Below are 54,999 nucleotides of genomic sequence, written 5' to 3' on the forward strand. Positions count from 1 at the left end.
CTGGTCTTCTTTCGCGCGCTTTCCAGCAGCGGCTTGATGATCTCGAATTGTTCGCGACTGATGTCACTTGGATAGCTTTTTCTCACCCCCTGAGCTTCTCATACCTCAGAGACTTTGAACACGTTCTAAGGCACGGTTTTATGCCCAGGAAATATTGCGACGGTGTTTCTCCATCAGAAAGCTGGGGTTGCGCGAGATTGCAGTAGTCTCGTCGCAGCAGGATTCGGCAAGACTATTGCAACAGGAGCGTTGTGGATCTTTCAGCTCTGATGAACTGTCTTTTGACGCTTTGCGACAGGTGGGAGTGGACCCGCGTTTTTCGGTGGGCTTGTCCGAGATAAACCAAGAATGGTCCAAAGCTGGAGTCGACAAGATCAGGCAGAAGCAAGTGTTCGGGGAGGCTCTGCAAGCCAATGACGCATTGCTTTTGCAATATGTAGGTGCGGGCTTGCTGAGTCAGCATCGCGAGTCGATCAGGTTGGGAGACGTGGAATTCAACGGAGATTCGGCACTGGATACGATGCGCCTGGCCTGGATTGCCGCGGTTTGCGAAGGAACGGGTACGGATTGCGGCGCCGGTGACGCTTACGTTGTCGATGCCTGTGCAAGCCTGAATCTCTGCGAGGAATCGCGCCGTCTTGCGCTGCGTGCGCTGGTTGCCCACAAGCATGGCGAGACGCAGCAGTCCACCTTCGATACAGCGCATGCACTTTTCGTCAAAGCCATCCAGTCGCGGAATGTGTCGCTGTTTTTCCCCGAGTCGGCGCCATAGCGGTGTGCGGGCGTGTACGTGGCCTGGCGCTTAGTCGAAAAACGTGTTTGCATAGTCCCAAACATTCGTGGCTGTATCCAGGCCGAATTCCTAGACTTCATTCCAAGCAATCTTCAAGGAATGGGTCATGTCTGGATCAGCAATCATCAATCGCCGCCGTATCGTTGGCTTGTCGGCAGGCCTTGTCCTGGCAGCCACTGCCGGCATGGGCGCGGCATGGGCGGCTGAAGGCAACTGGCCGACGAAACCTATCACCCTGGTCGTTCCGTATCCGCCGGGCGGCACGAATGACAACGTGGCGCGGCTGATCGCCGAGCAGGTCTCCAGCAAGGCCGGCCAGCCGGTGATCATCGAATACAAGCCCGGCGCGGGCGGCACCATAGGCGCGCAGTTCGTGGCGCGGGCCAGGCCCGATGGCTATACGCTGCTCAATGCCTCGATCGGCAACCTCGCGATCGCGCCGCAGTTGATGCCCGTGCAGTTCGATTCGTTCAAGTCCTTCCAGTCGATTGCCTATATCGGCAGCGGCATCACGACGTTTGCGGTGCGCGCCGATTTTCCGGCGAAGAACCTGCAGGAGCTAGTGGCCCATGCGAAGAAGCACCCGATCACGCTGGGCACTTCGGGCGTGGGCACGCCGGGCCACATGGCCGGCGTCTACTTCCAGCAGATCACCGGCATCCAGATGACGCATGTGCCCTACAAGGGCAGCGCCGCGGCGATCAACGATGCGATCGGCGGCCATGTGGATCTGGTCATCGATCCCTTGAGCACGACGTTCGTGCGCGCCGAAAAGCTCAAGGCCCTGGCCTATTTCGGCACCAGGACGCCGCCCGAAGGGCTCAAGGGCGTGCAGTCGGTGAGCCAGCAGGGCTTTGCCAAGTGGGACGACGCGTTTGGCGGCTCGTTCTTCTGGACCGCGCCCGCGGGCATTCCCGACGCCGTGCAAAAGAAGCTCACGGGCTGGGTGCTCGATGCCCTGGCCACGCCCGAAGTGCGCCAGGCGCTGGTCCAGGTGCAGGTCAGTGCCGCACCCGCGGACGCCGCGGCGACGACGGCCATCGTGCACAAGATGCATGGGCTGGCCAAGGATATCTTTGTGACGCCGCAGCAGCAGCCGGTCGCACTCGCGAAATAAGCGCCGGGACCGGGCCGCGCCAGCGCGCGCCGCCCTGGTCCGCGATGGAAATCCAACAAGGTTGAAGTTCATGCATCTGGGATTGTTTTTGCTGGCCGCGGGCCACCACGCAGGCGGCTGGCGTTATCCCGGCGCGCAGTCGGGCACCGAGAACTTCGATCTGATCACCCGCATCGCCCAGGAAGCCGAAGCGGCGAAGTTCGACATGGTGTTCTTTGGCGACCGCCTGGTCACGACCAAGGACTCGCACCCGTCGATGATCACGCGCCCCGACCCGATGGTGGTGCTGGCGATGCTCGCCGTGCAGACCCGGCATATAGGCCTTGCGGCCACGGCCTCGACGACGTACAGCGACCCGTTCACGCTCGCGCGCTCGCTGGCGTCGGTGGACCTGCTGAGCCAGGGCCGCGCGGCCTGGAACATCGTCACCACGGTGCAGGACGGCTCGGGCAACTTCAGCCGTTCGCTGCACCCCGAGTCGCAGGAGCGCTATGCGATCGCCCAGGAGTTCGTGCAGGTGGTGCAGGGCCTGTGGCGCTCGTGGGAGCGCGACCCCTATGTGCGCGACAAGGAGCGCGGCATCTACATCGATACCGACAAGCTGCACGCGCTCGAGCATGTCGGCAAGTACTTCCAGGTCAAGGGGCCGCTCAATGTCACGCGCAGCCCCCAGGGCGAGCCGGTGCTGATACAGGCCGGTTCGTCGGGCGCGGGCCAGCAGCTGGGCGCGCGCTACGCCGAAGTGATTTTCACGGCCCAGCAGGACCTGCAGGCGGCCCAGGCGTTCTACCAGGCGCTCAAGCAGCAGGTGGCTGCCGCGGGGCGCGATCCGGCCAAGGTCAAGGTCATGCCGGGGCTGATGCCCATCGTCGGCGCAACCGCTGCCGAGGCGCGCGACAAGCTGGCCCAGCTGCAGGCGTTCACCGACCAGAGCAAGGCGCACTACATGCTGTCGGCGGAGCTCGATCTCGATCTCACGGGCTACGACCTCGATGCGCGCGTGCCCGACTTGCCGCAGGACGACGCGAGCTTCAGCCGGCGCAAGCTGCTGCTCAAGCTCGCACGCGAACAGCAACTGACGCTGCGCCAGCTCTACCACCACATTGCGAGCAGCCGCGGCCACCAGGTGGTCGCGGGCACGGCCCAGGAGATTGCCGAGCACATGCTGCACTGGGTCGATGCGGGCGCGGCCGATGGCTTCAACATCATGCCGGCCTACTTCCCCGGCGGCTTCGAGGAATTCACGCGCGCCGTGGTGCCGCTGCTCCAGGAGCGCGGGCGCTTTCGCCGCGAGTACAGCGGCAACACGCTGCGTGCCCATCTGGGCCTGACTGATCCCGTTTGACGTTTGAATCAAGGAACCCCATGTCCGTTTTATTGATCGCCGGCAGCCCGTCGCACACTTCCCGCTCCGCGGCCCTGCTCGAGTCCGTGGGCAAGCGGCTTGCCAAACACCAGGTCGAGGTGACGCAGCTGCAGATCCGCGACCTCGATGCCCAGGCCCTGATCCACGCCGATTTCGCCCATCCCTCGATCGTGCGCGCCGTGCAGCAGGTGGCCGACGCCAAGGTGGTCGTCATTGCCACGCCGGTCTACAAGGCGGCCTACAGCGGCGTGCTCAAGGTGTTTCTCGATCTGCTGCCGCAGACCGGGCTCAAGGGCAAGACCGTGCTGCCGCTGGCCACGGGCGGCAGCCCGCACCACATGCTGGCGCTCGACTATGCGTTGCGCCCCGTGCTGCAGGCGCTGGCCGCCAAGCAGATTCTTCCCGGCATCTATGCCACCGATGCCCAGGTGTTCGTGCTGCCCGAAGGCGCGAGCACGCTGGGCACGGAGCTCGCGGTGCGCGTCGACGAGGCCGTGCATGTGCTGGTCTCCGAAGTGCTGCGTCCCAAGCCGCATGCGGACGCATCGTTCGCGCCCGTGCACTTTTCCCAGGTGCGCTGCAGCGTCTGAGCGCCGCGCTTGCCCCTCTCTTTTCTTTCCACCGGATTTTTTCAGGAGTTTCCCATGACGATTCAAGCCATCAATGTACGCAACCAGTTCAAGGGCAAAGTGCGCGAGATCATTCGCGGTGACGTGGTCTCCGAAGTCGATGTCGAGACGCCCTGGGGTGTGGTGACGTCGGTCATCACCACGCGTTCGGTCAACGACCTGGGGCTGGAGATCGGCTCGGAAGTCGTGGCGCTGGTCAAGTCCACCGAAGTGTCCATCGCCAAGCTTTGAGGCGGGTGCGCGCCGTGTTGGGCGCGCGGGCATGGTTTGAGGGCAGGCCGTCCATCCTTCGACGCGGCCGGCCAGGCGGGCTCAGGGCGAACGGAATCGCCGGTTCGCGCCTCGCCAAGCGAGGATGCGTGGAGCAAACCGTTCTCCCTGAGTCCTGAGCCCGTCGAAGGATCGAAGGGGCAAACGCTTTCCACCATAAAAAAACGCAGTGCCCGAAAGGACACTGCGTTTTTCATTGCGCGGCAATCAGATGGTCTGGAAGCCGTGCGTGGCGTCTTTCTTGAGCTGATCGACCAGACCGAACTCCCAGTCCAGATAGGCCTGCATCGCGCTGCGCGGTGCCTGCGTGCCTTCATACGGGCGGCGATAGCGGTCGATGCGCGGGGACGCGAGCCGGGTTTCGCCGTGCTCCAGCGGCAGTCCGGCCGCGATCCAGGCCTGGGTGCCGCCGGTCAAGGCGAACACCGGCGCATCGGTGGCCTGGCTCAGCGCGTGCACCGCATAGCGTGCCAGCAGGCTGGAGCCGCAGGTCACGACATAGCGCTCGGCCTTGGGGATTGCGGCCAGGGCCTGCGTGAGCTGCGAGCGCAGTGCGAACCAGGCGCCGGGAATGTGGCGCTGCACGTAGTTGGCGCTGCTGGTGAAGTCGAGCACGGCGGTGCGCGGGCCGGCGCCGTCTTCGGCCAGCCATTGCGCCAGCGTGTGCACGGAAACGTCCTGCACCGCGCTCGCATGTGGCGGGTAGCTGGTCGCAGGCTGGCCGACTTCGTCCCAGTCGGCGCTGCCGACGCCGTCGAGCACCCAGGTTTCCCAGCCCATCTGCGCCAGCCACGAGGCGCTCATGTTGGCGCGCACGCCATCGTCGTCGACCAGCACGATGCGCGCGCCGCGCACCGGGGCCACATGGTCGGTTTCCTGCACCAGCTGGCCGCCGGGGTAGTGACGAAAGCCCTGCAGATGGCCGGCCGCGTATTCCTCGGCGCTGCGCACATCGAAGCGGTAGGTGGTGCGCGTGGCTTCGCTTGCGAACTGCGCGAGTTCGGTGCGCGTGGCGCGGCGCACGCCCGCGCGGTCGGCCACGGCGCGCGCGCGCTCGGCGGCCTGGCTGCGCTCGGCTTCCTGGACCGCGGGCGCCTGGCGGTCGGCGCCATGGTCCAGCTGCTGGCCGGCAAGCAGCCAGCCTATCGTGCCGTTGCGCAGCGCCGTGACGCGGTTGGGCAGGCCGGCGTTGATCAGCGATTGCGTGCCTATCAGGCTGCGCGTGCGGCCCGCGCAGTTGACGACGATATGCGTCGCCGCGTCGGGGGCGAGCGCCTGCGCGCGCAGCACCAGTTCGGCGCCGGGCACGCTCACGCCGCCGGGAATGCTCATCGTCTGGTATTCGTCGAAGCGGCGCGCGTCGAGCACCACGACGTCGGCCTTGCTGTCGAGCAGCGCCTTGACTTCCTCGGCAGCCAGCGAGGGCGTGTGGCGCTCGGCTTCCAGCCATTCGCCAAACGACTTGCTGGGCACGTTGACATCGATGAACAGCTCGTAGCCCGCATCCTTCCAGCCCGCGAGGCCGCCCGCGAGCAGATGCACCTGGGTATAGCCCAGCGCCTGCAGGGTGCGCGCCGCGCCTTCGGTCAGGCCTTCGCCGTTGTCGTAGACCGCGATGCGCGTGCCTGGCCGCGGCAGGCGCTGCCAGGCGTCGAGCTCGATGCGGCCTGCGGGCAGATTGGCCGCCCACAGCGGGTGGCCTTGGGCGAATGGCGCTTCCTCGCGCAGGTCGAGCAGCGCGATTTCCTCGCCGGCCAGCAAGGCCTGGCGGATGTCCTGGGGAGTCAGTTGGGGAATGGGGGGCGAGAGGCTCATGTCGGGCTTGCAGAGAGTGGGTGGGAATTCAGTGGGCAGCGTTGGCATAGCCGGAAACAAACGGCTTGACGCCGCCGTCTTCGGTGAACACATGGCGCTGGACCTTGCCGATGTCGGCGCCGTAGACGTGGATGCTGATCGAGACCTGGTCGGCCAGCAGATTGCGCACGCGGTGCACATCGCCGATAGCCGGCGACACGGCCTGCACTTCGCCGGGCAGCAGGCGCTGCGCCGGGCCGTCGGGCTGCCAGCGGCCTTGCGCGTCGCGCGCGAAATGCTGGCCTTCCTCGGCGCCGCGCAGCATGCCGATCAGTCCCCAGACCGTATGGTCATGGATGGGCGTGCCCTGGCCCGGGCCCCAGACAAAGCTGACCACGGAGAAACGGCCTTCTGGGTCGGCGTGCAGCAGAAACTGCTGGTAGTGGGCGGGATGGGGTTGGGCGAAGGCTTCGGGCAGCCAGTCGTCATGGGCGACGAGCGACTGCAGCAGCGGCGTCGCGCCGGCGAGCAAGGCCGCTTCGTCGGCACTGCGCGCAATGGTGTCCGACAGCTGCGCAACGAAGTGCTGCAGGCGCGCAGCGGGCGTGTGGGTTTCAGTAGGCATAGGTGGATTACAGCGTCAGAGCGCGTTGACGTAAAAGCTAATTTCCGCATATGGATTTCTGTTTTTGTTCGTTCCCGCGGCGCGCGCTATTGACTCCAATAGCGGCTCATCTGGTCATGAAACGGCAAGCGTGCGGACCAGCAACAGAACGCCACGAAAGGAACAACGGCATGGACAGCGTACAGAACCGGGACGGAGTGGAAAAGAGGGCGTGGTCGCGCCGTGATCTGCTGCGCGCCGCCGCAGCAGCCGGCCTGGCCGGCTCGGCGGGCATGGTCGCGCAACGCGCCACGGCTGCCGGGCCTTTGCGCCCCATCAAGCTCGCCTGGAACGCGAACGCGATCTGCCTTTCGGCCGCGCCCGTGGCCATCGAACGCGGCATCTTCGAAAAGCACGGGCTCAAGGTGGAGCTGGTCAACTTCGCGGGTGCGACCGATCAGCTGCTGGAAATCATTGCAACCTCCAAGGCCGATGCCGGTCTGGGAATGATCCACCGCTGGATCAAGCCGCTCGAATCAGGCTTCGACGTCAAGCTCGTGGGCAGCTCGCACGGCGGCTGCTCGCGCCTCGTGGGCTATGCGCCCGCGGGCGTCAAGGAACTCAAGCACCTCAAGGGCAAGACGATTGCGGTGTCCGACCTCAATTCGCCGGGCAAGAATTTCTTCTCGGTGCTGCTGACCAAGGCCGGCCTGGACCCTGAACGCGACGTGAACTGGCGCCAGTTTCCCGGCGACATGCTGGGCCTGGCCGTGGAAAAGGGCGAGGCCCATGCGATCGCCGATGGCGACCCTAACCTGCTGCTGATCCAGCGGCGCACCCAGGGCCTGGTCGATCTGGCCACCAACCTGTCGGGCGAATATGCGGCCAAGACCTGCTGCGTGCTGGGCGTCAGCGGCGCGCTGGTGCGCAATGACCGCCCGGCCGCGGCCGCGCTGACGCGCGCCATCGTCGAAGCCTCGGACTTCATCTCCGACAACCCGGCCGAGACGGCGCGCATCTTCAGCCCCTATTCCAAGGTGCCGGAGAGCGACCTGCGCGCCGTGCTGGGCACGCTCACCCACCGCAGCCACCCGGTGGGCAAGCCGCTGCGCGACGAAATCGAGTTCTACGCGCGCGACTTCAAGCTCGTGAAGGTGCTCAAGCCCAGCACCGACCCCGCGCGCTTTGCAGCCCATGTCTACGCGGACGTGCTGTCCTGAAGCCCTGGGCCGCGTCCTATCGATCCATAGAGGAATGCCATGAGTACCCTTGCCGAACATATCCTGCCTGGAAGGGAGGGCCGCCCGGGGCGGGGCCTGCCGGGAGACAGCCGTGCTGGCGCAGACCTCGCCGATGCAGCGCGCCCGGGCGCGGCGCCCGTGGCGCCCAAGGCCGTCGTTGCCAGGTCCGTCACGCCACTCTGGTGGCAAGGCGCGCTGGCGGCGCTGGCCTGGGGGCTGCTCGCGGCGCTCACGCATTTCTGGCCGAATCTGCCCGCGGGCTTTACCGAGTGGGCGTACACCACGGAGTTTGCCGTGGGGGCTGCCTTGATTTCCGGGCTGCTGCTGGCGCTGGTGCTCGCGCCCGAAAGCCTGCGGCCGCTGGCGTTGTTGCGCCACAAGCTGCGACCCGCGGGCGCCTGGCTGGTCGCGCTTTCGCTGGGTTTGATCGCCTGGGAAGTGCTCACGGCCAAGCTCGGCCGCCTGCCCACGCCATTTTTCGCGCCGCCCCAGGCGCTGGTCGAGGTCTATGTGACCGACACCGAACGCCTGGCCGAAAGCGCGCTCAACTCGCTGCGCCTGCTGGCCATAGGCATTGGCATAGGCGCGCTCGTGGGCTTCGTCACGGGCGTGCTGATCGGCTGGTCGCGTACCGCGAGCTACTGGATCCATCCGCTGCTGCGCGTGCTCGGGCCGGTGCCCACGACCGCGCTGCTGCCGGTGAGCTTCTATTTCTTTCCTTCGAGCTGGTCCACCGCGGTATTCCTGATCGCGCTGGGCATGGCCTTTCCCGTCGCCATCCTGACCTGGTCGGGCGTGGCCAGCGTGCACAAGAATTTCTATGACGTGGCGCGCACGCTGGGCGCGTCGCAGTGGTTCCTGGTGCTGCGCGTGGCAATTCCCGCGGCGCTGCCGCAGGTGTTCGTCGGCCTGTTCATGGGCCTGGGCGCGGCGTTCTCGACGCTGGTGGTCGCCGAAATGCTGGGCGTCAAATCAGGCCTGGGCTGGTATCTGACCTGGGCCCAGGGCTGGGCAGCCTACCCGAACATGTACGCCGCGCTGATCCTGATGGCCATCCTGTTTTCCGGCGTCATCACCTTGCTGTTCGCGTTCCGCGACCGCGTGCTCTCCTGGCAGAAAGGCACACTCAAATGGTAGGCACTGCCACCGCAACACGCCCGCTGCAAACGCCGGTGCACCGCTTTCCTGCCGCAGCCAATGCGGCCAGTCATTCCGGCGCCGGCGCGCGCATCGAAGTCCAGGGCGTGAGCCACTGGTTCGCACAGCGCAGCGCGAAAGCCTCGGCCGGCAAGGACAGCGCGGCGGCCAGGCTGCAGGTCATCGACGACCTCGACCTGGATATCGCGCCGGGCGAGTTCGTCGCGCTGCTGGGCCCCAGCGGCTGCGGCAAGAGCACCTTGCTGCGCCTGGTCGCCGGGCTGGAACCCGCGAGCGCGGGCCAATTGCTGCAGGACGGCGAAGCCATCACCGATCCCGATCCTTCGCGCATCGTGGTGTTCCAGGACCCTACGCTGTTTCCCTGGCGCACGGTCTGGGACAACGTCGCGCTGGGATTGCAGGCGCGCGGCCTGCTGAAGTCGCAAAGCCACCGCGTCGACGAGGCGCTGGCGCTGGTGGGGCTGGAGGCCTTTGCGCGCGCGCTGCCGCATGAACTGTCGGGCGGCATGGCGCAGCGCGTGGCGCTGGCGCGCGCGCTGGTCAACGACCCGCGCCTGCTGGTGCTCGACGAGCCGCTGGGCAAGCTCGACTCGCTGACGCGCCTTTCCATGCAGACCGAGCTGGTATCGCTGTGGCAGCGCAAGGGATTCTCGGCGCTGCTGGTGACGCACGATGTAGAGGAAGCGCTGTTCATGGCCCAGCGCGTGGTGGTGTTCTCCGAGCGGCCCGCGCGCATACGCGAAGTGCTGGTCAACGACCTGCCGTACCCGCGCCACCGCGGCGACCCGCGGCTGGTCGAACTGCGCCGCCAGGCGCTGGCGTTGCTCGGACTTGGAGACAGCTGGTAGTGCATGGTTTTGTCGACTGATTTCGTCACCGGCGTACTCGAAGCCCTGTACGCCGTGCAGCTCGCGCTGCGCGATGTGTGGCATGCGCTGGGGCTTTCCGGGGCCGTGGCAGACCAGCCCGCCTGGCCGTTCGCGCAGCGCCTGGCCGCCGAGCGGCTGCTGCTAGAGCCCGGGCATGCGCGCCGCGTGGTGATCACGCTGGCCTGCGTTGCGGTGGCCGTGGTGCTGTTGCTGTTCGCACTGGTGCTTGCCGGGCTGCGGCGTCCCCGGCAGCCTCTTCATGCGCGCCGGCGCAGGCTGTGGCGCCATGGCCTGGTGGCCGGTGCCGCGGCGCTGCTGGTCTTTGCGCCCTGGCCGAACAAGGCCTTGCTCTGGGCGCCGGCCGTGCCGACCAGCCTGCACCGTGCGCCCCAGGCCTTCTCCACGCAGAGCATTGCCCAGGGCCAGGCGGTGTTCACCCAGCATTGTGCGCAATGCCATGGCGCGGATGCGCGTGGCGAAGGCCCGCTGGCCAGCCAGCTCGCCCAGTGGCCGCCGAATCTTGCGGGCGGCCTGCTGTGGAAGCGCCTCGAAGGCGAGCTGTTCTGGCGCGTGCGCCACGGCATGCGCGATGCACGTTCGGGCGCGCAGACCATGCCTGGCGCGCCCGCGCTGTCGGACCAGGAAATCTGGTCGGCACTCGACTACCTGCAGGCCCGGGCTTCAGGCCAGATGCTGCGCGACATGGGCGCCTGGGAGCGACCGGTGCGCCTGCCCGCGAGCCGCCTGAACTGTCGTTATGGCGGCCTGCGCAGCAGCGACAGCCTGCGCGGCCAGCGCCTGCAACTGGTGCTGCCATCCGCGGGCGAGCAGGCCTTGCCGAAGGAAGACCCGCGCTGGGTCACGGTGGTGCTTGGCACGCCGCCCATGGGCGCCGCGCACGCAGCGCCCGAATGCCTGGCCGAGGACCGCGCGCTGCTGCCCGCGCTGGCGTTGCTGCTGGGCGTGGCGCCGCAGGAAGTGCCAGGCCACAGGCTGTTTGTCGATCGCGACGGCTGGCTGCGCGCGCGCTCGGTGCCGGGCCAGGCCGCCTGGTCGGAAGATGATCTGATCTGCCGCAGCGAGTCGGCGCCAGCGCCCCCCGCTGCCGTTGCGGCAGCGGCCGATGCGCCGCCGGCGCAGGGCGTCGATGGCCTGTTGCGCCGCATGGACGCGGACAGGATGCGCCTGGTGCGCGCGGGCTACCCCCACTGAAGCGGCAGCCGCCACTTCACAAAAATCGCACAAGCAAACGCGTTTTTCTTCGTTGGCGTGCGTGCACGGGTCGCCCGATCATGGCGTTTTGCAGCCATTCAAGGAGAAGAGCGATGCCCGTACAGATCATTGGCCTGATTGCACCTCAGGAAGCTTCCGAGACCATTGCGCGCAAGGGGCCGGCGGTCGATACCGACTATGTGCGCACGCTGGCCCAGGCCCATGAGCATGCGGGCTTCGACCGTATCCTGGTGCCCGCGAGCGCGACCAGCCCCGACCCCCTGCTCACGGTGGCGTACGCCGCGGCGCATACGCAGCGCATCAAGTTCCTGCTGGCCCACCGCCCGGGCTTTGTCTCGCCCACGCTCGCGGCGCGCCAGTTCGCGACGCTGGACCACTACACGGGCGGGCGCGTCGCGCTGCATTACATCAGCGGCGGCTCCGACGTCGACCAGCAGCGCGACGGCGACTTCCTGGGCCATGACGAGCGTTACGCGCGCACCGACGAGTACCTCACGGTGCTGCGCCGCGTCTGGACCGAGACCCAGCCTTTCGACCACGAAGGCACCTACTACAAGGCCAAGGGCGCGTTCTCCGAAGTCAAGCCGTTGCAGCAACCCTATGTGCCCATCTTCTTTGGCGGCGCGTCGGAGCCGGCGCTGAAAGTAGCGGGCAAGCATGCCGATGTCTATGCGCTGTGGGGCGAGTCGCTGGCGCAATCGGCGGACCTGGTGCGCCGCGTGCGCGCCGAAGCCGCGGCCCATGGCCGCGAAGTCGAATTCAGCATTTCCTTTCGCCCCATCATCGCCGCGACCGAGCAGCAGGCCTGGGACAAGGCCGAGGAAATTCTTGCCGCCACGCGCAGCAAGCAGGTGCCGATCGCGCATGCGCGCGGCGCCGGCCCGCAGCAAAGCGAAGGCGCGCGCCGCCTGCTCGCCGATGCCGCCAAGGGCGACCGCGTGGACGAACGCCTGTGGACCGCGGTGGCGCGCGAAACCGGCGGCCGCAGCAACTCGACGTCGCTGGTCGGCACGCCCGAGCAGGTGGCCGAAGCGCTGCTCAAGTACTACGACCTGGGCATCACCACGCTGCTGCTGCGGGGCTTCGACCCGCTGCTCGACGCCATCGACTACGGGCGCGAGCTGATTCCGCTGATCCGCGAGAAGGTCGCGCAGCGCGAGGCCCGGCGCACGCTCGAACGCAAGGCGGCCTGAACATGAAACTGGAGATGACCTGGGGGGATACGGCGCGTACATTGGCCGCGGATTTCGGCCAGCGCGCGGCCCTGCATGACCGCGATGGCAGCTTTCCCCATGCCAATTTCGCCGACCTGCAGCAGGCCGGTTTCCTGGCGCTGGCCGCGCCCCGGGCCTTGGGCGGCCAGCAGGCATCGGTGGCCGAACTCGGTGAAGTCATAGGCGCGATAGGCTATGGCTGCCCCGCGACGGCGCTGGTGCTGAGCATGCAATACCTGCAGCAGCGCCACATGGCGCGGCCCGGCTCGGCCTGGCCCGAGCCGCTCGCGCGGCAGCTGGTGCGCGAAGCCACGCAAGGCGTGTCGCTGGCCAACTCCCTGCGCGTGGAGCCCGAACTGGGCACGCCCGCGCGTGGCGGTCTGCCCGCCACGGTGGCCAGGCGCACGCCCGAAGGCTGGCGCCTGAGTGGCCGCAAGATCTACTCGACGGGCGCGCCCATCCTGCGCTGGTACGCGGTCTGGGCGCGCACGGACGACGCCGAGCCGCAGGTCGGTACCTTTCTTGTTCGCGCGGGCAGCCAGGGCGTGCGCATCGAGGAGACCTGGGACCATCTGGGCCTGCGCGCCAGCGGCAGCCATGACGTGATCTTCGACGACGTTTTCACGCCGCTCGACCATGCGATCGGCGTCGCGCCCGTGGGCGCGCAGTCCAGGGACACCAACATGCAGGCCGAGATGACCGTGCTGCTGGGCGCGCTCTACACCGGCGTGGCCCTGGCCGCGCGCGACTGGCTGCTGACCTTTCTGCGCGAGCGCACGCCCGCGAGCCTGGGCGCGCCGCTGGCCACGCTGGCGCGCGTGCAGGAGGCCGTGGGCCGTATCGAAGCCTTGCTGCTGGCCAACCAGCGCCTGATTTCATCCCTGGCGCGCGAGCTGGACCAGGGCGTGCAGGTGCCGCTGGCCGACAGCGGCCTGATCAAGACCCTGGTGATGCGCCAGGCCGTGGAGCTGGTGCAGGAGGCCCTGGCCCTGACCAGCAACCACGGCCTGTCGCGCCGCAACCCGCTCGAGCGCCATCTGCGCGATGTGCTGTGCGGGCGCATCCATACGCCGCAGGAAGACAGTGCGCTGGTGCTGGCCGGGCGGGCGGCGCTGGAGCAGGGGCAGCGGTGAAGCGCAGAGCATGCCCTTCGGTTGAGGGCAGGCCGTTCATGGTTCGACAGGCTCACCACGAACGGAAATGCCACACATACTCTTTGGGCGGGTTTTCACTCCGTTCGCCCTGAGCCTCGCTGCGCGGGCCGGTCGAAGGGCATTTCAGGGCGTGATCGGCATGCTCACTGGTTCCTCCCCACCCATCTCCCCGTCACCGCCCTTGCCGCGACATCCAGCATGAAGCCCAGGCAACCGACCACGACGATGCCCGCCATCAGTTCGTCATAGGCCAAGCGGTCGCGCGTATCGAGAATGAAATAGCCCATGCCCGCGGACACGCCCAGCATTTCGGCCGGCACCAGCACGATCCAGGCGATGCCCAGCGCGAGCCGGAAACCGGTGAGCACATGGGTGAGGATTCCGGGCACAACGATGTGCAGCACGACTTCGGCGCGCGTCGCCGACAGGCTGTGCGCGAGCTGCAGCCAGCTCTTGTCGAGCGCCGCGACGCCGGCCGCGGTATTGAGCATGATGGGCCAGACGGCGGCAAACGTCAGCAGGAACACCACCGGCGCTTCGCCCACGCCCAGCGCCATCACCGCCAGCGGCATCCACGACAGCGGCGAGACCATGCGCAGGAACTGGAACAGCGTTCCCGTGAGCTTGGCGAACAGCGGCGACAGACCCACCCAGATGCCCAGCGGCACGGCGATCAGCAGCGCCAGCAGCAGCGACAGGCCGATGCGCTGCAGGCTCAGCAGGATGTGTTCCCACAGATCGCCCGCGGCCAGCAGCCGGCCCAGCGCCGCGAAGCCGGCCGTGGGCGCGAACGCGTTGCGTATCGCGTCTACATCCGACAGCTGGCGCGCGCCCAGCGACCACAATCCCACGGCCAGCAGCAGGCCGACGATGGGCCAGACCAGACGGTCCGCGGCCCGCTTGATGCCTTTGCTCATGCCGCGATGATTTCCTTGCGCGTGAAGCTTTCGGCATGGCCAAAGGCCTTGAGGCCGCCGACCTGCTTGAGCGCGTTCTTCACGAAGCGGTCATCGACCAGATCCCTGGCGACGAACTTCGGATCGAGCTTTTCAAGAAAGGCCGCATTGCCTTCGACATGCGTGACCTGCAGCGCCTTGACGAGCTCCTCTGTGTACGACGCATAGGGGTAGGGCTGGAAGTCGATGCGCCGCTGGTTCCACTGCGGGTGCTTGATCACGCCATCGCGCGTGTACTGCGCCATCTCGGTCGCGGCCAGCACCTTGGTCAGCACCGGCAGGCCGTGCGGCGTGTACTTGCCTTCGCCGCTGCTCGCCAGCAGCTTGGCGGTATCGAGCTGGTTGTCGCGCGTCCAGAGCTGGGCCTTGACGATGGCGGTGGTGACTTTCTGCGCCCATTCGGGGCGTTCGTTGATGTCGCGCTCGGCCAGCGTCAGCAGGCAGCAGGCGTGGTTCTGCCAGACATCGCCGACGAAGCGCAGCACCTTGCCCACGCCCGAAATCTCGGCCGCGGCGACGAACGGCTCGGCGACGATATAACCCGAGACGGCCTTGGCGGCCAGCGCCGAGACCATTTCCGCGGGCGGCATCACGACCAGATTGACTTCGTCGGCGGCCAGGCTGCCGCTGCGCGCGCGGCTCACGGCCTTGAGGCCGTTGGCGCGCAGCAACTGCTGCAGCACCACGTTGTGGATCGAGTACCAGAACGGAATCGCGACCTGGGTGCCGCCCAGGTCCTTGACCGAGTCGATGTGGCGCGCGACGGCCAGCGCCGAGCCGTTCATGTGGTTCCAGGCCACGACCTTGGCCGCGAACTGCGAGCCGTAGCGCACGAACATGGTCGTAGGCGACAGCAGGTGGACGACGTTGACCTGGCCGGCGACAAAGGCTTCGATGATCTGTGCCCAGGTGCGAAACAGCCGCGGCTTTTCGGTGCGCAGGCCTTCGGCCTCGAACAGCTTGCGGCTGTGGGCGACGAGCAGGGGCGTGGCATCGGTGATCGGCAGGTAGCCTATGCGCACCGGCACATCGTCGCCCTTGTTGGCCTGGGCCATGGCGTCGCCGGCGCGCAGGAAAGGCGTTGCCGCGGCGCTGCTGAGCGCCGCCACCCGCAGCCAGTCGCGGCGGCTGATGCCGCAGTCGCAGGTCGAGGAGGCGCAGATGTGCTGGTAGTTGGGCGCTTGATTTTGCTGGTCCATGGGGCTTGCCTGGCTGAAGGTGGGTGGAAGAAGAGGGCGGGTTTCAGGCCGATACCGCGCCATGTCGGCGCGCATGCAGCTCGGCGAGGATCTCGAGCCGCAGCGCGGTGATCTCCGCGGGGTGTTCGTGGCGTGGGTGCGGCACATCGACGCGCCATTCGCGCACGATGCAGCCCCCCTGGTCATTGGGCAGGCGGCCCATCAGCAGGATGCGGTCGGCGACCAGGATCGCTTCGTCGATGTCGTGCGTGACGACCAGCGCGGCCGTGTGCCACTGGTGCACCAGGTCGACGAGCAACTCCTGCATTTCGGTGCGCGTGATCGCATCGAGCGCCGAGAACGGCTCGTCGGCGAGCAGCAGCTTGGGCTCGCGAGCCAGCGCGCGCGCCAGGGCCACGCGCTGCGCCATGCCGCCCGACAGCTGCGCGGGGTGCAGCTCCTCCTTGCCGGCCAGGCCCACGGCGGCGATCGCCTGGGCGACGCGCGCGTTCAGCCGTTCGGCTTCGATGCTGGGCTGGTGCTTGAAGTCCAGGCCGAAGGCCACGTTCTTCGCCACCGTGAGCCAGGGCAGCAGGCTGGCCTGCTGGAACACGACGGCGGCGCGCGGGTGCGGCTGGGTCAGGGGCGCGCCGAGAAAGCGCACGCTGCCGGCTGTGGGCGGCTGCAGGCCCGCGAGCGCGCGCAGCAGCGTCGACTTGCCGCAGCCGCTGCCGCCGAGCAGGCAGACGATTTCCTGCGGGCGGATGGCGATGTCGATGCCGCTGAAGATGCGCGGACCCTGGCCATAGGCGCAGGCCAGGCCCTGGCCCTGCAGCGCGAAATCCGCCTCGGCGGGCGCGGCTACGCTGTTCATGGCACGGCGCGCTCGGGTGCAGGTGCGGCGGGTGGCGTTGCCGCCGCCGCGCTGGACGCGAGCTTGCTGAGTTCGCCCTGCAATTGCGTGAGGCTGGGCGTGACCACGGGAATGAACGCACTTTCCTGCAGGCGCCGGCCGAAGTCGGGCAGGTGGTTGCGCAGATAGGCGCGCCCGCCCGAGCCCTGCAGTTCGAGCTGCACGCTTTCCTGCACCACGGCCGCGAGTTGCAGCCGCACGCGAAACAGCGCCGGCGCATCGGTGACGAAACGGCCCGAGACCAGGCCTTCGCGAATGGTTTCCCGCAGGCTGGCAAGCTCGGCGCGCGCCTGATCGATGCGCGGGTGCAGTACATCGCGCGCGGCGCCGACCTGCTCGGCGGCCTGCAGGCTGGCGCGCGCCAGGCCCAGCGACATGCCGCATTGCAGGCTCAGGAACATCGGCCGCGCGCGCTTGAGGAACGACAGGCCGTCGCGCGCGAGCACGGCTTCCTGGCCGACGCGCACATCGTCGAGCTCGATGGCTGCGGTATTGCTCGCGCGCAGCGCCAGCAGGTCGAGATCGGCACTGCGCTCCACCCCCGCGAGACGGCTGTCGATGGCCAGCACCATGGGCGCGGGCTGCAGCGGCGTCTGCACCGCTGCGGCGACGACGAACGGCGCGCGCAGATTGGTGACCCAGGGCAGCTTGCCCGCAACGCGCAGGCCATCGTCGCCGTCGGGCCGGGCCTGCACTTGCAAGGGCTCGAGCTGGGACAGGAACTTCATCGCGTTCGACAGCCCCGTGGCGCCCGCGAGCCGGCCCTGGAGCAGGTCGGGCAGCCACAGTTCGCGCGCTGCGGTATTGTCCGTGAGGCACAGGTAATCGATGAACGCGCGGTGGCTCCACAGCACGAAGGCCGCGGTCACCGAACGCTCTGCGACCTGGGCGATCGCATCGACGGCGTCAATCGCTTCGCCGCCATCGCCGCCGAAAGCCTGCGGCACGGCGATGCGGTGCATGCCGGCCTGGACAAGCTGCGCCAGCACCTGCTGCGCGGCGTCGGCGTCTGCATTGAGGCTTTGCGCGTGGGTCTGCAGCCAGCTTTGCAGACCGGGCGTGAGCAGGCTGCGGCTCATGCCTGGAACACGCCTGGCGAGAACGGCAGGAGTTCGGGGTTGATCTCGGGCCTGGCCAGGTTGTTGGCGAAGTTGCACAGCGTGGCCAGGCTCACGCCCAGCACCACTTCGAGGGCCTGCTGGTCGTTGTAGCCCGCGGCGCGGAACGCGGCCAGCGCGGCGTCCGACGTCGCGCCGCGCGTGGCAATCACTTCCTTGGTGAAAGCCTGCACGGCGTCGAGCCTGGCATCGCCCGTGGGCTGGCCGGTTTGCAGATTCAGCGCCGTGAGCGCGTCGAGCTGGGCTTTCTTGGTCACAATCGCCGTATGGCCCGAAAGGCAGAAATCGCAGCCATGCACCGCCGCCGCCGTGAGCTGCACCACTTCACGTTCGACCAGCGTCAGCGACGCGCGCGCATTGATGCCCGATACCGTGAGGTAGGTCTCCAGGGCCACGGGCGCATTGGCCAGCACGCCGATCAGGTTGGGCAGGAAGCCGTTGTTGGCCAGCGCTTTTTCGGCAAAAGCCTTGCTGTCCTGGGGAGCGGATTCGACGGTCTGCAGGGGAAGACGGGGCATTTCAGGGCCTTTCTGGGCAAAGCCGCAAGATTGTGCGCGGTATTTTTCACGGGAATGAAAATGGCATCCGAAGATGCCAATGGTTCCATTTTTTCACTAGTATCCCTGTAGTTGCCAGGGTTTCGAAACAATTATTCGTAATGAGCAAATCCATTGGTCGGGATTTCCGGCGCACGCCGTCCCGTCAGAGCCTGCGGGCCGTGCCATGAGCGTGCCTTTTTCCGGACGGGATCTGTTCGCGGCGCTGTCGGTGGTGGTGATCTGGGGGCTGAACTTTGTCGCGATGAAATGGGCGCTCGCCGATTTCACGCCGTTCCAGCTCGGCGTCTGGCGCTATGTGTTTGCCGCGCTGCCGCTGGTGCTGATCGTGCGCCGGCCCGATGTGCCCTGGCGCTGGATCGTCGCCTATGGCCTGTGCCAGGGCGTGGGGCAGTTCGGCGTGCTGTTCATCGCGCTGCAGGTCGGCATGACGGCCGCGCTGGCGTCGGTGCTGATGCAGACCCAGGTCTTCTTCACGGCCTTGCTTGGCGTTGTGCTGCTCGGCGAGCAGTTGTCGCGCCCGCTCAAATGGGGGCTGGTCTGGGCGGCGATCGGCCTGGGCTGCTTTGCGATGAACTACCTGGGCGGTGCGGCGGCCGCGGGCACGACCTTGCTGGGCTTTGTGCTGAACCTGGTGTCGGCCGCGATGTGGGCGAGCTCGAACATCGTCGCCCGGCGCACGCAGCAGGTGGCCGGCAGCTACGACGCGCTGGGCTTCGTGGTCTGGAGCGCCGTGGTGCCCATCGTGCCGTTCGTGCTGCTGAGCCTGGCGTTCGACGCGCCGGCGCTGCGCTGGCAGTGGATCGATGCGCCGCTGTCGAGCTGGCTGGCCGTCGCCTACCTGGGCTGGTGCGCGACCATCATGGCCTATGCGCTGTGGACCGGGCTGCTCAAGCGCCACCCCGCAAGCCGTGTCGCGCCGTTCAGCCTGGGCGTGCCGGTGATCGGTCTGGCGGCCGGAATGGGCCTGCTCGGCGAGCAGGTCTCGCCCTGGCAGTGGGCCGGCGGCGCATGCATCGTGATGGCGCTGCTGGTGGTGCTTGTCAGCGCCCGCTGGCAGGCAAGGCGCTGACTTCGCCCCGGCTGCCACATTTTTAGGCAGGGCCCGCAAAGCCAGCGCTGGCGCCATTTCCGGCAGTTGTTCTCGCAGTTATGCACAAGCTTGAGCACGGTCTCAAGGGATAACCCGGAACCGGGAGGGCGGTCAGTGCGGCCTGGGCACAATGCGGTAGGCGCAGCGCGTGGCGCCCGACAGCAGATGCTGCTCGCGCGTGACCCGGCCTTCGGGGCCGACGATGTCCTGGAACAGCTGCAGCTCGGAGCGGCAAAAGCCCTGGCAGGTGCGCGCCGCCACGCAGATCGGGCAATGGTCCTCGATCAGCAGCCAGTCCTTGCCGTCGGACTCGACGCGCGCCATATAGCCTTCGGCGCTGCGGATCGCCGCGAGCTGCTCGAGGCGCTGGGGCACGGTCTTGCCGGTGCAGGTCTGCTGATAGACCACGCGCGTTTCGGCTTCGCGCTGGCTGATCAGGCGCTCCAGCCCTTCGGCGCCAAAGAGCTGCCGCACCGATCCGAGCAACTGGGCCGTGAGCTGCGCATGCGCATCGGGAAAGCGGCGGTTGCCGGCGTCGGTCAGCACCCAGTTCTGGCGCGGCCTGCCCACGCCGGACGCGGCTTCCTGCCGGCCTTCGATCCAGCCTGCCGCGACGAGCTTTTGCACCTGCTGGCGCGCGGCTTCGGCGCTGGTTTCCAGCAGCTGCGCGAGCCGCGCGGTCGATGCCGAACCCTGGGACTTGAGAAAGAACAGGATGCGGTCGGCCGTGGACGCATGGGTGGAATTTTCCAAGTTATGTCTTGTGTTATTCATGGCACGACCTTAATATCCAAATAGTTGCTTGGATATTAATCCAGGCCGGATTCCCTGTCGAGAGTGACCCATGTCTGAACCATCTTCCACGCCAGCGGCTACCGCCTCCTGGGCCCATCTTTTCCAGGGCCGCAACGGCCTGCTGGCGCTTGCGCTGACCGGCGGTGTCGCGCTGCACGCGATCAATGTGCACATCGTCACGACGGTGCTGCCGTCGGTGGTGCAGGACATCGGCGGCCTCGACTGGTATGCGTGGAACACCACCTTGTTCGTGGTCGCTTCCATCGTCGGCGCGGCGCTGTCGGTGCGGCTGCTGGCCCGGCTCGGGCCGCGCGGCGCCTGCATCGCGGCGCTGGCGGTGTTCGCGCTGGGCTCGGCGGCCTGTGCGTCGGCGGTCTCCATGCCCTGGATGCTGGCCGGGCGCAGCGTGCAAGGCCTGGGCGGCGGCGTGCTCGCCGCGCTCAGTTACGCGCTGATCCAGGTGGTGTTCGCGCCCGCGCTGTGGCCGCGCGCGGTCGCGCTGGTGTCGGGCATGTGGGGCGTTGCGACGCTGTGCGGGCCGGCCGTGGGCGGCCTGTTCGCGCAGGCCGGGCATTGGCGCTGGGCGTTCTGGATGCTGCTGCCGGTGGCGCTGGCGCAGGCCTTGCTGGTCGCGGTGCAATTGCGCCCGGCGCCGGATGCGAAGCCGGCCCGCGGCGTGCAGCCGGGGATTGCCGCGCTGCAGATCGTGCTGCTCGCGACCTCGGTGCTAGCGGTCGCGGCCGGCAGCCTGTCGGCGCAACTCGGCTGGCAAGGCGTGGGCGTGGCCTGCGGCCTGCTGCTGGGCGTGGCCGCCGTGGCGGCGGACCGCCGGGCCGCGGTGCGCCTGCTGCCCCGGGGCGCAACCGCCTGGGGCTCGGCGCTGGGCGCGGTCTATGCGAGCGTGGCACTGCTGCTCGTGGGCACGACCACCGAAATCTACATTCCCTATTTCCTGCAGACCCTGCATGGCTACACGCCGCTGGCCGCGGGTTACCTGACGGCGGCAATGGCTGCGGGCTGGAGCGGCGGCGCGCTGCTGTCCTCGGGCCGCGAAGGCGAGAGCGCCGCGCGCCTGCTGCGCGCCGGGCCGGTGCTGGGCACGGTCAGCCTGCTGGCGCTGGCCGTGCTCCTGCCTTCGGCGCTGGGGCTTGCGCCCGGCGTGCACATGCTGCTGTGCGGCCTGGCGCTCGCGGGCGCCGGGGCCGGTGTGGGCATTGGCTGGCCGCATCTGCTGGTGCGCGTGCTGACGCTCGCGCCCGCGGGCGAAGGCGGCATGGCGTCGGCGGCGATCACCACGGTGCAGCTGTACGGCATGGCGATCGGCGCGGCGATCGCCGGGCTGGTGGCCAATGCCGCGGGATTGATTGCGCCCGGCGGCGTCGCCGGCGCGCAGTCGGCCGCGGTCTGGCTGTTCGCGGGCTTCGCCATTGCGCCATTGCTGGCGGCGCTGCTGGTGCGCAGCATAGCCCGGCGCCAGCCACAGGGGATGGCAAGCCATGCGTGAACGCCTCGAGCAACTGCTGGCCACGGGCCGCGACAGCGCCTTGCTGCGCTTTGGCCTGGGCAACGCCTGCCTCAAGGAGGGCGATGCCCAGACCGCCGTGCTGCATCTGGCGCAGGCGACGCAGCAGCAGCCCACCTATTCGGCCGCGTGGAAACTGCTGGGTGTGGCGCTGAACAAGCTCGCGCGCACCGAGCAAGCGCATGCGGCCTGGACCCGTGGCCTGGAAGTCGCGCAGCAGCAGGGCGATGCGCAGTCGGCCAAGGAAATGGCGGTGTTTCTGCGCCGCCTGCAGCGTCAGCAGGCGCAGTGAGCACTTGCGCCGCACTGCCGCTTATTTGGGCATGCGCCGCAAAGCCAGCACTGGCGCGGCTTGCGCGAGTTGTTCCGGCAGTTATGCACAAGCTTGGGCACGGTCTGCTGGCATAACTCCGGGCTGTTTATGGCTTGACTGCCCGCCCGGGGCAGCTCACCACGAACGGGTAAAAATCCGTGCGCCCTGAGCCCTGAGTCTGTCGAAGAACCGAAGAACCGAAGAACCGAAGGACCGTGAACGCGCCAGCGCCTAACCGCCGAAATCCTGCGTCGCCATCTCCTGGCCGTCTTCAAACATCAGCGTGCGTTCGGGCCAGCGCAGCGCTGCGAGGTTGAAGCGCTCGTCGCGCGCCTCGCCGGCGCGCCGCGCGACCCAGCGCCCGCCCACCGAATAGTCGACGCAAAAGACATTGCCGCGCGGCCCATGCCAGGCCAGCGGTGCGGTCTGGCCGAACAGGTTTTCCTCCTGCTTGCCATGCACGGGCACGCGCGGCGGATGCAGGCGGCGCCAGTAATGCCCGATCACCACGGCAGCATCGTCGGTGTACTCGTTCCACCAGGCCATGCGCTCGACGAAGCGCCATTTGCCGCCCGCGAAGAACGGTTCGGTGCAGCGCCGCTCCAGGCCTGTCGTCAGCACCTTGAGCGGGTTGAAGACCGCCTTGTTGAGTTCGCTTTCCGAATGCGCGGGCAGGAACGGCGGGCGATAGCGCGCATCTTCGAGGCTGTGCGGCCAGGCGCGGTTCTCGGCTTTGCGGCGCGCATGCAGGTCGCTGGCCTGGGCCTGGGTTTCGGCCACGGCCTCCCAGTGGTCGTACTGCGTGCGCAGGCTGCCCAGCGGCATCGCGCGCGCGGCGCTGATCTGTGGCTCGACCCAGGCCGCATGCACGATGCGCAGGTCGGCGCGCTCCAGCGCCACGGGCAGGCCGGCCGTGAAGGCGGCGATCGCGCGGCGCTCGGCGCTGTTCTCGGGCTGGGCAAACGGCGCGTACTTGACGCTGTCGGACTCGGTGCGGCTGTCGAAGAACCAGCCCGAGCCGTCCTTGGCGTCTTCGCGCAGCAGGTTGATTTCGTGGTTGCCGGCCACGGCCAGCGCGTGGCCGCTGGCGACCAACTGGCGGGCCAGCGCGAGCACGGCCGGGCTGTCGGGCCCGCGGTCGCAGAAGTCACCGACGAACACCAGCGTGCGCTGGCGCGGGTGCTTGCCCTCGGCGTCGTAGCCCAGATGCGCGAGCAAGGCCTGCAGCGCATGGTATTCGCCATGGATGTCGCCAACGATGTCCAGTGGCCCTGGCGGCAGTGCTTGGATGAGGCTCATGCGGTGCGCCGCCTGGTTCAGCGCGTGGCCGCGGCGCGCACATAGCGCACGAACGCATAGGGCAGGCCGGTGCGGCTCACGGCTGCGCTGCGCGACGCCTCTACCCATTCGCTGCCCAGCGTGGGGGCGTAGGCGTCGCCTTCGAAGTCCTGGGCGATTTCGGTGACTTCGACGGCATCGGCCAGCGGCAGCGCCTGGGCGTAGATCTGCGCGCCGCCCATGATCCAGACGTCGGCGCTCAGCGGCGCGGCCTGGGTCAGCGCGTCTTCGAGGCTGCCCGCGCGCAGCGCGCCCGGCGCCTGCCAGTCGGCCTGGCGCGTGACGACGATATTGCTGCGCCCGGGCAGGGGGCGAAAGCGCTCGGGCAGCGAGTCCCAGGTCTTGCGGCCCATGACGACGGCACTGCCGCCCGTGAGCTGCTTGAAATGGGCCAGGTCTTCGGGCAGGTGCCAGGGCATGGCATTGTGGTGGCCGATGACGCCGTTGGCGGCGCGCGCGTAGATCAGTTGGACGGACATGTGCAAGGTCGCAGGCAGAAACAACCGTCCATTGTCGGGCAAAGCGGCGATTCCTTCTGTCGGTAGGGCGACCCCGGCAGGGTCGCATGACTCAGCGCTGCAGCAGCTTGAGCGCCGCGGCCACCACCTTGTCGGCGCCAATGCGCGACACGTTCTCCAGCGACTGCGCATAGCCCACGGGAATGCGCGGCGCGCCCAGCCGGGCCACGCGCGCCGACGTGTGCTCGGCCACGGTCGCGGCAATCTCGCCGCCGAAGCCCGCGGCCTGAATGGACTCGTGCACCACCAGCAGGCGGCCGGTGCGCCCGGCCGAAGCGAGCACGGCCTGCTGGTCCCAGGGCCAGATGGTGCGCAGGTCTATGACTTCGGCGCTCACCCCCTGCGCTGCAAGCGCCTGCGCAGCCTCGGTCACCGCATGCACCTGCCTGGACCACGAGACCAGCGTGATGTCGCTGCCCGCGCGCACGCAACGCGCCTTGCCCAGCGGCACATGCTGCGCCAGCCCGGGCGTGACCGCGCCTTGCAGCGACCACAGTTCCTTGTGCTCCATGAAGACCACCGGGTCGCCCGAGGCCAGCGCCGAGTGCAGCAGGCCGTAGTTGTCGGCCGGTGTCGCCGGCGCGACCACGACCAGGCCTGGCACATGCGCGAACCAGGCCTCGAACGACTGCGAATGCTGGGCCGCCGAGGCTGTCCAGATGCCGATAGGCAGGCGCGCGACCAGCGGCACGCGGCCCTGGCCGCCGAACATGAAGCGGTTCTTCGCGGCCTGGTTGACGAGTTCATCGATGGCGCAGAGCGCGAAGTCGGCGACGCGCAGTTCCACCACCGGACGCAGGCCCGCGAGCGCCATGCCCACGCCCGCGCCCATGATGGTCGACTCGGAAATCGGCGTGTCGATGATGCGCTGCGGCCCGAAACGCTCTGCCAATGGCTTGCCGTCGGCACTGCGGTATTGGCCGAACACGCCGCCGCGCCCCAGGTCTTCGCCGAGCGCGACGACATTGCGGTCGGCGTCCATGGCTTCGGACAGGGCCAGCGCCGCGGCCTGGGCATAGCTCAGCGTCAGCGTGCCGGCTTCGGGCGCATGCACGGCGGTGGCTTGTGCGGGTGTCGATGCAACAGCGCTGCTCATGCCCAGACTCCTTGGCCGGTGGTGGCAATGTCTTCATAGGCCTCTTCGGCCGCGGGAACAGGGGCGGCCTTGGCCGCGGCGACCGCAGCCACGATCTCGGCCCGGGCCCGGGCAAGCACTTGCGCCGCGGCGTCGGCCTGGCCGCGCGCCGCAAGCAGTTCGCGCGCCCTTGTGATCGGGTCGCTCAGCAGCGCGGCCGCGACTTCGGCCGGATCGCGGTAATGCGCCGGGTCGACCGAGACATGGCCCTTGTGGCGGTAGGTCAGCGCGTGCAGCAGGCGCGGGCCGCTGCCCGCGCGTATGCCTTCGATCAATGCCGCCGCGGCTTCGCTCACGGCCAGCACATCGTTGCCGTCGACCTGGGTTGCGGCAATGCCCATGGATTCAGCGCGCGCGCTCGCGGCGCGCGTTCCCGCGGTCATGGGCGCCGAGCGCGTGGTCGCGGAAATCTGGTTGTCCTCGCAGACGAACAGCACCGGCAACTGGTAGATCTGTGCCCAGTTCAGCGCCTCGAGGAACGGCCCGCGGTTGATCGCGCCATCCCCGAAAAAGCACACCACAATCGCCGCCTCGCCGCGCAGCTTGAGCGCGTGCGCGGCGCCCACGGCGATCGGCAGGCCGGCCGTCACCACGCCATTGGCGCCGAGCATGCCGACCGAGAAATCGGCGATGTGCATGGAGCCGCCCTTGCCCTTGTTGTAGCCCGTGGCGCGGCCGAACAGCTCGCACATCATGCGCGTGCTGTCGGCGCCCTTGGCCAGCGTATGGCCGTGGCCGCGGTGGGTCGAGGTCAGCAGGTCGCTTGTCTGCAGATGCGCGCAGACGCCCGCGGCCACGGCTTCCTGGCCCGTGGACAGGTGCAGCGGCCCCTTGACCAGCGCCGGCTCGGCGTCGGGTGCGGCGCTCTGGCCCCAGATTTGCACGCCGCCTTGGCTGGCGCGTTCAGCCGCGTCCTCGAAGGCGCGGATCCGGACCATGGTCCGGTACAGGGAAAGCAGGTCGGTCATGGTTCGATGGCACCGCCGTGATCGCAGGCGGCCTCAGGCAAGGGAGCGCATGAAGAAGTACCGCCAGCCGCCGTTGCGGGCGGCCGCCGCGCGAAGCGCGAAGAAGCAGGGACTGCCCGCGGGCGTGGTCTGCGGCCGGACCATTGTGCGTACAGCTTGCGCTTTTGCGTCCTGGGGGTGTCACCTATGGAGCCGCTGCACAAACCCCTGCGGCCGCAGGCGATGCGCGCTGCGCATCGGCGTTCCATGGACGTTGCACGAAATTACGGCAAGTATCTATTGTCGCTCGATGTCTTGTTTTTTATCGAAATAAACCCTGAATCGTACCAGAAACTGTTGGGTTTTTGCTTTCAATTAAAATTGAAAATTGAGTGTTGACGATTGATTGAATGACGGAAATATTAAGCACATTGGTTGCAGCTACAACAGTATTGGTAATTGGCGCGACAGCAGCACATGCTCAGGATGGAAGTGTTGAGCTTGATTCAAATGATAATGCGATTTCACAGCATGATCAGAAAATAAAGCCACCAGGAAACAAGGTTGTCCGATACTCGGCAGGTGATTCCATACTTCTGGAATATCCGCAAAAAATTCAGGAAAGCAAGCCCGTAGAGAGCGCGCAAGCGAAAGCATCTCATCCACAAACCGGGACTATCAGGTACTCGGCCGGCGATTCCATACCGCTGGGATATCCGCAAGGCATCCCGGGAAACCAGCGCATGGAACCCCCGCAAGCAAAGGAATCTCATCCGAAAACCAAGACCATCAGGTACTCGGCAGGTGATTCCATACCGCTGGAGTATCCGCAGGGAAATCAAGTAAAAATCCCTGTCAAACCAGAATCGCCTGCGCAGAAAAAGCCTGTTATATATTCGGCGGCATCTTCCATTCCGCTGGCGGGAGCTATAGGAGATAGCGCAACAACACATATTGGACTCAGTCAGCCAGGTCTTGCCGAGAAAAACAGCCTCATCAACACTTCGCCAGCAGGATTGGTAGGGTTGTTGGTGGTCAAGGCCGGTATTGTCTATTATTTCGATAATCAATCGCCGGCAATACGCAAGTCCGGGCTGAAGACCACGGCAGGAGTATGGAGTGGTATCACCATGAACAATCTGCTTCTCATCGCCGGATCTTCCAACCCCGTCAGTCTCGTAGGTGGGGGCTTGTTTGGTGCCTATATGTACCATCGAGAGGGAATGGTCCTGGAGAAAGAAGAAGCCACCAAAACTGCACAAATATTCAATGTGCAGGCCAAATAAAAAAAGCACCTGATGGTGCTTTTTTTATTTGCATTTGAAAAAAATATCCCCGGCCATGCCGGCGTACGGCGTGGCGCTGCGAGCGCGGATCAGACCGCCATAGGCGCCGTGATATGCGCGTGGTGCTGGTAGCCTTCGAGCGAAAAATCCGAAGGCTCGACTTTTTCCAGCCATTCGGGCTCGTACTTGCCCGTCACTGCGTAGTCGGGAATGCGGTCGGAAAGCACCAGCTTGGGCGCTTCGAACGGCGCGCGCTGGAGCTGCTCCTGCAGCATGTCCACATGGTTTTCGTAGATGTGGGCATCGCCGATGAAGTAGGTGAACCAGCGCGGCGTGTAGCCCGTGAGGCGCCCGACCAGGTGCAGCAGTGCCGCGCCCTCGGTCAGGTTGAACGGCGTGCCCAGGCCCACGTCATTGCTGCGGATGTAGAGGCACAGCGAAATCTCGCCCTTGCTCTTGTCGACCAGGAACTGGTAGAGCAGATGGCAGGGGGGCAGGGCCATTTCCTCGAGCTGGGCCCAGTTCCAGCCGTGGAACAGGATGCGGCGGTTGCCCGGGTCCTTGACAATGGTGTCCAGGCACTGGCGCAGCTGGTCTATGGCCTTGTACATCAGCACGCCCGACTGCTGGCCGGAGGCCGCTTCGAGCATGCCGATCTGCTGATAGCCCTTGGCCAGCGCATCGGCGACCTGGGCCTGGCCCTGGGGCTGGCCGGGGTCGATGAGCTTGTAGGCGGGCCACTGGCGCCACTGCACGCCATAGACCGAACCGAGGTCGTCTTCCTGCAGGCGATAGGGATTGGCCAGCCACTGCGCGTTTTCGTTGGCGTTCTGGTCCCAGACCTTGCAGCCCAGCGCGCGGAAATCGGCGGCGCTGCGGTAGGCGCGCATGAAACCCACGAGCTCGCCCACGGCCGACTTGAACGCCAGCTTCTTGGTCGTGATCGCGGGGAAGCCCTGCTGCAGGTCGAAGCGGAGCATCGCGCCCGGCAGGCTGAGGGTGCGAACGCCCGTGCGGTTGTCTTGCCAACTGCCGTTGTCAAAGATGTTCTGGACGAGGTCGAGGTATTGTTTCATGGCTAATCGCGCGAATCTAGGGCGGAATCGTAGCGCAAGCGACGCCGCAGCGACGGCCGGCGCTGCAAGGCCCTAACCTGTTGCCTGGCACGCATGGGGCTTGCAGTCGTGCGTATCACGGGCCCGGGTAGACGAATTCCTGCTAAGCATATGACTTTAAATGAGAAGTTCAGGCAGCGCAGATCCTGCGGGTGGGTCCTAGAATTTCAGCGATAGCAACGCGTTCCGCTCTGAACCTTTCAAGGAGACAAATACATGCGCATTGAAACCCTGGCCGTCCATGCTGGTTACAGCCCGGACCCCACCACCAAGGCCGTGGCCGTTCCCATCTACCAGACCGTGGCCTACGCTTTCGACAGCGCCCAGCACGGCGCTGACCTGTTCGACCTGAAGGTGCCGGGCAACATCTACACCCGCATCATGAATCCGACCACCGACGTGCTTGAAAAGCGTGTGGCGGCCCTGGAAGGCGGCATTGCGGCGCTGGCCCTGGCTTCGGGCATGGCGGCCATCACGGCCGCGATCCAGACCATTGCCGAGGCCGGCGACAACATCATCTCGGCGGCTACGCTCTACGGCGGCACCTACAACCTGTTTGCGCACACTTTTCCCCAGCAGGGCATCGAAGTGCGCTTTGCCGACGCGCGTGACCCCGAAAGCTTCGGCAAGCTGATCGACGCCAGGACCAAGGCGATCTTCATCGAGTCGATCGGCAACCCGCTGGGCAACGTGACCGACATCCGCGCGCTGGCCGATGTCGCCCATGCCCACGGCGTGCCGCTGATCGTCGACAACACGGTGCCCTCGCCCTACCTGCTGCGCCCCATCGAGTTCGGCGCCGACATCGTCGTGCATTCGCTGACCAAGTACCTGGGCGGCCACGGCACCAGCGTCGGCGGCGCGATCGTCGACAGCGGCACCTTCCCCTGGGCCGAGCACCGCGAGCGCTTCCCGCGCCTCAACGAGCCCGACGTCAGCTACCACGGTGTGATCTACACCGAAGCCCTGGGCCCTGCGGCCTATATCGGCCGCGCGCGCGTCGTGCCGCTGCGCAACATGGGCGCGGCGATCTCGCCGCACAACGCCTTCCAGATCCTGCAAGGCATTGAAACGCTGGCGCTGCGCATGGACCGCATCTGCGAGAACACGCAAAAGATCGCCGAGACGCTGCAAAAGCACGCCAAGGTCGAGTGGGTGCGCTACGCAGGCCTGCCGGACCATCCCGACCACGCCATCGTGCAAAAGCAATCCGCTGGCCGCGCTTCGGGCATTGTGTCCTTCAGCCTCAAGGCCAACGCCGGCGATGCGCGTGCGGCCGGCGCACGCTTCCTGGACGCGCTGCAGCTGTTCACGCGCCTGGTGAACATCGGTGACGCCAAGTCGCTGGCCACGCATCCCGCATCGACCACGCACCGCCAGCTCGATGCCGCGGAGCTGGCCAAGGCCGGCGTGACCGAAGGCATGGTGCGACTGTCGGTGGGCATCGAACATATCGATGATCTGCTGGCTGATCTCGACCAGGCACTTGCCCTGGTCTGATCAAGTCCCTGCGCTTGCCGAAAAGCCCGACGGTCATGCCGCCGGGCTTTTTCATCGCCGGGCCGCCCCAAGATGAAAAGCAGCCCCCTTGGGGGGGCAGCGGACCTTGCGCAGCAAGGGGAGCGTGGGGGCCATTTTTTTCGCTGGGCCGCCCCAAGATGAAAAGCATCTGGGGGGCTTTGCCCCCCAGCGCGGACCTTGCGCAGCAAGGGGAGCGTGGGGCCATTTTTCATCGCCGGGCCGCCCCAAGATGAAAAGCATCTGGGGGGCTTCGCCCCCCAGCGCGGACCTTGCGCAGCAAGGGGAGCGTGGGGGCCATTTTTCATGGGCGAGCCCGAATGCTACAGGCGGCGCCTTGGCCGACAGGCGTTTACCGGCCGCACGGGTCAAAATGGTGCGCAGGACGGCCGTGGCGCACACTTGAGTGCGTCATGCGGCCGTGATAAAAGACCGATATGCGGCAGCGGCCGTAGGCGCTGTCGTCAACCTTTCGCTCAAAGGTGTGCACCATGCGTTTTATGTTTCTTTCCCTTCAGACGGCCGTCGCCCTGGCGGCGGCGGGCCTGCTTTGCGCCTGTGAACCCAAACCTCCCGTGCCCAAGGCCGCGCATGCGGCCGGCACGCTCGCCGCGCCCGTGCCGCTCACGACCGAGGATGTCTCGGCCACCGCGGCCGTGATCCTGAAAGACCAGCCCGTGCCCATGCAGCCCGGCGCGTCCGAGGCACCGGCGAGCGCCGGCGCGCCGCTGGAGCCATTGGCCAGCCTGGCCGATTCGGTCGGCAAGTACCCGTATGACGGCGAGAATTATCTGGAGCAGGGCGTGCTCGCGGCGCGCCTGCGCGCGCTGCTCGGCGACCGCTATCCGCTGCTGCTGGCGAACATGCGCACGGTGTCCCCGCTGACCGCGGACGCGGGCCTGTGGTTCATCACCGGCAACCGCCCGCACGAAGGCGGTGTCGAGGCCGGCGCCGTGGTCATTGACCCGCGCACGAACGCGCTGCGCGTATGGCTGCTCAACGCCGGCCATTCGGAGGAATTCATCGACCCGCCGGCGGCGGTGGTTCCCTGGCCCAAGGACGTACAGACCTTGATCGACAACCAGCGCCGCAACGGGCAATAAGTCACGAGCCGGTCTACTCCCGGGGAAGCACGCACCCCGGATTCATGATGCCCTGGGGATCGAGCGCCTGCTTGATTGCGCGCATCATGCCCAGCGCCACGGGCGACTGGTACTTCTGCAGCTTGTCGACCTTGAGCGCGCCCACGCCATGCTCGGCCGAGAACGATCCGCCGAACTTCGCGACGGCTTCGTACACCAGATGGTTGACACGGTCTTCCTGCTCGCGCAGGAAGGCCTTGGGGTCGCCTTCGGCCGGCGCCTGCACGTTGTAGTGCAGGTTGCCGTCGCCCAGGTGGCCGAAGTTGACCAGGCGCACGCCCGGAATTTCGGCCTGCAGCAGCGCGTCGGCGTACTGCACGAAGGCCGGAATGCGCGAGGCCGCGATCGAGATGTCGTGCTTGATGTTCAGGCCTTCCTCGGCCTGGGCCAGCGGAATGCTTTCGCGCACATGCCACAGGCCCTTGGCCTGGGCGATGCTTTCTGCCACCACCGCGTCAAGCACGCAGCCATCCTCGAAAGCCATTTCCAGCAGCGCCTCGAAGCGGCCGCGCGCATGGGCTTCGGATTCGCTGTCGGAGTTCTCCAGCAGCACGCAGTAGGGCGCCTGGGCCATGCCGGCGAACGGCACGCGCAGCTGCGGCATATGGCGCACGACCAGGCTCAGCGCGAACCGGCCCATGACTTCAAAGCCCGTGAGGCCCGCGCCCAGTTGCTGGTGCGCCAGGCCCAGCAGGCGCACCGCGGCTTCCATCGACGGCACGGCGGCCCAGGCCGTGAGGCGCGCCGCGGGCTGGGGGAAGAGCTTGAGCGTGGCGGCGGTGATCACGCCCAGCGTGCCTTCGCTGCCGATCAGCAGATCGCGCAGGTCATAGCCGGTGTTGTCCTTGCGCAGGCCCTTGAGCCCGTCCCAGATCTCGCCCTGGGGCGTGACCACTTCCAGGCCCAGGCACAGGTCGCGCGTGTTGCCGTAGCGCACGACCTGCGTGCCGCCGGCGTTCGTCCCCAGATTGCCGCCAATCGTGCAGCTGCCTTCGGCGGCCAGCGACAGCGGGAACAGCAGCCCGGCGGCGTCGGCCGCCTGCTGCACGTTCTGCAGGATGCAGCCGGCCTCGACGGTCAGCGTGAGGTTGTCGCGGTCGAGCTGGCGCACGGCCTGCATGCGCTGCAGGCTCAGCACGATCTGCGTGCCGCTGGTGTCGGGCGTAGAGCCCACGGACAGACCGGTATTGCCGCCCTGGGGAATGAGGCTGGTGCGGGTGTCGGCGCAGGCGCGCACCACGGCCGCGACTTCGGCGGTGCTGGCCGGGCGCACCACGGCCAGCGCCTTGCCATGGCTGCGGCGGCGCCAGTCCTGCTCCCAGGCGCTCAGGTCGCCTTCGGTCAGTACATTGGGGGCGCCGACGATCTGGCGCAGGGTATCGAGCAGTTGGGACATCACGGTTCTCAAGAAGGGTATCGACAGGAATGTGGGACCTGGGGCGGGAGCCCACGAAACTGGCGCTGCCCAGCGCGGGGGCAGCGAGCAAGGGCCGCCCCGCAGCGAGGCTGCCGTGCCTGGCCGGCCGCCCCCCTCCACCGAAGGATGAGAGGGGGAAGCGCCGAAGGCGCTCAGGGGGGGCCTCATGCCAGCGCCGCGGCCTTGACCGCGCGCTGGCGCCAGCGCACATGCAGCGTGCAGGCGACGAACAGCGACAGGCACAGCGCGACTTCGGCCAGCGCCAGCCAGCGGCTGGGCGCGGGGTCGCTCCAGGCGCGCACCACGCCTTCGGTGAAGTACAGCCAGATCACCAGGCTGACCCAGCGGTAGGTGTACATGCGGCGCTTGAGCAGGCCGGCCAGCGGCAGGCACAGCGGCAGCGCCTTGAGCGCCAGCCACGAGCCGCCGGGGCGCAGCGGCGCGAGCCACAGTTCCCAGGCGACGCACAGCAGCATCAGGGCCAGCAGGCTGCCTACGGCCCACCAGCGGGTGGCAGCCACGTCGCTGCCGGGTTCAGTGTTGGAAGGGTTCATGGAGGTGGCATCATATCGGCCATGGCCTTGTCCTTCCACCGAGCGCGCATGCGCGGGCGCCAATTGGCCCACACCCTGTCCGTCTTTCCCTGGCGCAATACCGCGCATACGCTGGCCGCGCGCTTTCGCGAAGACCGGCTCGGGCTCACGGCCAGCAGCCTGACGTTCACCTCCCTGCTCGCACTGGTGCCGTTCGTCACCGTGGCGCTTGCGGTGTTCACCGCGTTTCCGACGTTCGGCCGGCTGCAGCTGATGCTGCAGCGCTGGCTGATCGACAGCCTGATTCCCGACGCCATTGCCCAGCAGGTCATGGACTACCTGATGCAGTTCGCGGCCAAGGCCAGCCAGCTCGGCGGCGTGGGCTTTGGTTTCCTGCTGGTCACGGTGATCAGCCTGGTCATGACCATGGACCGCACGCTCAACAACATCTGGCGCGTGCAGCGGATGCGCCCGCTGGGCCAGCGCCTGCTGATCTACTGGGCGGTGATCACGCTCGGGCCGCTGCTCATGGGCGGCAGCATCGCGACCACCTCCTATGTGCTGTCGGCTTCGCGCGGACTGGTCGCGGCACTGCCCGAAGCGGTGCAGGTAGGCTTCAATTCGCTCGAATTCCTGCTGCTGTCGGGGGCGATGGCCGGGCTCTACCACTATGTGCCCAATACGCCGGTCAAGTGGCGCCATGCGCTCGTCGGCGGTTTGTTCGTCGCGGTCTGCATGGCGCTGGCGAAGAAGGTGCTGGCGCTGTACCTGGCGTCGGTGCCGACCTATTCGCTGATCTACGGCACGTTTGCGACGGTGCCTATCCTGCTGATCTGGATCTACGTGGTATGGGTGATCTTTCTGCTCGGCGCCGTGGTCACGGCCTATCTGCCCAGCCTGCTCACGGGCATGGAGCGCAGTTCCTCGCACCGCGGCTGGAGTTTCGAGCTCGCGCTCGAAGTCGTGGCCGTGCTCGACGAGCAGCGGCTGCAGCCGCTGCGCGGCATGCCGGCGCTGGCGCTGGCCAGGCGCCTGAAGGTCGATGCGCTGCAGCTCGAGCCCGCGCTCGCGGCGCTGACGTCGGTGCGCTGGCTGGGCATGCTGCCCGATGAAGGCCAGACGCGCACGCTTGACGACATCGAGCCGCGCTACGTGCTGCTGTGCGACCCCGACACCACGCCGCTCGCGCCGTTGCTGCAGCTCCTGCTGCTCGACAAGACCCCGGGTACGCAGCAATTGTGGGAGCAGGGCCATTGGGATGAACTCTCGTTGGGCCAGGCCTTGCCGCTGCCGGAGGTGCTCGCGCTGCCGCCGGGCTTGCCCGCCTTCCCCAACACCCGCTGAGAATCTTGACCACCAGGAGCGCAACATGGAAGCAATGGAAATTCACCGTGGACGGCTGATCGATCACCTGCAACTGGTGGTGCTCGATCTGCCCAGGGCGCAGACGTTCTACACCGCCGTGCTCGCGGCGCTGCAGGTGCCGATGGGCGGCACGGGCGAAGGCTATTTCTGGGCCGACGAGCTGTTCGTGTCGACGGCCGACAGCGAAGCCGCGCACGGCCATCTGACCGGCCGCCACCACCTGGCGTTCCAGGCCCGGGACCGCGCCATGGTCGAGGCGTTTTATCAGGCAGCCCTGGCCCATGGCGGCCAGGACAACGGCGCGCCGGGCGAGCGCCCCTACCATCCGGGCTATTACGCGGCCTTTGTGCTCGACCCCGACGGCAACAATATCGAAGCCGTTTTCCACGGCGAGGCCAGGCGCAGCGCGGCGTCGGTACACGTCACGTTCTGAACGCACCGGTGCGCCACGGCGGGCGCTGGCCTAAAGAGACACGCGGCCGCGCCAGATGTCGGCGTACATCTTCCAGTCGCCGAGGAAGCTGTAGAGCGGGCGCTTGAAACTCGCGGGCTTGTTTTTCTCGAAGCCGAAGTGGCCTGCCCAGGCAAAAGCGTAGCCCAGCAGCAGGCCCAGGCCTATCCAGCCCGGCTGGCCGGATATGACGGCCCAGGCCAGGCACAGCAGCCCCAGGCTGGAGCCCACGAAGTGCAGGCGCCGGCAGTTGCGGTTGCTGTGCTCGGACAGGTAGAACGGGTAGAACGCGGCAAAGCTCTGGAACTGCCGCGTATCAACCGCAGCCTGGGAAGGCTGGGAGGGCGTGGACGGAGGGGACATGGGCGTGCTCCTGGGTGGCTGCGCCCCACTCTACGCCCCCCCGGGCCGCGCCTGCAGGGGGTTAGCCCGAAGTCGCAGGCCCTGCGTCGCTCAGGCGGCTTGCAGAAAGTCGCGCAGCGCAAACAGCGTTTCGTCGGGCGATTCCGTCATCTGGTTGTGCCCCATGGGCAGCAGCACGCGCTGCGGCTGCTTGCCCGCGGCCTGGGCGGCCTGGATCAGGCCCTGGGCGGCCTTGGGCGGCGTCATCTGGTCCTGCGCGCCGAGCGCGAACAGCACCGGGCAGGTGATGGCCGCGATCGCGGTTTCGCCGCCGGTGTAACGGTCGCAGGCGAGAAAGCCCGTGTGCAGCAGGTTCTGCTGCGCGTTGCTGGCGAGCACGCGCCGGCCCAGTGCCACGCCCGCGCCGAACACCCAGCTGCCCGCGCCGCCGGGCGGCGACAGCGTGGCGCGCGAAAAGGTGTTGACCAGTTGTATCGCCTGCTCGGGCGTGTTGAGCGCCGATTCCAGCAGCGCCGGCGAGACCTTCATGGGATGGGCCGTGCCCACCAGCGCGAGGTGGCTCACGCGCGCGCCCAGATCGGCCGCGGCCTGCAGCGCGATCAGGCTGCCCCAGCTGTGGCCGACGAGCGCGGCTTTTTCCAGGCCTGCAGCATCCATCAGGTCGGCGATGAAGCGTGCGGCGTCCTCGACGCTCGCGGGCGCCGGGCCCTGGCTGCGGCAGTGGCCTGGCAGGTCTATGGCCAGCACGTTCCAGCCGTGGTTGGCCAGATAGCGGCTTTGCAGCGCCCAGACGCTGTGGTCGCACAGCACGCCGTGGATCAGTATGGCCGTGGGCAGTTCGGGGCGCAGCGCCTTGCCGCCGGTATAGGCGTAGATGGAGTGGCCGTTGACGTCGATGTTCATGGAGACTCCTATGCCGCTTTTTCCGCCGCCTTCAGGGCGCGCTTGAGGTCGTCGATCAGGTCGTCGGCGTCTTCCAGGCCGATCGACAGGCGTATCGTGCCCTGGCCGATGCCGGCGTTGGCCAGCGCTTCGTCGTCCATGCGAAAGTGCGTGGTGCTTGCCGGGTGGATCACCAGCGAGCGGCAATCGCCGACGTTGGCGAGATGGCTGAAGACTTTCAGCGTCTCGATGAACTTCTTGCCCTGGTTGCGGTTGCCCGCAATGTCGAAGCTGAACACCGAACCCGCGCCGCGCGGCAGCAGCTTTTTCGCCAGCGCATGGCTGGGGTGGCTTTCGAGCATCGGGTGGCCGACGCGGCTGACCAATGGGTGGGCTGCGAGGTACTGCACCACTTTTTCGGTGTTGCGCATGTGGCGTTCCATGCGCAGCGGCAGGGTTTCGATGCCTTGCAGGATCAGCCACGCGGTGTGCGGGCTCATGCAGGCGCCGAAGTCGCGCAGGCCTTCGCGGCGCGCGCGCAGCAGGAAGGCGCCTACGCTGCTTTCCTCCGTGAACACCATGTTGTGGAAGCCGTCGTAGGGCGCGCTGAGTTCGGGGAATTTGCCCGAGCGCTCCCAGTCGAAGCTGCCGCCGTCGACGATCACGCCGCCGATCACCGTGCCGTGGCCCGAGAGGAACTTGGTCGCCGAGTGGTAGACGATGTCCGCGCCCAGCGTCAGGGGCTTCATCAGCCAGGGCGACGTCAAGGTCGAGTCGACCAGCAGCGGCACGCCCGCGTCGTGCGCGATCTGCGACACGGTGGGGATGTCCAGCACGTCCAGGCCCGGGTTGCCCACGGTCTCGCCGAAGAACAGCTTGGTGTTGGGGCGCACCGCGGCTTTCCAGCCGCCGATGTCGCCGGGCTTGACGAACGTGGTCTCTATGCCGAAGCGCGCCAGCGTGTAGTGCAGCAGGTTCTGGCTGCCGCCGTACAGCGCCGTGCTGGCCACGATATGGCTGCCCGCGCCCATCAGCGTCGCCACCGACAGGTGCAGCGCCGCCTGGCCGCTGGCCACGGCAATCGCGCCGACGCCGCCTTCGAGCGCCGACACGCGCTGCTCGAGCACGGCATTCGTCGGGTTGCTGATGCGGCTGTAGACATGGCCGGGCCGCTCGAGGTTGAACAGCGAGGCCGCATGGTCGCTGGACTCGAACACGAACGAGGTCGTGAGGTGGATGGGCACGGCGCGCGCGCCTGTCACGGGGTCGGGCTGGGTGCCTGCATGCAGGCTCAGCGTATCGAAGCCGGGGTCAGAGTAACCGGGCATCTTGTCTCCAGAATATGGTCAATCGCAGTGGTGCCCCCGGAGGGAGCCCTGGGCCAACGATTATGCATGGCACCCACCAGGCCGGTGAGGCCGCGCCGCGACCTGGCCGCCGACGGGCTAAAAGCCGCGCCGCCGGCATCGGGCGGGGGTTTGTCGGCTAAGATCAATCCCAGTTGGAGAGGCATCCATTCCCAGCGGCAGCAGCCGGAGACAAAACATGAAAGTTCGCGACATTCTTCGCGTCAAGGGCAACACCTTGTACGCCATTTCCCCCGATGAGCCCCTGAGCCGCGCCGTGGAGACGATGGCCGAGAAGGACATAGGCTCGCTGGTCGTGATGGAGCACTCGGACGTGGTGGGCATGCTCACTTTCCGTGAAGTGATCCAGGCGCTGGTCAAGAATGCCGGCGGCGGCATGCTGGTGCGCTCGGCCATGGACGACGCGCCGCTGACCTGCACGCTCGAAACCGAAATGGACGAAGTGCGCCGCATGATGCTCGACCGCCACGCACGCTACATGCCTGTCATGGACAAGCGCATGCTGATGGGCGTGATCAGCTTCTACGACGTCGCCAAGGCCGTGGTCGACAGCCAGAACTTCGAGAACCGCATGCTCAAGGCCTATATCCGCGACTGGCCCGAAGGCGAGCGCCAGGGGGCTGAATAAATCAGCCCTCCACGCTTGCCCACTGCGTGTGGCCGCTGCCTCCCCAAGGGAGGCGCGTTTTGCCTTGGGGCGGCCCGGCGGCAAAACCAGCACCCACGCTTGCTCGCTTCGCGTAGCTGGGCGATGGGGGGCAAAGCCCCCCATGGTGCTCATTGGCGCGACCCCCACTACTGCGCCGCCAGCCACTCCTCGAGCTGCGCGGCCGCCACCGGCCGGCAAAACAGATAGCCCTGCATCACCGCGCAATCATGGCTTTGCAGCCATTCGCATTGTTCGCGCGTCTCCACCCCTTCGGCGACGACTTTCATGTCCAGGCTGCGCGCGATGCTCAGCACCGAGCGCGTGAGCGCGGTGGCCGCGCGGCTGCTTTGCAGGTCCCGCACGAAACTCCGGTCGAGCTTGAGTTCGCTGATCGGCAGGCGGTGCAGGTGGCTCAGGCTGGAGTAGCCGGTGCCGAAATCGTCCAGCGACAGCTGCATGCCCAGAGCATGCAGGTTGGCGGTGGTCGCAGCGCTTGCATCCATCATCACGCTTTCGGTGATCTCCAGCATCAGGTCGCGGGGCTGCAGTCCGTGGCGCGCGAGCGCGGCACCGACCTGATCGGCCAGTTGCGGATCGTGGAAGTTGCGCGCCGACAGGTTGATCGCGAGCTGCGGCAGCGGCAGCCGGGCAGCGCGCCAGCGGGCCATCTGCGCGCAGGCGGCGTCGAGCAGCCATTGCGTGAGCGCCTGGATAAGCCCCGCCTCTTCGGCAACGGCAATGAAGCGCGCGGGCGATACCGCTCCCCATTGGGGATGGTTCCAGCGCGCCAGCGCTTCGACGCCGTGCAGTCTATGCGTGGCCTGGGCCAGCACCTGGGGCTGGAAATGCAGGTGCAGCTGTTGCCGGGCAATCGCCTGGCGCAGATCGCGCTCCATCGCCATGCGCTCCTGGGCGAGCACCCCGAGTTCGGGGCGGAAACGGCACCAATGCGTGGACGGCTGCTTCTTTGCGGCATACATGGCCTGGTCGGCATGGCTCAGCAGCGCGGCGATGTCGGCGCCGTCTTCGGGATAGAGCGCAATGCCGATGCTCGCCCGGGGCAGATGCTGCATGCCTTCGTGGACGAAAGGCCGGGCGATGCTGTCGAACAGCCGCTGCACCATCGCAATGGCCTGGTCACCCGACGCGCCGGACAGCAGCAGTACGAACTCGTCGCTGGACAGCCGGCCCGCGATATCGTCCGGCCCCAGATGCGCGCGCAGCCGGTCGGCGATGGCACACAGCAGCGCATCGCCTGCCGCATGGCCCTGGCTGTCGTTGACCTGCTTGAAACGGTCCAGGTCGATGAACAGCAGCGCGGCCTGGGGTGATGCCGACTCGCGCAGCGTCGCCAGCGTGCATTGTGCAAAGTCGGTGAACAGCGTGCGGTTGGGCAACTGCGTGAGCGTGTCGTAATAGGCCAGCTGGTGGATGCGGTTCTGGGCGGTATCGCGCGCCATCGCGAGCGTGCACAGGTGCAGGCAGATTTCGACCAGGCGCCGGTGCAGGTTGCTGGGGCCGCGGGCCTCGCGGAAGTAGAAGGCAAACGTGCCCACGACCTCTGCGGCGTGGTTCTTGATCGGGCTCGACCAGCAGGCGCGTATCCCCGCGGCGATGAACGGCGCGTGGTAGTCGCGCCAGAGCGGGTCGGTCGCGATGTCGGTGACCACCACGGGCTCTCCCAGGTAGGCGGCCGTGCCGCAGGAGCCGGCGCAGGGCCCGATGGGGCGGCCTTCGACGACCTGGCACGGTGCAGGCGGCAGCGAGGGCGCGGCCAGCGCGTGCAGGCGCCCGTCGGCGTCCACGCGCAGCACGCTGGCGATCACGTCTGGCGCGAGGCGTTCGACTTCCTCGCAGACCAGTGCCATCAACTGGGGCAGGCACATCTCTTGCACCATGGCCTCGAGCACCCGGTTTTGCAATGCCTCGTGGTGCTTGGTGGGCGTGAGGTCGGTGAGCGTGACCACGGCGCAGCCCTGGGGATTGGGCTTGCCCGGCTCGGGAGCCGGGTGGATGTTGCCGACCAGCGATACCCAGATCGGGTCGCCATTGCGGTGGTAGCACAGGGCCTCGCCGGTGAAGTGGCCTTCGCGTGCCAGTTGCTCTTCGATATGCGACAGTGTGTCCCGGGCGAAAGGCTGGCTGAGCAACAGATCGCGCGGCCGGTGGCCGAGGACCTCGCGCAGCGGATACCCGAACAGCCGCTCGAAGCCGGTGTTGGCATAGACGATGCGGCGCTCCTCGTCCGTGATCACGATGGCGCAGTCGCTGACGTCCAGCGCTTGCGGCAACGAGGGCAGGGAGGCGGGCAGCATCATGCTGGGGGCTGCAGGCCCTGGCGCGGGGGACATGTGGCTGGCTGGTTGCATGGGATGGCTGTCCAACTCCTCATGGTGAACGGGCCTGTCGGGACGTTGGCGCGAGTCAGTGCAAATCGTATCAATATGTTGCTCAGGTGCCAAGCACTTCATACACCGGCATAATCGCGCGCCATGAGCGGCAATACTTTCGGAACCCTATTTCGCGTCACCAATTTTGGTGAATCCCACGGCCCGGCCATTGGCTGCGTGATCGATGGCTGCCCGCCGGGCATGCCGTTGACCGAAGCCATCATCCAGCATGACCTGGACCGCCGGCGCCCCGGCACCAGCCGCCATGTGACCCAGCGCCAGGAAGCCGACGCCGTCGAAATCCTGTCGGGCGTCTATGAAGGCAAGACCACGGGCACGCCGATCGCGCTGCTGATCCGCAACACCGACCAGCGCAGCAAGGACTACGCGAACATTTCCGAAAGCTTTCGCCCGGGCCATGCCGACTACACCTACTGGCACAAGTACGGCATCCGCGACCCGCGTGGCGGCGGCCGCTCCTCGGCGCGCCTCACGGCCCCTACGGTCGCCGCGGGCGCCGTGGCCAAGCAATGGCTCAAGGCCCAGTTCGGCACCGAGTTCCGCGCCTGCATGACGCAGCTGGGCGAGCTCGAGATTCCATTCGAGGACTGGGCGCATGTGCCGGGCAACCCGTTCTTCGCACCCGTGGCCGATGTTGCCGCCTACGAAAGCTATATGGACGCGCTGCGCAAGGCTGGCGACTCCTGCGGCGCGCGCATCCGCGTGCAGGCCACGGGCGTGCCCGTGGGCCTGGGTCAGCCGCTCTATGACAAGCTCGATGCCGACATCGCCTACGCGATGATGGGCCTGAACGCGGTCAAGGGCGTCGAGATCGGCGCGGGCTTTGCGAGCGTCGCGCAGCGCGGCACGGTGCATGGCGATTCGCTCACGCCGGCCGGCTTCGCGAGCAACCATTCGGGCGGTGTGCTCGGCGGCATCAGCACCGGCCAGGACCTCGAAGTCTCTATCGCCATCAAGCCCACGAGTTCCATCCTGAGCCCGCGCGAATCCATTGACGTCCACGGCCAGACCACCGAAGTCATCACCAAGGGCCGGCACGACCCCTGCGTGGGCATACGCGCCGCGCCGATCGCCGAGGCGCTGCTGGCGCTGGTGGTCATGGACCACGCGCTGCTCAACCGCGCGCAGTGCGGCGATGTGCGCCACGGCGTCGCGCCGATTGCGTCGTCGCTGCTCTGAGATCGTGAACACGTTCTGAGGTCTCTCCAGACGTGAAAAAGCCATCCCTGGGGATGGCTTTTTTGTGCTGCTTTGTTCTCAAGTACGAATGGCTGATGGCCGTTCGCCCTGAGCCTGTCGAAGGGCGTTTCCATCCTCAGAACGAACAGCAGGCCTCAGCCCCTGCGCACCTCGTCCATCACATCCTTGAAGTCCTCGATGTCCTCGAAGCTGCGGTAGACGCTTGCAAAGCGGATGTAGGCCACCTTGTCGAGCTGCTTGAGCTCGTGCATCACCAGCTCGCCAATGCGGCTCGAGGCCACTTCGCGCAGGCCGAGGTTGCGCAATTTTTCCTCGATGCGCTCGATCGCGGTATCGACCTGCTCGGTACTCACCGGACGCTTGCGCAGCGCCAGCGAGAACGAGCCGCTGAGCTTGGCGCGCTCGTACTCTATGCGCCGGCCGTCCTTCTTGACGATGGCCGGGAAGCTGACTTCCGGCCGCTCGTACGTCGTGAAGCGCTTGTCGCAACCGCCGCACTGGCGGCGGCGGCGGATGAAGCCGCCGTCTTCCGCCTCGCGGGTCTCGACCACCTGGGTGTCAGGATGGCTGCAAAAAGGGCACTTCATGGCTCAGGGCAGGGCGAAAGGCCGGGTCTTAGTCGCGGTACACGGGGAAGCGCGCGGTCAGCGCCGAGACCTTGGCGCGCACGGCGGCCAGGTTGGCTTCGTCCGTCGGGTTGTCGAGCACGTCGGCGACCAGATTGGCCGTCAGGCGGGCTTCTTCTTCCTTGAAACCACGGGTGGTCATCGCGGGCGTGCCCACGCGGATGCCGCTGGTCACCATCGGCTTTTCAGGATCGTTGGGGATGCTGTTCTTGTTGATGGTGATGTGGGCGGCGCCCAGCGCAGCTTCAGCGGCCTTGCCGGTGATGCCCTTGGCGCGCAGGTCGACCAGCATCACGTGGCTTTCGGTGCGGCCGGAGACGATGCGCAGACCGCGTTCGATCAGCGTTTCGGCAAACACCTGGGCGTTCTTCACGACCTGGGCCTGGTAGGCCTTGAACTCGGGCGTCAGCGCTTCCTTGAACGCCACGGCCTTGCCGGCGATGACGTGCATCAGCGGGCCGCCTTGCAGGCCGGGGAAGATCGCCGAATTGATGGCCTTCTCGTGCTCGGCCTTCATCAGGATCACGCCGCCGCGCGGGCCGCGCAGGCTCTTGTGGGTGGTGGTCGTGACCACGTCGGCATGGGGCACGGGGTTGGGGTAGACACCCGCGGCAATCAGGCCGGCGTAGTGGGCCATGTCGACCCACAGGATGGCGCCGATTTCCTTGGCTATTTTTGCGAAGCGTTCGAAGTCGATGCGCAGCGCGTAGGCCGAGGCACCGGCAATGATCAGCTTGGGCTTGTGTTCGCGGGCCTTGGCTTCGAGCGCGTCGTAGTCGATCTCTTCCTTGGCGTCCAGGCCATAGGAGACGACGTTGAACCACTTGCCCGACATGTTCAGCGGCATGCCGTGGGTCAGGTGACCGCCTTCGGCCAGGCTCATGCCCAGGATGGTGTCACCGGGCTTGAGGAAGGCCAGCAGCACGGCCTGGTTGGCCTGGGAGCCGGAATTGGGTTGCACGTTGGCCGCATCGGCGCCGAACAGTTGCTTGACGCGGTCGATGGCGAGTTGCTCGACCACGTCGACATTTTCGCAGCCGCCATAGTAGCGCTTGCCCGGATAGCCTTCGGCGTACTTGTTGGTGAGCTGGGAGCCCTGGGCTTCCATCACGGCGGGCGAGCAGTAGTTCTCGCTGGCGATCAACTCGATGTGGTCTTCCTGGCGCTGGTTCTCGGCCTGGATGGCGGCAAAGAGTTCGGGGTCGGCTTTTTCAACAGTGATATTGCGGTGGTACATGGCAGTCCTATGAACTTGTAGTCCCTTGAGGCCAAGGGCTGCCCAGGCGAACGGCGGAACGCTTCAGGCGGGATCCGTTATGCCTGGGCGGTACGCTCCCCGGTGGTTCACGGATGGCCAGCATCCGTTGGTTTCCACGTCAGCGGCAGCCCGGTCTTTCGACTTTCTGGACTGCGCCTATCGCCAGTTGCGTACCCCGGTAGTGTAGCCGAGCCCGAATGCCTGCGGGGCAATCGGGCCTGCATGCGCTGCGGCAAGGCGCAGCGGGGATCAGAGGTTGGTGTTCAATGCGACCTGTTCGCCTGCGCTGGCGACAGGTGCGGCCGCGGGAGCGACCAGGGGAGCGATCTGGGGCGTTGCCTGCTTGGCCGCCGCCGTCAGCAGTGGCTGAGGCGGTGTGGCGGCGGGCAGTGCGCGCAGGCCTGCGGCCTGGCGCAGACGGTTGTGCTCGGCGAGCACTTTCGACGCATAGCCACCGTCGTTGGGCAGATTCGCGGCGCCCACGTAGTGGCGCAGGCCGCCTTCGATGGAGCCGGCGCGCGCAATGCAGTCCTTGAGCACCTTGACGCCCACGCGCAAGTTGGTCACGGGGTCGAAAGCCGCGAGGCGGCCGCCGAAGTTCTCGTACTTGTCCGTGTGCACGCTGGTCATGACCTGCATCAGGCCCTGGGCACCGACCGAGCTCTGGGCAAACGGGTTGAAGCTCGATTCGATGGCCATGATGGCCAGGATCAATGTCGGGTCGATCTTGTTGTTCTGGCCCAGCGTGTAGGCTTCGGAAACCAGTGCGGCCAGCGGTTCGGGCGCGACCCGGTACTTCTTGCTGAGCCAGAAGGCAACGGCGGCCTGCTCGCGCGGCAAGTCCTTGGGATTGCTGGCCGTGGCGCGATCGATCGCACCGGGCTCGGTGGGCATGTCGAGCACCGCCACCTGGCGTGCCCGCAGCCAATCGCGCAGGTGGGCTTCGCCCTCATGGCGCAGGTCGGGGCGGGCGAACAAGGTAATGGCCACGAAGGCCACGGCCAGACCCAGCAAGGCAAAGCCGTTATGGGTGATTTGGAGAAAACCGTCGGTCACATCGGACGCAAAGGTTCGCACTGCTGCGAAGGGTTTCGCGGATGCAGGCATATTGATTCCTTTCAAGAGGCGTCACCCCGCTTTGCTGACCCGGTAGGGGGCATGGGGCGAACGCCTAGATTGGCGCGCTGCAATCCTTGGGGCGATGCCGGAAAAGGCATCGAAGGAAGTGGACTGGCCACTTGGCTGCAGCGAAGAGAGGTCTCTTTTTTCGAGAATGGCGGATTCTAGAAGTTCTCCTAATACTAAGTCAATACTATAAAAAATAGTCTTTATATTTAAAATGAATATAGAAAGCTGTATATAAATGCATGCTTCTTGCCGTTTGTCCCCTGGCAAGTTCCGATTGACAGGCATTTTTAGTCGTCCTATCAAGTGGTTCCATTCATTGCAAAAACTCATTGGATTGCTGCGGTGCAGCTCGCTTATTCTGCAGATGACTGCCATGGCAGTTGACTGCTGGAAGAGCGTTGAAAGGCGGAACGGCACTTAATCTGTCAGTTCCTGTCCTTTGACTGTCTCCCAAGGCCTCCAGGGAGCAATCGATGCTTCCACGCAACCAGGACCATCCTCTCCAGGTTGCAATTCCCACGGCATAGGACTTGGAGCCTGCCGTAAAGCCCGGTCATCGGCCCTGCCGCTGACCGGGCTTTCTGTTTGTGCGGCGCCTAAAGCGGCTCTTACTTTTGCTCACCCTGGTTTTCTGGTGCAATGGCGCCTGCGCAGCGCGTCGGGCTGCTCCCAGTGAAACCTCGAGCACCCATGAAATCTCTGAATAAAAAACGGGCTTTGCGCCATGCCGCGCTGGCCTTGTCGGCCTTGCTTGCCCTGTGGCTGCTGCTGTGGCTCGCGGTGCCGGTGGTGCTCAAAAGCCAGATCCAGCGCCTGGGCTCGGAAAAGCTGGGCCGTGCCGTGACCCTGGAATCGGCGCAATTCAAGCCCTGGACGCTCGAGCTGACGCTCAACGGCCTGCGCATAGCCGGGCTTGCAGGCGCCCAGCAGCCATTGCTGTCCGTGCAGCGTATATATATTGATGCGCAAGTGCAGTCCCTGCTGCGCCTGGCGCCGGTGCTCGATGCGATCGAAGTCAATGCGCCGGTGCTGCATCTGGCGCAGACCAGCGCAGGCCGCTATGACGTCGACGACATCCTGCAGCGGCTGGCCGATGCCGCTGCGCCCGAGGACAAGGCCGCGCCGCAGCGCTTTGCGCTCTACAACATCAAGCTGCGCGGCGGTTCGGTGGATTTCCACGATGCCCTGGTCGAGCGCACACACCAGGTGCGAGCACTGGAGCTGAGCCTGCCGTTTCTGAGCACCTTGGCATCCGGGCAGAAAGTGCGCGTGGCGCCGCGCCTGGCGTTCGCGCTCAATGGCAGTGCCTTCGATTCCTCGGCGCTGAGTACGCCGTTTCTCGAAAGTCGCGCCACGCAGCTGCGCCTGGCGTTCAAGGGCCTGGACCTGGCGGACTTCCTCGGCTATCTGCCCAGGTCGCTGCCGGTGCAGATCGCCGCGGGCCGGCTGGACGCCGACCTCGAAATGGATTTCGAGCAGGCCGCGCAGGCGCAGGTGCATGTGCGCGGGCAGCTTGCGCTGCACCAGGCGCAGCTGCACGACGCCCAGGGGCAGGAGCTGCTGCAGTTCGAGCGCCTGGATGTGGCGCTGCGCGACGTGCAGCCGCTGCGCCAGCAGGTGCTGGTCGACTCCGTGCGGTTGACCGGGCCGCAGTTGCGGGCGGGGCGCGATGCGCGTGGCGTGATCAACTGGCTTGCCCTTGCCGGCCCCGGCCAGACCGCCGATGCGCCCGCGTCAAAGCCCGCGCCCTGGCACGTCGAGGTCGCGCAGGTAACGGTGGCGCAGGGCCGCGCCGAATGGCGCGACCAGTCGGCCGACGCCGGCGCGCAGGGCGCGCACCTGCAGTTCGCCGACATCGCCTTGCAGGCGCGCGCGCTAGCGCTGCCGCTCACGCAGCCTGTGCAGTTCGACGGGCGCATGACGCTGGCTTCGGCGGCAGCACCCAAGGGCGGCGCGGCGCCCGGCGTGCTCGCCTTCAAGGGCCAGGCGACGGCAACGCAGGGCCAGGTCGGGGTCACGCTGGAATCCGTGCCGCTGGGTCTGGGCGCTTCCTATTTGTCAGCCCGGTTCAAGCCCCTGGTGCAGGGCCGGGCCACGGCCCGGCTCGGCCTTGCCTGGAATGGCGAGACGACCGTGGTCAAGGTCGCGCGGCTCGCGCTCGACGACCTGGCTTTGCAGGACAAGGCCGCGCGCATGCGCCAGCTTCTGCTCGAAGACGCCGACCTGCGCCTGCCGGCGCAGTCTCTGCGCATAGGTCAGCTGACGCTGGACCAGCCCGTGGTCGGCGTGCAGCGCGATGCCCGGGGCCGCTGGATGTTCGAGCCCTGGCTTGCCACCCCGGCGAGCGCGCCCGCCAAGGCGGACGCGCCGCAGCGCCCCTGGAATGTGCTGCTGCAAAGCCTGGTCATCGACGGTGGCCAGGTGAACTACCGCGATGCGCTGCCCGTGCGGCCGGTGCAGTGGCAGGCCAGCGGCGTGGCGCTCAAGGTCAGGGACTTCGCTCCGCTGTCCCAAACCGCGAAAGCGTCGCCGCTGCAGCTGTCGCTGCGCATGGCGGGCAGCCGCCGCGCCCAGGCGGGTCGGCTGGCCTACGACGGCAGCCTGCGCGTGGCACCCTTGCTGGTGCAAGGCATGGTGCGCGCCAGCGAGCTGCCGCTGCATGCGTTCGAGCCGTATGTGGCCGACCTGCTCAACGTGCGCCTGCTGCGCGCTGATGGCGGGTTCACGGGCCGTGTGCGCTACGAAGACGTGCAGGGCGGGCCGCGGCTGTCGCTGCGCGGGGACGTGCAACTCAACGACCTGCGCGCGCAGGCCGCGCCCGCAGCGCAGGGCGCCGCCCCCGCGGGGCCGAACCTGGGCGGGCCCGGGCTGGCCGGCAGCGAAGACCTGCTGCGCTGGAAGGTGCTCGCGCTGCGCGGTCTGGACCTGGTGATGGCGCCCGGCGTCGCCACCCGGGTGCGGCTGCGCGAAACCGCGCTTAGCGACTTCCATGCCCGCGTGATCGTGCAGCCCGATGGCCGTATTAACCTCCAGGACATCGTCAAATCCCGCCAGCAGCAGGCGGCCGGGCAGGCCGTCGATGCCGCACCGTCGCAGCCGGAGCCTGCCGGGCCCGCGCCCGTGGTGCATATCGGGCCGGTGGTGCTCAGCGGCGGCACGGTGGCGTTCTCCGACTATTTCATCCAGCCCAATTATTCGGCCGACCTGAGCGCGCTGGCCGGGCGGCTGGGCGCATTCTCGTCCGAGACCGCGCCCGATCAGCCGCCGCAGATGGCCGATCTCGCGCTGCGTGGACGCGCCCAGGGCACGGCCAACCTCGAAATCACCGGCCAGCTCAACCCGCTGGCCAAGCCGCTGGCGCTCGACGTCACGGCGCGCATGAGCGATCTCGAGCTGTCACCGCTGTCGCCCTATGCGATCAAATATGCGGGCCATGGCATAGAGCGCGGCAAGCTGTCCATGGATGTCAACTACCGCATCCAGCCCGATGGCCAGCTCACGGCGAGCAACAAGCTGGTGCTGAACCAGTTAACGTTCGGCGAGGCCGTCGAGGGAGCGCCCGCCAGCTTGCCGGTGCGGCTGGCCACGGCGCTGCTCGCCGACCGCAACGGCGTGATCGACCTCGATCTGCCGATCAGCGGTTCGCTCAACGATCCGCAATTTCGCCTCGCGCCGGTGATCTTCAAGATCATCGGCAACCTCATCATGAAGGCCGTGACCGCGCCGTTCGCGCTGTTGTCGGGGGCGTTCGGCGGCGACGCCGCCAGCTCCGGCGCCGTGGTGTTTGCGCCCGGCAGCGCCGAGCTCGACGCCGCGGGCAGACAGGCCCTGGACAAGATTGCCCAGGCCTTGCAGGCGCGCCCCGCGCTGCAGATGACCGTGGTCGGCGAAGCCGCGCTGGCCGCCGAGCGCGCCGGCTGGCAGCAGGTCCAGGTGCAGCAGATGCTGGGCGCGGAAAAACGCCGCCAGGCGCTGCGCGCGGGCCAGGCGGCGGACCGCATCACCGCCGTGGCGCCGGCCGAGGAATCGGCGCTGCTCAAGGCGGTGTACGCTCGCGCAGATATCAAGAAGCCGCGCAATCTGCTTGGAATGGCCAAGGATTTGCCCGACAATGAAATGCGAACGCTGTTGCAGGCCCATGTCCCTGTGCCTGACAATGCAATGCGTGAGCTTGCATTGGCGCGTGCCGTGGTGGTGCGTGACTATCTGGCAGCGCAGGAATTGCCCCTGAAGCGCCTGTTTCTCGGGGCGCCCGTACAGCCCTTGGCGGGCCCGGATTGGAAGCCGCAGGCCCGGTTGGAACTGGCTCTGCGGTGATTCAGTTTGGGCTCTGCGCAAATAACAGCGAAAATACCTCTTTACTCACTGCGACGCCCGCGGCGCAGCACAGGTTCTTCCGGCCCATGTCTGGGGCGGTCAGCGCCTATTCCACTGAAAAATGTCTTCTCTTTCTCCACGTAGCAACATGTCCGACGCCCCTGAAGTGAACCCGGCCCTGGCCAAGACCTCTGAAACGCATCCTCTTGATGCGCTGACCGGCGGCGCGTTTTCCGCAGAAACCTCGGGCGAACGTGCTTCGCGCATCCGGGACTGGCTCGCGACGCAGCCCGCGCATGACCAATTGCAGGAAGTGTTCAAGGAACTCAGCGTGCGCGACAAGAGCGCTGCGCGCGCCGTGCGCGAGCGCCTGGATGAACTGCGCCGCCTCGAGACCCAGGAAAAGATCGGCGTCGAATGGGCGCAAAAAGCCCAGCAACTGCTGTCTGCCGAAACCCTGAACATCGCCGATGCCACGGCCTGGCAGCGTGAAGCCGCCAAGGCCGGTGCGCCGCTGTCGCGCGAACCCCTGTCGTCCTTCAAGCTCCAGCTGGCCGAGCGCGTCAAGGTCATCGAAGACCTGCAGCACCGCGTGCAGGTGCAGCGTGAAGCCGCCGTGCTGCTCGCGCAGCGCATCGAAGTGCTGTCGACCAAGCCCTGGCGCGATGCGCTGACCGCACTCGACGCCCTGAGCGCCGATGTCGCGCACTGGCAAGCCCAGGCAGGTGAGCTCACGGGCGATGCCAACTGGGTCAGCGTCGATGCCAAGTTCCCGCCCCAGCTCGAGAACTCGCGCAAGCAGTTGCTCGTGGTCTGGGATGCGTTCCAGTCCGCACTCGCGCTGACGCAGGCCGCCGCGCAGGACGAACAGGCCGAGTTGCCCCCCGTGCCGATCTGGGCCGATGAACTGCGCGTCGCGCGTGGCCTGCCCACGGAAGCCGCCGCGGTCGCCGCCAAGACCGCTGCCGCGCCCGCCAAGCCGCCCGCCGCACCGCGTGCCAAGGCCGCTCCCAAGGTCGCCGCCAAGGTTGCTCCCGAAGTGGTCGAAGCCGCTGCCCAGGCCGTGCGCCAGGCGCTCGCCGACCTGGTCGCGCTGACGAGCGCTGCACCGCAAGCTGCGGCAGTCGAAGCACCTGCCGTGGAAGCGGCCGCCGTGGAAGCGCCCGCCGTGGAAGCGGCCCCGGTGGAAGCTGCTCCGGTGGACGCTGCGCCCGTGGAAGCCGCTGCCGCGCAAACGACTCCCGCCGAAGGCGAAGCTGCGGCAGCCGACGCTGCGGCAGCCGACGCTGCGCCGGCCGAAGCTGCGCCGGCCGAAGCTGCGGCTCCCGCAGCCGAAGCCGCAGTCGAAGCAGCCCCCGCAGTCGAAGCCGCTCCTGCAGCTGCTGCGCCTGCCGCCGCTGGCGGTGGCAAGCTGAACAAGGCCATTGCCCAACTGCGCGCCGTGCTCAAGCAGCAAGGCCGCCATATCGACCAGGCACTGGGTGCGCAGGTGAATGCGGCTTTGCTGGCCGCGGGCGATGCCCAGGGCTGGCAAGGCTGGAAGGCCGACGCGGTGCGCGAAGAACTCGTGGCCCAGGCCGAATCCCTGCTCAACCGTCCCGACGGCCAGGCCCTGGGTGGTCGCAAGATGCAGGAATCGCTGCGCAACCTGCGCGAGCAGTGGAAGCAGGCCGACCAGGGTGCGGCCGCCAACCATGCGCTGTGGAAGCGTTTCGACGAAGCCTGCAACGCCGCGCACAAGGTGGTCGAAGGCTGGCTGGACCGCGTGCGCAGCGAAGCGGCGAACAACAAGGCCCAGCGCCTGCAACTGATCGAGGAAGTCACGGCCTGGGCGGCCGAGCACGCCGCATCCACCGACTGGAAAGCCATGTCCCGCAGCCTGCGCCAGTTCGGCGAACGCTGGCGCGATGGTGGCCACGTAGGCGAGAAGATGTTTGCCGAACTGCAGCCGCTGTGGAAGCAGGCCATCACGGCCGCCGAAGCACCGCTGCACGCGGCCCAAAAGGCCAGCCTCGCACGTCGCCACGCAATGATCGACGAAGCCGTGGCCCTGGGTGAAGCGCCGACGCTGCGCATCGACGCCGTCAAGTCGCTGCAGCAGCGCTGGCAGGCCGAGGCACAGGCCGTGCCGCTGGACCGCAAGCATGAGCAAAAGCTCTGGGATGCCTTCCGCAAGCCACTCGACGACGCGTTCAACCGCAAGGGCGGCGAGCGCAACAGCCGTGCCCAGGTCGAGCTCAGCGAGCGCGATCGCCAGGTGCTCGACGCATCGAAGGCCCTCGAAGCCGCGAACGCGAGCGGCGACGCCCAGCGTATCCGCGCCGCGATGGCCGGTCTCGAAGCGGCCTTGCACAGCCAGGCACAGGCCCAGGAATCGGCCAAGGCCGATGCCGCGGTGGTCGACGCCGCGCCAGCCGCCGAAGGTGCGGGCGATGCTGCCAAGCCGGCAGCCGTGTCCAAGCCCGTGGTGGCCGTGCGTGGTGACGACCGTCCCGGCATGAAGAAGGACGCACCTGCGCCCATGGGCCGCCCTGGCCGTCCCGGCGAGCGCCGTGACAGCCGCGATGCGCGTCCTGGCGACCGCGGTGGCCGCTTTGGCGAACGCAGCGACCGTCCCATGCGTGAAGACCGTGGCCCGCGCCTGGCGGACCCGGCTTTCCGTGCCCAGCGCGACGCGCTCGAGCACGCCCAACTGGCGCTGCGCAAGCTCGCCGTGCAGGCCCATGGCGAAGCCCTGACCCAGCTGCTCAATGCCTGGGAAAAGCGCGATGCCGAGCAGCTGCCCAGCGTGCAGGACCTGGGCGGCCGTGTGTCGCCGCAGGTGCGCGGCGCCTGGGCGAAGTCGATCGCGGCGCCGGTTGCCGGTGACGCGGGCGAAGCCCTGCTGCGCCTGGAAATGGCCGCCGACGTGCCCACGCCGGCCGACCTGATCACGGCCCGCCGCACCCTGCAGCTGCAGTTGCTCACACGCCGCAACGACCCGTCGCCCGCCGAAACCTGGGGCCAGGATGCGGCCCGCGTGCTCGCCAGCGCGCGCGATGAAGCCAGCGCCCGTCGCCTGCAGAACGCGCTCAAGGCCTTGCTGCGCAAGTAAGCGCATGCCCATGCGGCTGGCGGCTGTGCCGCCGCCACGCAAAAGCCACTCCGCGGAGTGGCTTTTTTTACGGGTGTCTCAATTTCTTGGGTCAATGCAGCAGGGCGCGCATCTGGGGATCAAGCCAGGACAGGTGCGCGAGGCCGGACCTGCAGAAAACCACGAAGCCCTTGGCCTGTGGGCAGCCGACTTTTTGCGGGGGCGGCGGTAGCCTGTCTGGCCGGGTTGGCATTGACATACTAATTACAAAAAGTTATGATGAAGGTTGTTCGCGGACCAATAAGTCATGAAAATGACGCTAAAGGTTCGCCGGCACTGCTTGCGCAACTTGAATTCCATCGCGGTGCCAGGTTCTCGCCGCCGGGCTGGGCCCGGCGCATCGGCCGGAGGCTTCCGGCCCCATTGCCACGTCACTCTCTTGCAGGCGACGCCCCTCGACCAGGCCCGCCGCTTTGCGAATGAAGTACCGACGGGCACTGGTTTCGTCGCCACGTCTTCAGAGTCGTTCACCCCACCCTTGAGACGTTGTTGCTGCGCCAGGCCGGCCTGGCCTCAGCCGCAAATCCATCGATTTGCCGGGTGGTGCTCGCGACTTTCAGTGCCTGTCGGCAGCCTTTGAGGCTTGCCGGACCATCGCACGCACTTTCGCCCCGCGCTCTGTCCGGGCAGCTCCATCGGCTGGCGGCTTCCTCGTTTCGCACTGAAGCGCCTATTGGCTTGACGCTTTTTCCTCTCCAGCCCTGCAACCCTCGCCTTCGCGCGAAGAAAGATTTCCACTGATGCACATTCGCAATATCGCCCACCCGCTCCTGGCCGCCAGCCTTCTTGCCCTCGGCCTTGCCTCGCACGCCGCGACCGACCTGCCCGGCAAGGGCGTCAAGGTGCTGCCGCTGCAAAGCGCGCTGGTCGAGGAGGCATTCCAGACGCTGCTCGTGACGCGCGCGCTGCAAAAGCTCGGCTACGACGTGCTGCCGATCAAGGAAGTCGAGTACCCGATGGCACACATGGCGGTGGCCAACGGCGACGCGACCTTCATTGCCAATCACTGGAATCCCCACCACGCCGAGTTCTACAAGAGTGCTGGCGGCGATGCCAAGATGACGCGCAAGGGCGTCTACGCGGCAGGCGCCACCCAGGGCTACATGATCGACAAGAAGACGGCCGATCAATACAAGATCACCCACCTGAGCCAGCTCGCCGATCCCAAGCTGGCCAAGCTGTTCGACGCCAATGGTGACGGCAAGGCGGATCTGGTGGGCGCCAGCGCGGGCTGGGGCGGTGAAGCGGTGATCGAGCACCAGCTCACCACGTTCAAGCTGCGCGACACCGTGACCTATACCCAGGGCAACTATCCGGCGCTGATTGCCGACACGGTCAGCCGCTTCAAGCAGGGCAAGCCGGTGCTCTACTACGCCTGGACGCCGTACTGGCTCAGCAACGTGCTGCGCCCGGGCCAGGACGTGGTCTGGCTCGAAGTGCCGTTCTCGGCCATGCCGGGAGTGCAGGCGGGCACCGACACCAAGCAGGCCAATGGCAAGAACTACGGCTTTCCGCTGAACAACGAGTACATCGTGGCCAACAAGGCGTTCGTGGAAAAGCATCCCGCGGCCGGCAAGCTGTTTGAAGTCATGGCCCTGCCGCTGGGCGACATCAGCACGCAGAACCGCTTGATGCACGATGGGCAGAACCGCCAGCAGGACATCGAGCGCCACACCGACGGCTGGATCAAGGCCCACCAGAAGACCTTTGATGGCTGGATCGCCCAGGCGATGGCCGCCGCGAAAAAGTAAGGCCCGGGCGCTGTCTGCAAGGAGCCGCCGTCCCTGGGATGGCGGCTTTTTTTCTGCCCGGCAGGAGAGGGGCAGGGGGCTGGGAAAGCGCCCAAAGAAAAAGGCCGTTGCAGTGCAACGGCCTTTTGAATGTGGTGCCCAGGAGAGGACTCGAACCTCCACGATGTTACTCGCTAGTACCTGAAACTAGTGCGTCTACCAATTCCGCCACCTGGGCATTTCAGGAAAGATTGAATTATAGGGGGCGTTTTTGGGGTGAAAAGGAAAAGTGTGAATTTTTTCTTCTGGAGGCGATGCGGCTGGTCTGCGGGCGCGCAGCGAGCGGGGAGTCTTTGGCCTTTCGAGCCTGCGCCAGGATGCTCTGCGCCAGGCCCGGGGTGAGTGGGGCGCTTTGTTTTTCGTTAGGGTTCGCCTAAGGATCAAGGGCCAGAGAGTCTGGCTCCCCATGACGCTGCGCCACCCCCAGCCCGTGAAGCCGACTGTCCCAGGCAAGGAGCGCCCAAGCGATGCAAGCCGCACAGGGGGCGTTTCACTTCAGATCATGCTGCACAGTAATCCCCTGCTGTGCAAGGCAGCTTTCAACGCGCAAAAGAAAAAGGCCGTTGCAGTTGCAACGGCCTTTTGAATGTGGTGCCCAGGAGAGGACTCGAACCTCCACGATGTTACTCGCTAGTACCTGAAACTAGTGCGTCTACCAATTCCGCCACCTGGGCATTTCAGGAAAGATTTGAATTATGCGGCATAAAAAACCGTGTTTTTCAAAAATCCCGAAAATATTTATTTCCCGAAACTTGTTGCGCTGGCCCTGCCGCATCGCACAATCACATTACAAGACCACTGAGGTAGCAGTAGCCCTGAATTTTTCAAAAACCCTTGCAGGTTCTCGTTAAACTTGGTGCCCAGGAGAGGACTCGAACCTCCACGATGTTACTCGCTAGTACCTGAAACTAGTGCGTCTACCAATTCCGCCACCTGGGCATCTCAGGAAAGATCAACATTGTATAGCAAAAAAATGAACCTCAGCACAAACTCTGCCAGCGCAACCGAAGAAATCGAAGGCAGCGTGCAGGGGCATCGCGACGGCCACGGTTATGTGTTGCGCGATGACGGTGAAAAAGACATCTACATCCCGGCCAACGAAATGCGTGCGGTGCTGCACAAGGACCGGGTCAAGGTCATCGTCGTGCGCCATGACCGGCGCGGCCGCCCCGAAGGGCGCGTGACCGAAATCATCGAGCGCCCGACCAAGACCATCATCGGCC

Annotated in this window: 50 protein-coding genes, 3 tRNA genes and 1 riboswitch (1 of these 54 only partly in view); of the genes, 26 read left to right on the plus strand and 27 right to left on the minus strand. The window is 66.8% G+C overall.

All coding sequences use genetic code 11. The features are described from left to right. Positions 1-86, minus strand: an 86-nt coding sequence (locus GVL12_RS10600) for a transposase (RefSeq protein ID WP_368855041.1), incomplete at its 3' end; no start/stop codon positions are given. Between the two features lie 101 nt (positions 87-187). On the opposite strand from GVL12_RS10600, the gene GVL12_RS10605 reads away from it, so the two are divergent. The 5 genes from GVL12_RS10605 to GVL12_RS10625 all read left to right on the plus strand — a co-directional run bounded on the left by GVL12_RS10605 (position 188) and on the right by GVL12_RS10625 (position 4,136). Next, positions 188-772, plus strand: a complete 585-nt coding sequence (locus GVL12_RS10605; protein WP_159913641.1) for a hypothetical protein — start codon at positions 188-190, stop codon at positions 770-772. 127 nt (positions 773-899) lie between these two features. Beyond that, on the plus strand, positions 900-1,910 hold the full coding sequence (locus GVL12_RS10610; protein ID WP_159913643.1) for a tripartite tricarboxylate transporter substrate binding protein: 1,011 nt from the start codon (positions 900-902) through the stop codon (positions 1,908-1,910). 70 nt (positions 1,911-1,980) lie between these two features. Then, entirely contained in the window at positions 1,981-3,255 is a 1,275-nt protein-coding gene (locus tag GVL12_RS10615; RefSeq protein ID WP_159913645.1) for an LLM class flavin-dependent oxidoreductase, read from the plus strand. Between the two features lie 20 nt (positions 3,256-3,275). Further along, entirely contained in the window at positions 3,276-3,866 is a 591-nt protein-coding gene (gene ssuE / locus GVL12_RS10620; RefSeq protein WP_159913647.1) for an NADPH-dependent FMN reductase, read from the plus strand. A gap of 54 nt (positions 3,867-3,920) precedes the next feature. Next, positions 3,921-4,136 carry a molybdopterin-binding protein gene (locus GVL12_RS10625; protein WP_159913649.1) on the plus strand — a complete coding sequence of 72 codons (216 nt, stop codon included), beginning with the start codon at positions 3,921-3,923 and terminating at the stop codon, positions 4,134-4,136. Between the two features lie 246 nt (positions 4,137-4,382). On the opposite strand, the gene GVL12_RS10630 is transcribed toward GVL12_RS10625, so the two are convergent. Together GVL12_RS10630 and GVL12_RS10635 are read right to left on the minus strand one after the other, a co-directional pair. Continuing rightward, positions 4,383-5,990, minus strand: a complete 1,608-nt coding sequence (locus GVL12_RS10630; RefSeq protein ID WP_159913651.1) for a rhodanese homology domain-containing protein — start codon at positions 5,988-5,990, stop codon at positions 4,383-4,385. A gap of 28 nt (positions 5,991-6,018) precedes the next feature. Next, the gene (locus GVL12_RS10635; protein ID WP_159913653.1) at positions 6,019-6,594 is read right to left on the minus strand and encodes a cysteine dioxygenase; all 576 of its coding nucleotides are present in this window, start codon (positions 6,592-6,594) and stop codon (positions 6,019-6,021) included. Positions 6,595-6,764: 170 nt separating this feature from the next. Between GVL12_RS10635 and GVL12_RS10640 the strand changes: the two genes are divergently transcribed. The 6 genes from GVL12_RS10640 to GVL12_RS10665 all read left to right on the plus strand — a co-directional run bounded on the left by GVL12_RS10640 (position 6,765) and on the right by GVL12_RS10665 (position 13,421). After that, positions 6,765-7,793: an ABC transporter substrate-binding protein gene (locus GVL12_RS10640; RefSeq protein WP_159913655.1), complete on the plus strand. Its 1,029-nt coding sequence runs from the start codon at positions 6,765-6,767 to the stop codon at positions 7,791-7,793. Between the two features lie 39 nt (positions 7,794-7,832). After that, positions 7,833-8,951 (plus strand): ABC transporter permease, encoded by a 1,119-nt coding sequence (locus GVL12_RS10645; RefSeq protein WP_159913657.1) that lies wholly within the window; start codon positions 7,833-7,835, stop codon positions 8,949-8,951. Continuing rightward, complete coding sequence (locus tag GVL12_RS10650; RefSeq protein WP_159913659.1) at positions 8,945-9,820, plus strand: ABC transporter ATP-binding protein; 876 nt, start codon at positions 8,945-8,947, stop codon at positions 9,818-9,820. The genes GVL12_RS10645 and GVL12_RS10650 overlap by 7 nt, the downstream gene beginning before the upstream one ends. Positions 9,821-9,823: 3 nt before the next feature. Further along, the gene (locus tag GVL12_RS10655; protein WP_159913661.1) at positions 9,824-11,053 is read left to right on the plus strand and encodes a cytochrome c; all 1,230 of its coding nucleotides are present in this window, start codon (positions 9,824-9,826) and stop codon (positions 11,051-11,053) included. Between the two features lie 113 nt (positions 11,054-11,166). Beyond that, complete coding sequence (locus GVL12_RS10660; protein WP_159913663.1) at positions 11,167-12,267, plus strand: LLM class flavin-dependent oxidoreductase; 1,101 nt, start codon at positions 11,167-11,169, stop codon at positions 12,265-12,267. A gap of 2 nt (positions 12,268-12,269) precedes the next feature. Continuing rightward, positions 12,270-13,421 (plus strand): acyl-CoA dehydrogenase family protein, encoded by a 1,152-nt coding sequence (locus tag GVL12_RS10665; RefSeq protein WP_159913665.1) that lies wholly within the window; start codon positions 12,270-12,272, stop codon positions 13,419-13,421. Positions 13,422-13,585: 164 nt separating this feature from the next. Here the strand turns inward: GVL12_RS10665 and GVL12_RS10670 are convergent, their stop codons facing one another. From GVL12_RS10670 to GVL12_RS10690, 5 genes are read right to left on the minus strand one after another with little or no spacing between them, the layout of a single operon-like run. Continuing rightward, a complete protein-coding gene (locus GVL12_RS10670) occupies positions 13,586-14,359 on the minus strand; it encodes an ABC transporter permease (RefSeq protein ID WP_159913667.1) in 774 nt (257 codons plus the stop codon). Then, positions 14,356-15,597: an ABC transporter substrate-binding protein gene (locus tag GVL12_RS10675; RefSeq protein WP_159913669.1), complete on the minus strand. Its 1,242-nt coding sequence runs from the start codon at positions 15,595-15,597 to the stop codon at positions 14,356-14,358. Before GVL12_RS10675 ends, GVL12_RS10670 begins: the two co-directional genes overlap by 4 nt. A gap of 43 nt (positions 15,598-15,640) precedes the next feature. After that, positions 15,641-16,450 (minus strand): ABC transporter ATP-binding protein, encoded by an 810-nt coding sequence (locus tag GVL12_RS10680; protein ID WP_159913671.1) that lies wholly within the window; start codon positions 16,448-16,450, stop codon positions 15,641-15,643. Further along, positions 16,447-17,568 carry an acyl-CoA dehydrogenase family protein gene (locus tag GVL12_RS10685; RefSeq protein ID WP_159913673.1) on the minus strand — a complete coding sequence of 374 codons (1,122 nt, stop codon included), beginning with the start codon at positions 17,566-17,568 and terminating at the stop codon, positions 16,447-16,449. Before GVL12_RS10685 ends, GVL12_RS10680 begins: the two co-directional genes overlap by 4 nt. Then, the gene (locus tag GVL12_RS10690; RefSeq protein ID WP_159913675.1) at positions 17,565-18,125 is read right to left on the minus strand and encodes a carboxymuconolactone decarboxylase family protein; all 561 of its coding nucleotides are present in this window, start codon (positions 18,123-18,125) and stop codon (positions 17,565-17,567) included. Before GVL12_RS10690 ends, GVL12_RS10685 begins: the two co-directional genes overlap by 4 nt. Before the next feature lie 205 nt (positions 18,126-18,330). Between GVL12_RS10690 and GVL12_RS10695 the strand changes: the two genes are divergently transcribed. After that, entirely contained in the window at positions 18,331-19,236 is a 906-nt protein-coding gene (locus tag GVL12_RS10695; RefSeq protein ID WP_159913677.1) for an EamA family transporter, read from the plus strand. A gap of 132 nt (positions 19,237-19,368) precedes the next feature. Here GVL12_RS10695 and GVL12_RS10700 read toward each other — a convergent pair whose 3' ends face one another. Further along, a complete protein-coding gene (locus tag GVL12_RS10700) occupies positions 19,369-20,010 on the minus strand; it encodes a metalloregulator ArsR/SmtB family transcription factor (RefSeq protein ID WP_306770593.1) in 642 nt (213 codons plus the stop codon). A 91-nt stretch (positions 20,011-20,101) separates the two neighbouring features. On the opposite strand from GVL12_RS10700, the gene GVL12_RS10705 reads away from it, so the two are divergent. Then, positions 20,102-21,556 carry an MFS transporter gene (locus GVL12_RS10705; protein WP_159913681.1) on the plus strand — a complete coding sequence of 485 codons (1,455 nt, stop codon included), beginning with the start codon at positions 20,102-20,104 and terminating at the stop codon, positions 21,554-21,556. After that, positions 21,549-21,866, plus strand: coding sequence for a tetratricopeptide repeat protein (locus tag GVL12_RS10710; protein ID WP_159913683.1), 318 nt, complete (start codon positions 21,549-21,551; stop codon positions 21,864-21,866). Before GVL12_RS10705 ends, GVL12_RS10710 begins: the two co-directional genes overlap by 8 nt. A gap of 252 nt (positions 21,867-22,118) precedes the next feature. Here GVL12_RS10710 and GVL12_RS10715 read toward each other — a convergent pair whose 3' ends face one another. The 4 genes from GVL12_RS10715 to GVL12_RS10730 all read right to left on the minus strand — a co-directional run bounded on the left by GVL12_RS10715 (position 22,119) and on the right by GVL12_RS10730 (position 25,846). Beyond that, a complete protein-coding gene (locus tag GVL12_RS10715; RefSeq protein WP_159913685.1) occupies positions 22,119-23,186 on the minus strand; it encodes a metallophosphoesterase in 1,068 nt (355 codons plus the stop codon). A 17-nt stretch (positions 23,187-23,203) separates the two neighbouring features. Further along, the gene (locus GVL12_RS10720; RefSeq protein WP_159913687.1) at positions 23,204-23,704 is read right to left on the minus strand and encodes a dihydrofolate reductase; all 501 of its coding nucleotides are present in this window, start codon (positions 23,702-23,704) and stop codon (positions 23,204-23,206) included. Between the two features lie 91 nt (positions 23,705-23,795). Then, positions 23,796-24,839, minus strand: coding sequence for an alpha-ketoacid dehydrogenase subunit beta (locus GVL12_RS10725; protein ID WP_159913689.1), 1,044 nt, complete (start codon positions 24,837-24,839; stop codon positions 23,796-23,798). Continuing rightward, on the minus strand, positions 24,836-25,846 hold the full coding sequence (locus tag GVL12_RS10730; RefSeq protein WP_200843666.1) for a thiamine pyrophosphate-dependent dehydrogenase E1 component subunit alpha: 1,011 nt from the start codon (positions 25,844-25,846) through the stop codon (positions 24,836-24,838). The genes GVL12_RS10725 and GVL12_RS10730 overlap by 4 nt, the downstream gene beginning before the upstream one ends. A gap of 389 nt (positions 25,847-26,235) precedes the next feature. Here GVL12_RS10730 and GVL12_RS10735 point away from each other — a divergent pair, with 389 nt between their 5' ends. Further along, positions 26,236-27,111, plus strand: a complete 876-nt coding sequence (locus GVL12_RS10735; protein ID WP_159913691.1) for a hypothetical protein — start codon at positions 26,236-26,238, stop codon at positions 27,109-27,111. Positions 27,112-27,200: 89 nt separating this feature from the next. On the opposite strand, the gene GVL12_RS10740 is transcribed toward GVL12_RS10735, so the two are convergent. Further along, complete coding sequence (locus GVL12_RS10740) at positions 27,201-28,187, minus strand: thymidylate synthase (protein WP_159913693.1); 987 nt, start codon at positions 28,185-28,187, stop codon at positions 27,201-27,203. Between the two features lie 255 nt (positions 28,188-28,442). Here GVL12_RS10740 and GVL12_RS10745 point away from each other — a divergent pair, with 255 nt between their 5' ends. Both GVL12_RS10745 and GVL12_RS10750 read left to right on the plus strand, forming a co-directional pair. Beyond that, positions 28,443-29,726 carry an O-acetylhomoserine aminocarboxypropyltransferase/cysteine synthase family protein gene (locus GVL12_RS10745; RefSeq protein WP_159913695.1) on the plus strand — a complete coding sequence of 428 codons (1,284 nt, stop codon included), beginning with the start codon at positions 28,443-28,445 and terminating at the stop codon, positions 29,724-29,726. 518 nt (positions 29,727-30,244) lie between these two features. Then, positions 30,245-30,847, plus strand: a complete 603-nt coding sequence (locus GVL12_RS10750) for a hypothetical protein (RefSeq protein ID WP_200843667.1) — start codon at positions 30,245-30,247, stop codon at positions 30,845-30,847. A 13-nt stretch (positions 30,848-30,860) separates the two neighbouring features. Here the strand turns inward: GVL12_RS10750 and GVL12_RS10755 are convergent, their stop codons facing one another. Beyond that, positions 30,861-32,282: an FAD-binding oxidoreductase gene (locus tag GVL12_RS10755; RefSeq protein ID WP_159913699.1), complete on the minus strand. Its 1,422-nt coding sequence runs from the start codon at positions 32,280-32,282 to the stop codon at positions 30,861-30,863. A 185-nt stretch (positions 32,283-32,467) separates the two neighbouring features. After that, complete coding sequence (locus tag GVL12_RS10760; protein ID WP_159913701.1) at positions 32,468-32,857, minus strand: DUF2069 domain-containing protein; 390 nt, start codon at positions 32,855-32,857, stop codon at positions 32,468-32,470. 21 nt (positions 32,858-32,878) lie between these two features. On the opposite strand from GVL12_RS10760, the gene GVL12_RS10765 reads away from it, so the two are divergent. Next, on the plus strand, positions 32,879-34,180 hold the full coding sequence (locus GVL12_RS10765) for a YhjD/YihY/BrkB family envelope integrity protein (protein ID WP_159913703.1): 1,302 nt from the start codon (positions 32,879-32,881) through the stop codon (positions 34,178-34,180). A 25-nt stretch (positions 34,181-34,205) separates the two neighbouring features. Then, positions 34,206-34,634: a VOC family protein gene (locus GVL12_RS10770; protein WP_159913705.1), complete on the plus strand. Its 429-nt coding sequence runs from the start codon at positions 34,206-34,208 to the stop codon at positions 34,632-34,634. A 30-nt stretch (positions 34,635-34,664) separates the two neighbouring features. Here the strand turns inward: GVL12_RS10770 and GVL12_RS10775 are convergent, their stop codons facing one another. From GVL12_RS10775 to GVL12_RS10785, 3 genes are all read right to left on the minus strand, one after another. Further along, entirely contained in the window at positions 34,665-35,015 is a 351-nt protein-coding gene (locus GVL12_RS10775; protein WP_159913707.1) for a DUF962 domain-containing protein, read from the minus strand. A 90-nt stretch (positions 35,016-35,105) separates the two neighbouring features. Continuing rightward, positions 35,106-35,918: an alpha/beta fold hydrolase gene (locus GVL12_RS10780; RefSeq protein ID WP_159913709.1), complete on the minus strand. Its 813-nt coding sequence runs from the start codon at positions 35,916-35,918 to the stop codon at positions 35,106-35,108. 8 nt (positions 35,919-35,926) lie between these two features. Continuing rightward, complete coding sequence (locus GVL12_RS10785) at positions 35,927-37,225, minus strand: O-acetylhomoserine aminocarboxypropyltransferase (protein ID WP_159913711.1); 1,299 nt, start codon at positions 37,223-37,225, stop codon at positions 35,927-35,929. Between the two features lie 217 nt (positions 37,226-37,442). On the opposite strand from GVL12_RS10785, the gene GVL12_RS10790 reads away from it, so the two are divergent. Beyond that, a complete protein-coding gene (locus tag GVL12_RS10790; protein WP_159913713.1) occupies positions 37,443-37,892 on the plus strand; it encodes a CBS domain-containing protein in 450 nt (149 codons plus the stop codon). A 167-nt stretch (positions 37,893-38,059) separates the two neighbouring features. Here the strand turns inward: GVL12_RS10790 and GVL12_RS10795 are convergent, their stop codons facing one another. Beyond that, entirely contained in the window at positions 38,060-40,231 is a 2,172-nt protein-coding gene (locus GVL12_RS10795) for an EAL domain-containing protein (protein ID WP_200843669.1), read from the minus strand. Positions 40,232-40,405: 174 nt separating this feature from the next. Between GVL12_RS10795 and aroC the strand changes: the two genes are divergently transcribed. After that, entirely contained in the window at positions 40,406-41,503 is a 1,098-nt protein-coding gene (gene aroC / locus GVL12_RS10800) for a chorismate synthase (RefSeq protein ID WP_159913715.1), read from the plus strand. 155 nt (positions 41,504-41,658) lie between these two features. Here aroC and nrdR read toward each other — a convergent pair whose 3' ends face one another. From nrdR to GVL12_RS10820, 4 genes are all read right to left on the minus strand, one after another. Continuing rightward, complete coding sequence (gene nrdR / locus GVL12_RS10805; RefSeq protein ID WP_159913717.1) at positions 41,659-42,111, minus strand: transcriptional regulator NrdR; 453 nt, start codon at positions 42,109-42,111, stop codon at positions 41,659-41,661. A gap of 28 nt (positions 42,112-42,139) precedes the next feature. After that, positions 42,140-43,387: a serine hydroxymethyltransferase gene (glyA, locus tag GVL12_RS10810; RefSeq protein WP_159913719.1), complete on the minus strand. Its 1,248-nt coding sequence runs from the start codon at positions 43,385-43,387 to the stop codon at positions 42,140-42,142. A 33-nt stretch (positions 43,388-43,420) separates the two neighbouring features. Continuing rightward, positions 43,421-43,588: riboswitch (ZMP/ZTP riboswitch) on the minus strand. A gap of 69 nt (positions 43,589-43,657) precedes the next feature. Next, on the minus strand, positions 43,658-44,515 hold the full coding sequence (locus GVL12_RS10815) for a lytic transglycosylase domain-containing protein (protein WP_159913721.1): 858 nt from the start codon (positions 44,513-44,515) through the stop codon (positions 43,658-43,660). 21 nt (positions 44,516-44,536) lie between these two features. Then, on the minus strand, positions 44,537-44,911 hold the full coding sequence (locus GVL12_RS10820) for a hypothetical protein (protein WP_159913723.1): 375 nt from the start codon (positions 44,909-44,911) through the stop codon (positions 44,537-44,539). A gap of 315 nt (positions 44,912-45,226) precedes the next feature. Here GVL12_RS10820 and GVL12_RS10825 point away from each other — a divergent pair, with 315 nt between their 5' ends. The 3 genes from GVL12_RS10825 to proX all read left to right on the plus strand — a co-directional run bounded on the left by GVL12_RS10825 (position 45,227) and on the right by proX (position 53,737). Further along, positions 45,227-48,853, plus strand: a complete 3,627-nt coding sequence (locus GVL12_RS10825; RefSeq protein WP_159913725.1) for a DUF748 domain-containing protein — start codon at positions 45,227-45,229, stop codon at positions 48,851-48,853. Positions 48,854-49,001: 148 nt separating this feature from the next. Beyond that, positions 49,002-51,947, plus strand: a complete 2,946-nt coding sequence (locus tag GVL12_RS10830) for a DUF349 domain-containing protein (RefSeq protein ID WP_159913727.1) — start codon at positions 49,002-49,004, stop codon at positions 51,945-51,947. 794 nt (positions 51,948-52,741) lie between these two features. Next, positions 52,742-53,737: a glycine betaine/L-proline ABC transporter substrate-binding protein ProX gene (proX, locus tag GVL12_RS10835; RefSeq protein ID WP_235033852.1), complete on the plus strand. Its 996-nt coding sequence runs from the start codon at positions 52,742-52,744 to the stop codon at positions 53,735-53,737. 132 nt (positions 53,738-53,869) lie between these two features. Here the strand turns inward: proX and GVL12_RS10840 are convergent. Beyond that, positions 53,870-53,954: transfer RNA gene (locus tag GVL12_RS10840), tRNA-Leu, on the minus strand. A 228-nt stretch (positions 53,955-54,182) separates the two neighbouring features. Here GVL12_RS10840 and GVL12_RS10845 point away from each other — a divergent pair. Next, positions 54,183-54,362, plus strand: a complete 180-nt coding sequence (locus tag GVL12_RS10845) for a hypothetical protein (protein WP_159913731.1) — start codon at positions 54,183-54,185, stop codon at positions 54,360-54,362. Between the two features lie 3 nt (positions 54,363-54,365). Here GVL12_RS10845 and GVL12_RS10850 read toward each other — a convergent pair. Both GVL12_RS10850 and GVL12_RS10855 read right to left on the minus strand, forming a co-directional pair. Continuing rightward, positions 54,366-54,450 (minus strand) — tRNA-Leu (locus GVL12_RS10850). Positions 54,451-54,630: 180 nt separating this feature from the next. Then, a tRNA-Leu gene (locus GVL12_RS10855) sits at positions 54,631-54,715 on the minus strand. A gap of 34 nt (positions 54,716-54,749) precedes the next feature. Between GVL12_RS10855 and rnr the strand changes: the two genes are divergently transcribed. Then, on the plus strand, positions 54,750-54,999 hold the beginning of the coding sequence (rnr, locus tag GVL12_RS10860; RefSeq protein ID WP_159913733.1) for a ribonuclease R. It continues 2,192 nt past the right edge of the window; 250 of the gene's 2,442 nt are visible here — the first part of the coding sequence; the start codon lies at positions 54,750-54,752; the stop codon falls past the right edge of the window.

Source organism: Pantoea sp. 18069 (assembly GCF_902706035.1).
Taxonomy (GTDB): domain Bacteria; phylum Pseudomonadota; class Gammaproteobacteria; order Burkholderiales; family Burkholderiaceae_C; genus Comamonas.

Excerpts from the sequence above, each read along its gene's own strand:
- aroC (WP_159913715.1), top strand. The coding sequence starts at position 40,406 with ATGAGCGGCAATACTTTCGGAACCCTATTTCGCGTCACCAATTTTGGT.
- GVL12_RS10650 (WP_159913659.1), top strand. The coding sequence starts at position 8,945 with ATGGTAGGCACTGCCACCGCAACACGCCCGCTGCAAACGCCGGTGCAC.
- GVL12_RS10655 (WP_159913661.1), top strand. The coding sequence starts at position 9,824 with ATGGTTTTGTCGACTGATTTCGTCACCGGCGTACTCGAAGCCCTGTAC.
- GVL12_RS10820 (WP_159913723.1), bottom strand. The coding sequence starts at position 44,911 with ATGGCAGTCATCTGCAGAATAAGCGAGCTGCACCGCAGCAATCCAATG.
- GVL12_RS10730 (WP_200843666.1), bottom strand. The coding sequence starts at position 25,846 with ATGACCGACCTGCTTTCCCTGTACCGGACCATGGTCCGGATCCGCGCC.
- GVL12_RS10720 (WP_159913687.1), bottom strand. The coding sequence starts at position 23,704 with ATGTCCGTCCAACTGATCTACGCGCGCGCCGCCAACGGCGTCATCGGC.
- GVL12_RS10845 (WP_159913731.1), top strand. The coding sequence starts at position 54,183 with ATGACGCTGCGCCACCCCCAGCCCGTGAAGCCGACTGTCCCAGGCAAG.
- GVL12_RS10670 (WP_159913667.1), bottom strand. The coding sequence starts at position 14,359 with ATGAGCAAAGGCATCAAGCGGGCCGCGGACCGTCTGGTCTGGCCCATC.
- GVL12_RS10610 (WP_159913643.1), top strand. The coding sequence starts at position 900 with ATGTCTGGATCAGCAATCATCAATCGCCGCCGTATCGTTGGCTTGTCG.
- GVL12_RS10740 (WP_159913693.1), bottom strand. The coding sequence starts at position 28,187 with ATGAAACAATACCTCGACCTCGTCCAGAACATCTTTGACAACGGCAGT.
- GVL12_RS10625 (WP_159913649.1), top strand. The coding sequence starts at position 3,921 with ATGACGATTCAAGCCATCAATGTACGCAACCAGTTCAAGGGCAAAGTG.
- GVL12_RS10775 (WP_159913707.1), bottom strand. The coding sequence starts at position 35,015 with ATGTCCCCTCCGTCCACGCCCTCCCAGCCTTCCCAGGCTGCGGTTGAT.
- GVL12_RS10615 (WP_159913645.1), top strand. The coding sequence starts at position 1,981 with ATGCATCTGGGATTGTTTTTGCTGGCCGCGGGCCACCACGCAGGCGGC.
- GVL12_RS10675 (WP_159913669.1), bottom strand. The coding sequence starts at position 15,597 with ATGGACCAGCAAAATCAAGCGCCCAACTACCAGCACATCTGCGCCTCC.
- GVL12_RS10735 (WP_159913691.1), top strand. The coding sequence starts at position 26,236 with ATGACGGAAATATTAAGCACATTGGTTGCAGCTACAACAGTATTGGTA.
- GVL12_RS10795 (WP_200843669.1), bottom strand. The coding sequence starts at position 40,231 with ATGATGCTGCCCGCCTCCCTGCCCTCGTTGCCGCAAGCGCTGGACGTC.
- GVL12_RS10685 (WP_159913673.1), bottom strand. The coding sequence starts at position 17,568 with ATGAGCCGCAGCCTGCTCACGCCCGGTCTGCAAAGCTGGCTGCAGACC.
- GVL12_RS10815 (WP_159913721.1), bottom strand. The coding sequence starts at position 44,515 with ATGCCTGCATCCGCGAAACCCTTCGCAGCAGTGCGAACCTTTGCGTCC.
- GVL12_RS10770 (WP_159913705.1), top strand. The coding sequence starts at position 34,206 with ATGGAAGCAATGGAAATTCACCGTGGACGGCTGATCGATCACCTGCAA.
- GVL12_RS10665 (WP_159913665.1), top strand. The coding sequence starts at position 12,270 with ATGAAACTGGAGATGACCTGGGGGGATACGGCGCGTACATTGGCCGCG.
- GVL12_RS10825 (WP_159913725.1), top strand. The coding sequence starts at position 45,227 with ATGAAATCTCTGAATAAAAAACGGGCTTTGCGCCATGCCGCGCTGGCC.
- GVL12_RS10765 (WP_159913703.1), top strand. The coding sequence starts at position 32,879 with ATGGCCTTGTCCTTCCACCGAGCGCGCATGCGCGGGCGCCAATTGGCC.
- GVL12_RS10755 (WP_159913699.1), bottom strand. The coding sequence starts at position 32,282 with ATGTCCCAACTGCTCGATACCCTGCGCCAGATCGTCGGCGCCCCCAAT.
- GVL12_RS10725 (WP_159913689.1), bottom strand. The coding sequence starts at position 24,839 with ATGAGCAGCGCTGTTGCATCGACACCCGCACAAGCCACCGCCGTGCAT.
- GVL12_RS10680 (WP_159913671.1), bottom strand. The coding sequence starts at position 16,450 with ATGAACAGCGTAGCCGCGCCCGCCGAGGCGGATTTCGCGCTGCAGGGC.
- GVL12_RS10690 (WP_159913675.1), bottom strand. The coding sequence starts at position 18,125 with ATGCCCCGTCTTCCCCTGCAGACCGTCGAATCCGCTCCCCAGGACAGC.
- GVL12_RS10780 (WP_159913709.1), bottom strand. The coding sequence starts at position 35,918 with ATGAACATCGACGTCAACGGCCACTCCATCTACGCCTATACCGGCGGC.
- GVL12_RS10705 (WP_159913681.1), top strand. The coding sequence starts at position 20,102 with ATGTCTGAACCATCTTCCACGCCAGCGGCTACCGCCTCCTGGGCCCAT.
- GVL12_RS10790 (WP_159913713.1), top strand. The coding sequence starts at position 37,443 with ATGAAAGTTCGCGACATTCTTCGCGTCAAGGGCAACACCTTGTACGCC.
- GVL12_RS10830 (WP_159913727.1), top strand. The coding sequence starts at position 49,002 with ATGTCCGACGCCCCTGAAGTGAACCCGGCCCTGGCCAAGACCTCTGAA.
- GVL12_RS10750 (WP_200843667.1), top strand. The coding sequence starts at position 30,245 with ATGTTTCTTTCCCTTCAGACGGCCGTCGCCCTGGCGGCGGCGGGCCTG.
- GVL12_RS10630 (WP_159913651.1), bottom strand. The coding sequence starts at position 5,990 with ATGAGCCTCTCGCCCCCCATTCCCCAACTGACTCCCCAGGACATCCGC.
- GVL12_RS10635 (WP_159913653.1), bottom strand. The coding sequence starts at position 6,594 with ATGCCTACTGAAACCCACACGCCCGCTGCGCGCCTGCAGCACTTCGTT.
- GVL12_RS10760 (WP_159913701.1), bottom strand. The coding sequence starts at position 32,857 with ATGAACCCTTCCAACACTGAACCCGGCAGCGACGTGGCTGCCACCCGC.
- GVL12_RS10640 (WP_159913655.1), top strand. The coding sequence starts at position 6,765 with ATGGACAGCGTACAGAACCGGGACGGAGTGGAAAAGAGGGCGTGGTCG.
- nrdR (WP_159913717.1), bottom strand. The coding sequence starts at position 42,111 with ATGAAGTGCCCTTTTTGCAGCCATCCTGACACCCAGGTGGTCGAGACC.
- glyA (WP_159913719.1), bottom strand. The coding sequence starts at position 43,387 with ATGTACCACCGCAATATCACTGTTGAAAAAGCCGACCCCGAACTCTTT.
- GVL12_RS10745 (WP_159913695.1), top strand. The coding sequence starts at position 28,443 with ATGCGCATTGAAACCCTGGCCGTCCATGCTGGTTACAGCCCGGACCCC.
- GVL12_RS10695 (WP_159913677.1), top strand. The coding sequence starts at position 18,331 with ATGAGCGTGCCTTTTTCCGGACGGGATCTGTTCGCGGCGCTGTCGGTG.
- ssuE (WP_159913647.1), top strand. The coding sequence starts at position 3,276 with ATGTCCGTTTTATTGATCGCCGGCAGCCCGTCGCACACTTCCCGCTCC.
- GVL12_RS10645 (WP_159913657.1), top strand. The coding sequence starts at position 7,833 with ATGAGTACCCTTGCCGAACATATCCTGCCTGGAAGGGAGGGCCGCCCG.
- GVL12_RS10715 (WP_159913685.1), bottom strand. The coding sequence starts at position 23,186 with ATGAGCCTCATCCAAGCACTGCCGCCAGGGCCACTGGACATCGTTGGC.
- GVL12_RS10785 (WP_159913711.1), bottom strand. The coding sequence starts at position 37,225 with ATGCCCGGTTACTCTGACCCCGGCTTCGATACGCTGAGCCTGCATGCA.
- GVL12_RS10710 (WP_159913683.1), top strand. The coding sequence starts at position 21,549 with ATGCGTGAACGCCTCGAGCAACTGCTGGCCACGGGCCGCGACAGCGCC.
- GVL12_RS10660 (WP_159913663.1), top strand. The coding sequence starts at position 11,167 with ATGCCCGTACAGATCATTGGCCTGATTGCACCTCAGGAAGCTTCCGAG.